Raw genomic sequence first — 57,671 nt, forward strand, 5'->3', positions numbered from 1 at the left:
GACAAAACTAGAACACATGTTCCTTTTGGACTATTTTATTCATATATTGACCGTTATTATGATGAATAGTAGGAATATTTATTTATATAATTAATTCGTATTATTTCCAAAAGCAACGCTTGGATTTTTTCTTAGCGTTGCTTGCAACTATATTTCATTACCAACTTTTGTTTTTTGTATACAATATAAGCCAGAAATATGTTTTGGAAGAGTAACTAAACCATGTGTTGGCTTAGAAAATGCGATATCTGCTAGATCACGAGTCAACTCAGCCACGTCCATTGATTTCATTTCATCATGGCTAAAAAAGCCCGCACCATCGACCTCTTCATTATCTGGATGTGGATAGCCTTCTACGTACTCCATGGAAAATACAATGTACACATTGTGCGTATCTCGAGGTTGATCTCTAAGTGCTATGATTCCATTCACTTTAGAGATAATACCCGTCTCTTCTAATACTTCCCGGATAATGCAATTTTCAATCGGTTCATGCTGTTCGATAAAACCTCCTGGATTAGTCCATAAACCTTTTCCAGGGTTTTGGGCTCGACGGACTAGCAGGAGTTTTTCATCTTTTATAACTAGTGCGCCGACACCAATACTATAATCCCCCCAAAAAACAAAGGGACAATTTGTACATGCTTTTCGATTTTCTCCCCCTATGTTACGAATCTCCATTGGGTGACCACAAGATAAACAATAATTAGCTTCCACGTAGTATTCTCCCTTACTATCAAAATAAAAACTCTTCAAAAAATATTTTGCTATTATCATACCATGCTAGATCACGAGATTATGTTATAGCATAATCTTGATAATTAAAACTTCCTCATCTTTATACCATCTCAGTGAGGTTTAAATGCAATTATATAATATTATACTAAATCCTACTCTTAAAGAATCACTTTTTAATGTTATTTCTTAGGGGATAGGGACATGCGAGTTAAATGGAAAGGAATCACTTTTTATAATAGTCTTTTTTTAAGGAGTATCGAGCAATTTAATGTTTAAGAGCCTACCGATTCAAGTACTTTTGTTCTTGGTCGAGTGGCTCTGAACCATTGCAAACAAAGAATAATTATCAGCATAATATCAATTGCATCCCCACCATAATACATTATCATACCCCCTATTTCAGCCTGTACAGCGAGTACGCCAGTAGGTGGGTAAGCATAAATGTATTTTGATAAGATGCCATGACTAGCCAAAGCAATTATTAACACAATTGCCCGATATTTAAAACTAGACCTATGTGGTGTTGGATCAATATAAATCATCGATATGGTAAATAGATAGCCTGCAATGAAAACATGGAGGTGTATGAACAAATGAAGAAGAATATTTTGATGCATCGCCGAGAATAAATCCGTCGTATAAAGAACCCATAACCCACCCAAATTGAGCAAGGTTGCGATAATTGGATCACTAAGCGTTCGAACAGGCCTGCTCTTGAGCATACTTGAAATGCGTCGGGCTGTTTTCACATTGAGTGTTCGCAGAACAAGAGTCATTGGCGCTCCTAATACCATAAGAAGTGGTGCAAGCATTCCGAGAAGTAAATGACCAAGCATATGCACCGTGAAATCAATATGAGCACTATTCGCTAAGGGACCGACAACTGCTGAAGCCGCACAAAAAACTCCTAAGATCCAGAAGAAAGTTCGATATAACGGCCATCGTTTGTAACGACGATTTGATAAAACAGTAGCTAGGACATAGATAATCAATATCATTACAATCAATAACAACAGTATAAACTCGAAAGGATTTCCACTTCCATCATAAATATGATTATTGTTCATTTACGGATCTACCTCTCAATAGTTTTGATTCTTTTCGCGTACGAAAAACTTGTAGCATACCAATTAAGACCATTACAGCAGCAACTATGTTCCATATCAAATCGTAAATAAGAATATTTTCTACGTAGCGTATCTGGTGTATTTTCATTATCTTGTGTTGGATTGTACCGTCGTATAACTGAAATGCACCACCCCCAAGCATCATTCCACCCCACCATCTTTTCAACCAAAATGCATTTCTGCGGCGAAGGTCACCAACCATGAATAACGAACTGATCGTCGCAAACCAACTAAAAGCATGAAAAAGACCATCTGAGACCAACCCAATATCCGTTGTGGATTTGTCATAGAAATGATGCCAATGCAATAGTTGATGAAAAATAGTTTCGTCTATAAAGGCGGCTAGTCCTAGTCCAAACAGGATGCCCGACCAAAGATTACGGGTCAAGTAGGAAGACCGAGCTGTATTGATTCCAGTATCCATTAAATGTATCCTTTCTTATATAACTTCTTAGTATTTTTTCCTAGTCTATCCAAGATAAATAGGCTATAGACATTTTCTATATCGTAAGCGTAGTTCTACGACAATCCGCTATACCAAAGAATGAGGTGTTTTTTGTATTTCCTAGCATTTTGTCAATGAACATGATGACTTAATCAATAGCCATGCAGGCTCAAAGGATTAGCTTACTTTTTTAGGTGCGAAGTTTGAGCTAATGATAATTATGTAGAATCTTCACAAGTGTTGGATTCATATTAACTTTCAAGGTAATACCGGATTAGTTCGAAAAATAGTGTGTCAGTAATTCTTTAAGGCTTTTAAAACTTCGTAAATGTAGTTAAAATTGGATAATCGTCTTAAAAATAATTATTGGAATATTGCTACATTTTACTTTTTAGTTGAATAAATTTCAATTTGGTATATAATTGGAGTTAATCAAATAACTTAAATGTTTTCTAGGGTTCCGCAATATGTGAGTTTGGTCTGGTCCGAGAGAAAACTCGCAGCTTTGCTGTGCCACGGAAGGATAAAAGCCTGGGAGAAACTGTTTTTAACAGTTATTTCCCAGGCTTTTTTTGTTTTTTTGGTAACAATAAAATCGGAGGTGTTACAAACATTGAATTCGAATTGGATTAAAGTATTTATTGCTGCATTTTTTGAAGTTTTCTGGGTTATTGGCTTAAAACACGCAAATGATTTCTGGACTTGGTTTGGTACTGTTATCTCTATCATAATTAGTTTCTATTTAATGATAATGGCTGGACGGAAACTACCCGTAGGGACTGTATATGCAGTTTTTGTGGGAATCGGCACAGCAGGAACTGTTTTTTCTGAAATCATATTCTTTGGAGAATCATTCAAGATAAGTAAATTAATTTTAATTTTACTTTTATTAGCAGGTGTCATTGGATTGAAATTAGTGACAGAAGACAAAGTTCAGGAAGGAAATGATACCTAATGGCATGGACTTCTTTAATTTTAGCTGGGGTGTTTGAAATGTTTGGTGTGGCCATGATTAATAAATGGCACAAGGATTCGAATTGGCAATCCTTGATTTTATTAATTCTGGGATTTGGAGCAAGTTTTCTGTTTCTTGCATATGCAATGAAAACACTGCCCATGGGGACGGCTTATGCCATTTGGACTGGAATCGGGGCGTCTGGCGGAGCAATCTTAGGCATGTTTTTATATGGTGAATCAAAGGAATGGAAACGAATTATTTTTATTTCTATGGTTTTAGGTGCAGCAATAGGATTAAAACTTGTCTCATAAAGATGTATAGCTAATAACTGTTATCTTATTGTATTTGACAGAATGGAATCCTATAAGGTTATTATTTTGCGAAATACAGTTGGAAAAATCTTATTTAACATCAATCATCCCTGTGCTTCCTATTGCACAGGGATATAAATAATAAATAAGCATTTAGATTAATAAGATTGGGCAAGACGGAATCCAAGATCGTCTATGAAAAATGACGGATGGCTACGACGACGGCACGAAGCCCCACAACCCCTGGCCTCCTCAGCCCAGCTACCTCCTCGAAAAATTCGGTAAGAGCCGTAAACTTGTTCATCATATATATCCCAACACCACTCCCAAACATTTCCTAACATATCATACAGACCCCATGCATTCGGTTCCTTTTTCCCTACTTCAAGGACTTTTCCTCCTGAATTTTCGCTGTACCAGGCAATCTTATCAAGCTCTCCATACCTATAACCAGTAGTCCCTGCTTTACATGCATATTGCCACTCCGCTTCTGAAGGTAGTCGATAACCGTTTGATCCCCAATCACAAATAATATTTTCCCCACCATTACTTATCGAATAACACTTTTTTAGTCCGACTTCCTGTGAAAGTAAATTACAAAAATAAATGGCATCATTCCAAGAAATATTCACAATCGGTTTTAGTTCTCCGTCAAATGCGCGAGATGATTTATTTGCAATAGCATGGTACAGGCCCGTAGGTACTGGATACGGAGCAAGAAGAAACGGTTTTATTTCAGCTTTCCATTTGCTTTTTATTCTATCGTCTCTTAATTCTATTTCTCCCCCTGGAATTTTTACCATTGAATAATCCATGTAACTTTTTATTTCAATTACCCCTTCCTCCTCCTAACGATCTTTGTTTTACAAATTTTACATATTTAGAATCATTAAATCAATACAAAAATTACGTTTATTATTTACAAAGATCAGCCAAAAAGTTTAGTTTGATCTTTGTCATTTTGTAAATGATCCCCCTCCATCAAATGAAGATATATTCCATTTAATATAAAAATGTAGCATGGATGAAGTTTCATCTTGTTTATATACTCCTATCTATGTTGCTTATTTAAGCGTTCAATCATAAATATTCCCTTTATGTTTAAGTATTCATTGAAATATTTCCATCTTAAATACGTTCAAAATCACTGAATAAGGGTAATATGATGAGGAAGGGGCGTATGTGTATGTATAAAAACCATGAACGAAAGTTAATATGGCTTGCTTTTGGTGTAGCAGCGATTATGCTCATATCGATTTTTGGTAGGTTATTTGGCAGCTAAGGAGGCGAATGATGTTTGGTAAATGAAGATGCATTATTTTATAGTCGGATTTTAACAGAACTTACCCTTTCATTCCACATTGTTTATGCCACGATTGGGGTAGGTATTCCGCTCATGATCATGATTGCTCAATGGGTTGGAATTAAGAAAAATGATGAACATTATATTTTACTGGCGAGAAGATGGACACGTGGTTTTGTTATAACTGTAGCTGTTGGCGTCGTTACAGGAACCGCCATCGGTTTGCAATTATCACTACTTTGGCCGAATTTCATGGAGCTTGCTGGAAATGTGATTGCACTTCCTCTTTTTATGGAAACATTCGCATTCTTTTTTGAAGCGATCTTTTTAGGGATTTATTTATACACATGGGATCGTTTTGAAGATCAGCGTAAACATTTACTGCTGCTAATTCCGGTTGCAATAGGCGCTTCTTTTTCCGCCGTATTTATTACGATGGTAAATGCGTTTATGAATGCACCACAAGGTTTTGACATTGTGAATGGCAACCTTGTGAATGTTAACCCGTTAATAGCAATGTTTAATCCCGCAATGCCAACAAAAGTGACGCATGTTGTGGTAACAGCATTCATGACATCTGCATTTGTACTTGCATCGATTGCAGCATTCAGACTATTAAAAGGTTCCAATCATGTCTATCATAAAAAAGCACTCTTTTTAACAATGAAGCTCGGGCTTATTTTCTCTATTGCTACAGCTGTGATTGGAGATTTCTCTGGAAAATACTTGGCTGAATATCAGCCAGAAAAATTAGCTGCGGCTGAGTGGCATTTTGAAACGGAAGAAAAATCGTCTCTTATTTTATACGGTGTTTTAAAAGATGGTGAAGTGAAATACGCGATAAAAATTCCATTCGCACTTAGTGTGTTAGCACATAATGATCCAACAGCTGAAGTTATTGGTTTGGACCAGTTTCCAGAAGATGAAATTCCCCCACTTTACATTCATTACTTATTCGATATTATGGTAACGATCGGGATGTGGCTGGTACTATTATCACTTGTTTTCTGGATTGGCATTAAGCGTGGTTGGCCAATCGTCCACACAAGATGGTTCAGATGGCTCATCGTGCTTGGAGGGCCCCTATCGATTATAGCTATTGAAGCTGGATGGTGGCTCGCAGAAGTTGGAAGACAACCTTGGGTACTTCGCGGAATAATGCGAACAGCTGACGCTGCGACTTCGAGCAATCAAGTGGATTTGATGCTCATGCTTTTTGCTGGTTTATACATTATTTTAGGAATTGGGACAATCGTTGTTTTAAGTCGAATGTTTAGAAGAAATCCAGTGGAACAAGAGCTAAAAGATCGTGAAGATGAAAAAGGCGGTGTGCGAACATGAACTTAGAAATACTAGGGATTATGGTGCTCTGGACGTTTCTATTCGGTTACGTTATCGTCGCTTCCATTGACTTCGGTGCTGGATTTTTTAACGCTTATAGTGCATTTACAGGAAAACAGCATATTTTAACAAAGATTATTCAACGCTACCTATCGCCTGTTTGGGAAGTAACAAATGTGTTTCTCGTTTTCTTTTTCGTTGGGATCATTGGCTTTTTCCCAAAAACAGCATTTTATTATGGAACCACCCTTCTCGTCCCAGTAAGCATTGCAATTGTTTTATTGGCCATTCGCGGTTCCTATTATGCATTTGAAACGTATGGGTCTAGAGGGCATAAAGGCTATTCCTTCATGTATGGATTATCAGGGTTATTTATTCCAGCATCCTTATCTATTGTACTGACCATTTCCGAAGGTGGATTTATTTCAATAGTTGATGGAAATCCTGTATTGGATTATTGGGCATTATTTTCAAATCCTTTAACATGGAGCATCGTCGTTTTAAGCCTTGCTGCTGTCCTTTATATCTCAGCGGTTTTCCTCACCTGGTATGCAAATAAAGCGAAAGATGTAGCAGCAACCAATTTGATGAGAAAATATGCATTGATCTGGGCATTGCCGACAATTATTACTGCTGGTGGAATCATTTTTGAATTGAGCATCCACAACCAAGAGCATTTTCAACGAATGATAAATTTATGGTGGGTTTTCGGTTTATCCTTCTTGTTATTTATCGGAACAGTATGGCTTATTTGGAAACGTAGAAACTATGGAATAGCATTTGGTTTATTAGCAGGGCAATTTGCGTTTGCATTTTATGGCTATGGTTTTTCTCATTATCCATACTTGCTATACCCTTATTTAACAATCTATGATAGTTTTACGAATCGAGCCATGGCGATTTCACTTATTGTCGCTTTTATTGCAGGACTAGGATTATTGATTCCATCCTTATATTTATTGCTAAAACTATTTTTATTTAATAAAGATTATGTAAAAGGGGAAAAAAATCACCATCCTTAAAAGAGGAGAGATAATAATGGGTAACTTTTTTATATTTATCGCCCCCTTCATAGTTTTGTTTGCTGCGATTGGATTCGCATTCTGGGCTGCACTGAAAGACGGTCCAATCACAAAAGAAAAATAATGACGAACAGTGTTCCGATAAAGCATATTTTGCTGAATGGAACACTGTTTTTTATAAAAATGCCCTTTAAACCGACTTGTTTCTACACCGTTTCTAGTGGTACGCACAAGTATAAAAAGTTATTAGGAGCAGCTACTAACATCCCTAAAAATAATTAGTACCAGGTATTAATCAATCAATATTCCCGCTTTTTAGAATAGTATTTTAAAATAACAATAAATCGTTATTCCAAAACTTAGCTGTCTAAAACCATACTTCTTACAGTTATAGATACGTAAAAATTCAAGTGATTTAAAGACATAAAAAAACAAACAAGCACTTCATCAGTACTTGTTTGAAAAATGATTAAAATGTATTATAAACAGCTTCACATTCCTCAGCAGTAGGTTCGTAAAAACAGTGCAATTTATAACGGGCTACAAATGGTTGGTCATACCACGTAGGAGGACAATCACCAGGGGGCCTAAAATACCATAGGCTAAATTTGGCTGGCCAAATTCGATGACCTTGGATGGATCTTCTTGCTAACTTCTTTTCCTTTTCTCTCGCCCCCTGATAAAAATATCCATGTGTCACAGCTTCAAACGCATGTGGCTGGTGAACCATTTGCGGGATAGTACGAATAGCTTTAAAGTCAGAACAATTTGCTCGAATTCGATTAATCCCTACATTGCCCACCATGAGCATTCCCTGTTGCCCTTCCCCTTCGGCTTCTGCTCTTAGTAGTCTTGCTAATAGGTTGATATCTGCTTCTCTGGCTTTAACTACAGCCATACCTCCACCTCCATATCACTACATCTTTATCTTATTGTAAGATGTCGTGATTGTTGACGGAGTTATTTAAAATGAACACGCGCTTTTTTAGCGATATCTTCAGGCGCTTTATATGTAAGAGGCTCTTGTTGTAATGCTTGAAAAAAGTTAATATCACTCGTTCCGAGTTTACCTATTGTTAGACGCGGGATGACCCGTACGTGAATTGGTTGAATAGATGTAGGATCTGTTGATATATTTAAAGATAAATTAAAGCTTGCAAACCCTTGTTCCTTTAATGTTGCAAAAATACATGTTAAGCCTTCAGCAAAATCATGCCAATCCTGTTCTGTAATACTTTGCACAGAGGTAGATTGGGTAAAGATGCCAATAAAATCATTATGACTCTTAGGTGCATAGGCATGAATCCATGCAACATTTCCTTTTTCACCAATCCATCTTTCACCAATTTCCTTTTCCATCTCGTAAAGCTCTGAAAAATATGCTTCCCCTATCTCGTTTGTATATTGCTTTTCTTTCTCGATTGTCATTGCTTGATAATTTGTCGGAAACTCTGATCCGATTATATGTAAATGAGGATGCAAAATACTGCCACCAGCATACGGGAGGTAATTCCAATTGATGGAGGCATATTGAGCTTTAGAATCTGATTTACTTACTCTATTAATATAGGTTTGTGCTGCTAAAAATGCATCACATATGACGGGCACTGTAAATTCATCTAGGCGAACATAATGCTGTCCAGAGAAAGCCACAACACCGTTATGTTTACTATATGGAAATAAATTCGGAAATAGTATCGCTTCGCCTTGCGTAATACGGCCTTCATCAGCAATTCCTTTCGTGAAAACTGGCGTCATCTTAAAGATGTTTTCTGAACAAAATGGGCAATTTTTGCCACCCGTTTTTTCCGCTTCATCCGTATAATTAGGTACTTCTGGTATTAGTCCTGGATCAAATACAAGACGTGAAGATTCTCCTGTCAGTGGATCAAAACGGACTTCTGTTTTTCTTTCAATCAATGTTTCTTTTCCATCATTAAAACTAAACCATTCTTCTTCTTTTCTGAAATGTATGGCCACATTATCTCCCCCTTGGTTTGAATATAACATGTAACAATCATTTTGTCTGTATATTCAAACTACTATTGGAAAAGGCAACATAAAATGCTCATTATTAGACGACAGACTTCATAACCGTTTCAAACGACATGATGAACCCAAAAAAGCGGACCCTTGTAATGGTCCGCTTTAAACGATCATTCACTAAAATCTACATTATGGTACACTTGGCCAACATCTTCTAAATCGTCTAACGCATCAATCATTTTCTCAAACTGTGCTTCCACATCTTCTGGCAGTGTGATGTCATTTTGCGCAATCATTGTTACTTCTGCAACCGTGAATTCAGTTATTCCTGCCTGATTGAATGCATCTTGCATGGCATGAAATTGGTCAGGCTCAGCATAAACGATCACTGATTCATCCTCTTCTAAAATGTCACGTACGTCAATATCAGCTTCCATTAATATTTCAAGCACATCATCTGCTGTTTTCCCTTCAAGACCGATGACAGCAGTAGCATCAAACATATAGGCGACAGATCCACTTACGCCCATATTTCCACCATTTTTACCGAAAGCAGCACGTACCTCTGATGCTGTTCGATTCACATTATTTGTTAGTGCATCTACGATTACCATAGATCCATTTGGTCCAAATCCCTCGTATCGGAGTTCATCATAGCTCTCTTCTGAACCGCCTTTTGCTTTTTCAATCGCACGGTCAATAATCGCTTTCGGCACACTGTATGTTTTTGCACGTTCAAGTACGACTTTTAATGCCTGATTTGATTCCGGATCTGGCTCACCTTGCTTAGCTGCCACATAAATTTCTCGTCCAAACTTTGCATAAATACGACTTGTATTGGCATCCTTTGATGCTTTTTTTTCTTTAATATTATTCCATTTACGTCCCATAATGAACACTCACTTTCAACTTTGAATCAACACAAATAATAAAATAAATAAGCTACTTCAACTATGTAGAGTTCATACTGCGAACAACAATAATAATCGAAGGTAAATACCCATTCACGAGCTTATATTATACCTTATATGTGCAATTTATGACGAGAATAATTTCAAAAAAGTGTAAAAAAGTTGCCTTGTTTTTAATTTATTATTTGAGAAATCGGCATCAACTTTTATGAGAGCCTAATTTTTTGAAATATATTTTTTCCCATAGATTCCATGGAATAATCATTTTTAAGAAAAAGCTAAGTTTCACACTTTTTCCAATTGGAAATCTGAATTTCTTGCACTTATTATGCGTACAGATGTCAGCGATAAGGGTAGCAACGTCACTTGGGTCCCCATGGCTGCTTTTACTCTTTTCTAATTCGTTTTCAATTGAAATCATATAAGTGGAATATGGAGATGTGCTAAGTCTGGAACGCTCCGCTATCCTCTTGCCCCGAGACCAAATATTGGTTTTAAATGAACCTGGTTCAACTAAAGCTACATCGATACCTATTGGTTTGACTTCATATCGCAAGCATTCAGTCCAACCTTCAAGCGCGTGTTTTGATGCAACGTATGGGGATAATCCTGGAAACCCCATTTTGCCTGAAATACTACTTAAATTGATAATCTTTCCATGTTGCTGTTTTCTCATATATGGAAGCACGGCTTGTGTCACAGCAATTACACCAAAAAAGTTGGTTTCAAATTGCTCCTTGTATTCGAGAACGCTCACCTCTTCGCAAAATCCTCCAAGCGCGAATCCCGCATTATTAATCAGAATATCGATTGTAGGAAGTTCAGCTATTTGCACGGAAAAGTTTTCAATCGACTTTGGACATGTTACATCCAACTGGATAAAGTGTAATCGATTTTCCATACCTTCATGTTTACATAATTCTATTATTGTCTCTTTACTTTCTAAATTTCTCATCGTGGCAATAACTGAGAATCCACGTTTGGCAAGTTCAACAACTGTTAATAATCCAAATCCACTTGATGCACCTGTGATGATCGCAGTTTGATTATTCATATGTAACCCCGTTAGTTTATTTTTACTTCTAGTGCCACGGGACAATGATCACTTCCCATGATGTCACAATGAATCTGGGCATCTACTAAGTTATTCGCTAAACGCTCAGATACAATAAAATAATCAATACGCCAGCCGATATTCCTTTCTCTGACCTTACTCATGTATGACCACCAAGAATATACACCTTCTCGCTCTGGATAAAAATATCGATAGCTATCAATAAATCCTTGCTCAAGTAAATGAGTCATCTTCCCACGTTCCTCTTTTGTCACTCCGGAGTTTCCCTGATTAGACTTCGCATTTCTTAAATCAATGTCCTGATGAGCCACGTTCAAATCACCACAATAGACTACAGGTTTGATTTGATCTAGCTCTTTAATATAGCCTAGTAATTCATCTTCCCAAGATAAACGGTAACCCAATCTAGCTAAATCTCTTTGTGCGTTGGGAGTATAGACATTTACTAGGTAAAATCCCTCATATTCTAATGTAATAATTCTTCCTTCTATTTCTTCTTCCGCAAGGCCAACACCATATTTTACGGAAAGTGGTTTTTTCTTAGTAAATACAGCTGTTCCAGAATATCCTTTTTTAACAGCTGAATTCCAGTATTGATAATAGCCGTCTAAATTTAATTCGATTTGTCCCTCTTGACATTTTGTTTCCTGAAGACAGAAAATATCTGCATTTACTTCATGAAAATAATCTAGAAACCCTTTCTTCACACAAGCTCGAATGCCATTTACATTCCACGATACAAGTTTCAACATCCAAATCCCCTTTATCTATAGTAAAAAGTGACGTAATTTTCTTCATAACTGTGAAATCTAACAATAATCGAACATCAACTACTGAAAGTACTATAGCTAACATTCATGCATAATTATTGCGGAATTTCACGTATTAGTGCCCAATTTATATTATATCACTTTTTTGCTACCAAACAAACGATCGTGTTGTTATACTAGTACTAGCAGCAAGAGTTTTATACAGAAAAGGGGCTTTTTAATGGATGGAAAAACGCATTTTATTGTAGGTGGGATTGTAGGTATTGGTGTGGGGAAATATGTAGGAGTGGATTTACCTACCGCAGTTTCACTTACGCTTTTGGGAGGCTGTGTCGGATTAGTACCTGATTTGGATGTAAAAGGAACATTATCCAAAAGAATATCGTTGAATAAAAAGTGGCTTATATTATTATTAGGATTATTCGGGTTATTATTAATTGCATACAGTTTCGATAATGCTCCAGGAATAGAACGGTGGATCGGCTTGGGTGCAGGAATCGTATTGCTTACCTTTCCCTCCGTATTTGTTAAGCAAAAAATGATGCTATTGCTGACCGGACTCGCCGCATTAATGGCAGGATTTGCTATGCAAAGTATCTGGCTCATTATGCTAGGTATTTATATTAGCATCGCTTCAAGACTCCCCCATCGCTCCTTAACCCATTCCATAATTGGATTAACTTATTTTAGCGGTATTGGTTACTATTTGGAACAGGATTTACAAGTTGAGGGCATTATGCTAGTTTGCATCTTAAGCTACGCAAGTCATTTAGTTTTAGATATGAAATGGCTTCCAGGTAACAGAAAAGGTATTAAGTTATTCCAGCCTTTTTTTAAAATAGAAATGTAAATTTATGAAATTAACATACAGATTGATTGTTTTCACTTATATTATTTTTTCTAAGCATGTATAATAAAGAAACTAAACAAAGTCAGGAGGCACGAATCATGACTGAAGAACCTAAAAAAATTTCATTGCAAGAAGCTATCAAAAAGAAACTCGCTGAAAAACAAGCTGCCCAAAAATCACAAGGAAATCTAAAAGGTAGCACTGCGACTAAAAAGCTATCAAGTCAACAAACAAAAAAAGCGAGTAACACTAGACGTAAAATAGGTACGTAATATTCTGTACTTACATGCAAGGAGCAATTATAGCTTTTATCAAACTAGCTTATGGATGAAAAATGTCCATAAGCTCTTTATATGAACAGCTAAATGAATAGAATTAGGTGATCTTATGGATTTTGATATACGTTTTTTATCATTCTACGTCATTCAAGTAGAAGGTAAAGATGAGCAAGCAAGTAAACAATATAAACACTTTCAAACATTGGATATGGATGAATATGATCAGCACGCAATCAAGGACTTTTTGGACGGAGAACTGACGAAAATAGTGAAGCGAAAAGTAGAGCGCCATCCTAAAACAGAAGCAGCACCGACAAAACTCGGACGTTTTATCGTAGAAGAAGGACATGCGTTGGACTCTAACCCAAACTATAATCTGTTTAATCGTTTAAGAAATGCAGAATCAAAAACTGATTTTCAAGAAGGTAGTGAAGCGTTAGTACTTGCCTATCACGACACAAGTGCTGTGCGTGGAGGTGCATTTCTTGTTGCAGCTGCCCAACCAAAAAAATACTTTGATGACAAATTTGTCTTTATTATGAAATGCGATTTCGAACCAAAAGTAGCCTCCATCGCAGATGAATCTACGTTAATTCGCAATGTAGAAATGGCGATTACAACGAAAAACATGAAATCAATCCAATACCCGTACATGCCTGAAGAAGGAATGATTGAAGAAAGCGAATTAAAAATCCATCAATCATCCCACGCAAGATACTTCGAGGACTTCTTGAAATTTGTGGAATATGGTGAATCGATGCCAGAAATTTTAAGAACACAAGTAATTACGATGGTTGAAGAGCATTTTAACGAAGTATTAGCAGATAACAGCGAAGAGTTAGAGCAGTTTGAAAAGGAAATGGAAATTTGGGAAGCAAGCCCACAAAGAGAAATCCAAGAGCGTCTAACGACCGAACAAATTGTGGAAGCCTCTGCCCAAATAGTTGAGTTAGCTCCAGAAACCGAGTTAAAAATGAAACTTGGCGAAACATCCATCAAAGGATTGCTTGCTGATTTTGGCGAGAATATTCATCTAGCGAAAGTAAATGACAAGTATGTATTACTAGTAGAAGCAGATTCGGTTACCTTTGAAAAAGGAGTTTCACCTATTGAGTTTCATAGACCTGATGATTTGCATGAGTTGATTGGTAGATTGAATAAGAAGGAATAGTGGGATAGTAATTTGGGTAATAATTGATTAGAGAGTAGGAATAAACATAATTCTACTCATAAACATGTGGAAGGTTTTCTTAATTTATCAGAGTTCGAAAATAATAGGGATAGTTTCGGCTATCTCCTTTACATTCAGTTCATTTTTCCTTCCTATCTCACTACTACTTTAATGCAGCAACAGTTATTATCCCCCTACTTCTCTTGCATTTTTCATTCAATAAATACGACCCTTCTCTAAATCTACTATGTAATCGAAATTATATCTGTTTATTTCAATCCATTGACCTTTTGGTGGATTGACATTATAAATAATAAAATGTTGGTCTTATTTTAGTGCAACTTGCCTCAACAAATTATTGTAGGTCCGTAACTCTTTTATTTCACGCGGATACTTAGTTCTTGTCAGTATTATCCAATATGGATCTATTTAAAATATTTACACTCTCATTTAAGAAATCTTGATGCTGTTCAATCCCTCTAATTTTACACCAACCTATTGAGTTAAAAGCATCATAAAAAGAGTAGAAAGATAATACTTGATTTAAATCAATGATCGGCCGAATCGTTTCATATCCAGCGATGTACGCTTCTTTTGTTTTTGGATATTTATTAAAAATATCACGGTTTATTTTCGTAAAATCCATTTCTGTTGCACCTGATCGCGCACTTTCAAAATCAATAATTCCTACAACACTATCATCACGAATTAAGATATTCCCTGGTCGAAAATCCATATGTATAATTGATGGATTTTCAGGCTCTGGAAGAGCGTTAAAACGCTTTTCAAAATGAACGATGGATTTTTCGTATAACTCTGGTGAAAGCACTTCTTTTACATATGGTTCAAATTCCAAAAATTTTTTTCTAACAAACGCTGACCAATCATTATTATCTAACGACTGAAATCCTTTTTCTGAAAATGTACCATATTTCAGCATTGATACTGCATGAATTTTCGCGTGATTTACACCAATTTGATAAGCCAATTGTGGGCTTACCTTGCCAGTACACGGAACGCCGTTTATATTTTCTAATAATAATGCACCTGTATGGATTTCATCCCCTTCCCAAAAATCTAAAATAGTAGGTACACTTACTTCGTTATGTAAGAGGTTTAACGTTTCATATTCCCGAAAAAGTTTAGTTTTTGTATATGGAATTTTGATATAAACGTTTTCTTGATTTAATAGTTGTATTTTAAAGACTTCAGAGCTATGAGATTCCGGAACATCTTGTATCGTCAGTACATTTAACTTAAAATGGTCAATCGCTTCCTGTAGCTTCTCCACTTTACATATTCCTCCTTTGCTACTCCTTATATTTAAAAGGATTTTCTTTTAATTTATATTATTCATAGATTAGATAAAAAGACACATTCTTCTATATTGTATCGTTTAACTAATCGCTTTATTATTCAGTTACATTTGGTAATGGTTAAAGCATCTACCACTTGGCGAATATAAATCACAAGTAGTATTACTAGTAGTAGCGGACCATGAAAGTATAATGGTAAATAACAATAGAGTTGATAATTACTTTATTGTCTCACAACACAAAAACGACTAAAAATGGATAGGTACCTATTTCTAGTCGTTTTTGATATTTATTTCTACTTTCATTTTGTCATTTACTTTTTTCCATGACAGCAAAGTAATTTTCTTCATTATCAGCAAAATTAAATACTCTGCCAGTAGGCATACTTACAATTTCTCCGACTGTAATATTTTTATCAGAAAAGTCTTTATATAATTTATCGATATTTTCCGAGTAAAACATTAACGAAGGTGTATTAAGATTTAATTCGGGCTCCATTTTAGCAATTAATTTTTTATTATGTAGGATGATGCTCGTTTCTGCTTCCATTGTTGGTGCGATTTCAATCCATCTCAGTCCTTGGCCGTTATCCTCTTCAGAAACTACACTAAATCCTAATTTTTCTGTCCAAAATTTCAATGCCTCATCTTGGTTATTTACATATATCATAATTTGGCCAACTTTATTAATCATTTGCTTCACTCCATTCTGCTAGATAAGTTAATGTGGAACCTCACACATATTTACCTTCAATTTCGGCAAATAAACCTTTGGTATTAGCTCAAATTCCTCTCCCACCCAAAAAAGCGTTTGCCGCATTATTATCATAACATTCTTTGTATTTAGTTTCCTTCTTTTATTGTATAATAAATGGTATGTAAAGACTTTTCTTTTTTTATTCTATGAGTATTAAAGAATAATTTGGAAAAAATTTAATTGGGGTGAAATAATGGTTGATACACTTAGTTACTTTGTAGTTGTAATGCTGATTATCGGGTTCGCCTATGGTCTCATTAGACAAATTCAACATACATTTAATATTAGAAATGTAAATAAATCAGTATTTTTAAATTACAGAAGGTCATTAATTGGAAACTATCTATGTTGTGTTTCGTATGCAGGGTTTATTATTGCCTATACTTTAAATATTTTAGTTGCATCACGACTGTTAGCGACTACGTTTTTCACAAGTAATAACACAAGCCTTAGTTGCTTTATTTTTATTTTGCTACTTTTAGTCGCTAAATTTGGAATCATTCCAAAAAGATCTAATCCATTTGAAATACTACATTGATGCTTTCATATGATTTATAAATGAGTAAAAAGAGCTCATGTGATGCTCTTTTTTTATTAGTTCAATAACTTCTATTAACCCTTTGCCATCAAGTTAAACAGGTATAGGTAATCACTTTCCAGATACTTATGAAAGGGAACAACTTCTTCTTATTGCGATAAGTCAAAATAGTTTCATCTTCTTTACAACTGCATTTTATAAAACAGCCCGATTGTCAAAAGGCAGCTGTTTATTTATAAACTTTCCTTCTTCAATTTAATTAACTGAATATTCATAATAAAACAAGGATTATGGATGATACTTGTATACCACATATATATATAAGGAGATGATGACCTTGAAAAAATTTTCGATACTTGGTATTGCTCTTTTATAAGTGGCATGTTCTTCAGTTTCAACAGATACAGAAATACTTAAAGATTTGTATACAAAACCAGAGGTCAAATCAATAGACATGCCTGAAAATGCGCTTCTTGTAGAATGGGGTGAGGATTCAATGGATCGAGGAAATCACGATTATTCTTTTCAATACAATAGTGAATTAGTGATTGATCCCGATTTTTCAAATATAAACCGTGGGGAAGTAATTTACTATCAAACACCTGATTTCTCTCTTGAAAGTAATCCAGATTTCACTCCTTCAGAGTATAGTATCGCAAGGGTTGTTGCTCTGCAAGGAGAAATGGTAGAAATTAGAGAAGGTCAAGTATATATTGATGACAAAAAGCTGGATACTTTCTATTCAAAAGCCTTATTCACAGGTATGGAAGAAGAAACGTATTTTGAAAAAGCCGATCCAGTTAATTGGGTAAATGATGAGTATTGAAAAGAATATTTCACTACTAATATGAAACCTGTGCAGGTTACCGAAAATACTGTTTTTGTATTAGTCTACAATTGGTGGAGGGGAATAGATAGTAAGGATTATGGTGTTTTGCCAATAGATAAGGTGAAAGGAAAGGTATTAGGGTATAAAAAATGACGTTTAGTAATGTCAAAACGTTTGAATATTATTTGAAGCATTTTCTATTGTTTAAAAATATCTTTCTAGTTAACACCTTATCAGCGATTTCTAAACGCTGACAAGGTGTTTTTCATAAAAAGTCTCCTATGTCATTGGGCTAGATACTATATAAAACTAAATCCTTTTTCCATTATTTAAATAAACGCGCGTATACTTGATCGTTTGAATAAGCGTCTGATGTGTTCCCCGCATCTCCTTTTTGAATTCTTTGTTTACTAATTTATTTTTATAATGTTAGTCTTAAAAGGCTATACATATTTATTACAGTGAAAGAACTACTATGTCTAGGTATATGAAATGAGAAGTCCTTTAATTAGGTTATTGTTAGCGTGTCTATTATTAAAAATATAACATTAATGTGTGAGTTTAGTATGAATTTCCAGAGGAGTTATTTTTTATATTATAAATTGTGCTTTCCCACTGTGAAAGTTGAGTAATATAGTATTTACACGAGATTGTTAAGTATTAAATATATGATTCAATCTATCTTTTCTATCAAATTGTTATATTTCGTAACATAATTACCATTCTAGTGAAATATAACTGTTACATTCAACTGGTATAATATCCCTATGATTAAAAATAAAGGAGACTATTGATTTGAAAAAGATAGTAATTACTATGATTACAGCTTGTTTTCTAGTATTTGGGTTTTCAGATGTCTCATCGGCTGCGGCGCCTACTACATACAAAGTACAAAAAGGTGACTCATTGTGGAAAATTGCCACTAAACATAAAGTAACTGTTAGCCAATTAAAAAGCTGGAATGGACTTAAAAAGGATTTAATCAAGCCGAAGCAGGTTTTAAAGATTGCTAAACCTAAAACAACGGCAAAGAAAAAGGTAATAGCTAAAAAAGCCCCGGTGAAAAAAGCTGTTACACCAAAAAAGAAAGTTACAGCACCTAAAAAAGCTACATATAAAACAATGACAGTGAAAGCCACCGCTTACACAGCTGGCTGTAAAGGCTGCAGTGGAATTACTGCTACTGGTATTAACTTAAAGAAAAATCCTAATGCGAAAGTCATTTCTGTAGACCCGAAAATGATTCCGCTGGGGACAAAAGTTTATGTAGAAGGCTATGGTGAAGCTATAGCAGGCGATACAGGCGGCGCCATCAAAGGGAAGAAAATTGACTTACATATGCCAACTAAAAAGAAAGCATTAAATTGGGGCGTAAAAACAGTAAAAATTAAAGTTTATCGATAGTAGAAAAACAAACAAACCCAGATGGCTGACTAGCATCTGGGTTTGTTTTTGTTAAAAGCTTTTTATGTCTTCATCTATTTTCCAAAGTCTTTGCATCATTTCAGCGTGAGGGATTGGCAAATATGCTTGTAATTCCATCCACGCATGTTCATTTTCTACCTCACCTGTTCTTCCTTCTAAAATCTGCGATGAATAATCTGATATCTCTTGTAGACACCAACGATATAAATAAAATTCAAAGATTTCTATGTGAAGTTTCGTTTGTGGACGATCTTTTACATAGATGGATAGAAATGAGCCAAAATGATTATCCTCAACAAAAGCCATTAAATCACGTTCGACAGGACCAATGCCTATATCAGCAAAATCAATCAAATAAAGCTCTCCTTGTAAATCTCTCATGATGTTTGCATAATTCGGATCTCCATGAGTAATAGCCGTTTGCATGGGAAGCGTCAGCAATTCTTTTTGCATACTTCTCATTTTTGTTAATGTAGCCTGAATTTCGTCTGTTTCTTGTATTAATAAATCTCTTACAGATTGTTTATAGTGCGTTGTATCACATTTCCCGTTTTTCGCCATAGCTAATAGATGTAGAATGTTTTTTTCGAAGGGATTATTAAAAGTTTCTCTAGGTAGCTTCTTGAAAGTATTAGTATCTATACTGTGAAAGTCTGCCATTATCTTTGCAAGGTAGCTTCTATTTTCTTTCGTTATTTCACATTCATAGAGTGACTCGCCATGTACAAAAGGATAAATGGATATTTGATATGAATCAAAAAGTACGGAGCATTTTCCTTTACGTGTTTTGAGGGGAGGTAGAATATAACTTTTTCCATGGTCTCCATTTAAACGTTGGATCATTGTTAATGCTTCCTCTAGATGGGGTTGAATATGGAGCGCCTTAACAAAATAACACTCCCCTGCTTCTCCCTCTATATAATAACAATATCCTTCTTCCCCTTTAGGGATGAATCTTATCAATGACATATCGCCAATGGTAAAAGTATCATTGATACATGCCAATAGTTTACTTGTATCTATTAGACTATTATCAGTCTTCATCCATTTCTCCCCTCTCAACATTTTTTTGATTCTTTTGTGCCTGTTGAACATCAATTGATATAGATTGATAAAAAAGTCTTAAAACTCTATGAATTTTTAGAGAGGTTGGCTTGGTTTCTACCATCTTCTCTAAACTTTTATGCGTTTACAGTCAGATTATATTCAATACATTCACTTTATGCAAATTACATTCACTTACAAAATCTTTTCACAGCATAACTATTTTTTATTTTAATCCTTCATGATGTGTTGAATATTGCCATTGGCGGTATTAATACACGCCTCTCTTTAAATTCTACCGAATTAGTAAAGGTTGTTGTTTTCGAAGCGCTCCGTGTCTATATCCAACCTGATAGGCTTCATGACGCACCGCCGAAAGCGAGGTCGATTGTTCATGCATAGTGTATCTCCCACGGAATCTGTTAATTTGAATATTCCGTCTTTTAACCGTTGAAGTTCTGAAATAAGGCCAGATATAATAGTTCGTTGAAAAGTTTGTGCTTGGTGCAACAATTGTTCACAAAGGTCTATTCCAACAATTTCTGGGATATTGTTATTTTGCCGCCAAGCTCGTTACTGGCGTAGTTACTTAAGCTGAATACTCAACGAAATAAACAAGAGGAAGATTACAAGTTAAATAACAAGCAAGCCTCCCTCACAGATCGGAGAGAGGCTCTTTTTAGTTTAATGATAGATGTGTTTTTGATTTATTACAGCTTAACCCTTTGAAGCCTTAACGCATTCAAGACGACGGATACTGAACTGAATGCCATAGCTGCTCCGGCTACCCAAGGGGCTAACAAGCCAAGTGCAGCAACCGGAATACCGATTGTATTATAGAAGAAAGCAAAAAATAGATTCTGCTTAATGTTGCGCATCGTTTTTCGGCTCATGATGATAGCGTCCGCTACGCTGTTTAAGTCCCCACGCATGAGGGTAATGTCAGCCGCTTCAATGGCAATATCTGTTCCGGTACCAATCGCCATTCCAATATCCGCAATGGCGAGCGCCGGCGCGTCATTAATACCATCTCCGACCATGGCCACTTTTTTACCTTGCGCTTGCAATTTCTTAATTTCCTCGCTTTTCTGTTCCGGAAGAACCTCTGCGATGACATGGCTCAATCCGACTTGTCGTCCGATTGCTTCAGCCGTATGCTGATTGTCACCCGTCAGCATAATGACATCCAATCCGAGTTCCAGCATTCTTTCGATTGCCTGTTTGGATGTTTCTTTCACAGTGTCTGCAACTGCCACGACGCCCGCAAGCTTCCCATTGATTGCGATAAGCATCGCTGTTTTCCCTTCATTTTCCATTTTCTCCATTGTGAATTCAATGCTGTGAAGAGCCACGTCCCGGCTGTGCATTAGTTTCCTTGTACCGGCAAGCACTTGTTTTCCGGCGACTTCTGCTTCAATTCCGTATCCAGGGAGTGCATGGAACGCTTCTGGTTCGATCAATTCGATTCCTTTTTCTTTGACACCCGTTACAATTGCTTGTGCCAATGGATGTTCGGATTGATTTTCAGCTGAAGCAACCAATTGCAAAACATCCTGTTCTGAAAATCCTTCCGATAAGATGACGTCTGTCAATGCAGGTGCACCTTTCGTAACCGTTCCCGTTTTATCCAACACGACTGTGTCAATTGAACGCGTATTTTCAAGGTGCTCCCCGCCTTTAAAGAGCATGCCCATTTCAGCAGCTCTACCGGAACCTGCCATGATGGATGTCGGTGTTGCCAATCCTAACGCACACGGACATGCAATGACAAGTATGGAAATAGTCGGGATGAGTGATGATCTAAAATCGCCTGGCGTTACGACAAAATACCAGATAAAGAACGTCAAAATCGCGATACCGACAACGATTGGGACGAAGATGCCAGAGATTTTATCTGCCAAACGCTGAATTTCTGCTTTCGATCCTTGCGCTTCCTCAACGACTTTGACAATTTGCGATAACGCGCTGTCTTTTCCAATTTTAGTTGCTTTAATTTGTAACGATCCGTTCTTATTAATTGTTGCACCAATAACAGGGGCCCCAACAACTTTATCGACAGGAATACTTTCTCCTGTGATCATCGATTCATCAATTGCCGATTGACCAGAGATGATTTCTCCATCGACTGGAATCTGTTCGCCCGGCTTCACAAGGATAATATCTCCTGCCACTACTTCTTCAATCGTTACTTCCAGCTCAATACCATCTTTTAATACGCGTGCAGTTTTCGCTTGCAGACCGAGCAATTTCTGAATAGCCTGGCTCGTTTTCCCTTTGGCACGCACCTCAAATAATTTACCAAGTACAATAAGTGTAAGGATGACGGCAGACGCTTCAAAATATAGTTCTGGTTCTCCAACACTACCTGCTTTCATCCATTCGAAGCTCAAATATAAGCTGTAAAAATAAGCAGCACTTGTACCGAGTGCGACTAAAACGTCCATGTTGGCACTTTTATTTCGTAAAGCGGTATATGCTCCTTTGTAAAACTGTGCACCGACGATGAATTGGATTGGTGTCGCAAGAGCCAACTGTAACCATGGATTCATCAAAAAGTGCGGCAAGTATAAGAAAGAAAGGAATTCGAAATGCGCGACCATCGTCCATAACAATGGGAGGGTCAATATCGCAGAGAACAGGAACTTTCGAGTTTGCTTCTTGATTTCCTGTTCTTTATGGTCCATCTTTTCCTTGCCGTCCGTTTTTGGAATCAATTCATAGCCCATTTTCTTCACATTAGCCATCATTTCATTCTGGTTCGTTTGACTGCTATCATAATCGACAGTGAGCGTTTCAATTGCGAAATTGACCGAAGCGCTTGAAACACCTTCCATCTTATTAATGCGCTTTTCAATTTTCGTCGCACATGCTGCGCACGTCATTCCCGAAATATCAAATTCGACTTTATCCTGAATGACGCCGTAGCCCAATTTTTCAATCCTTGCTGTAAAATCATTGACGTTCGTTTTTTCCGGATCGTAGACAATTGTGGAACTTTCCAATGCAAAGTTGACACTCGCCTTTTCGACACCTTCTATTTTAGATACTCCTTTTTCAATCCGATTTGCACAAGCCGCACATGTCATTCCGTTAATCTTTAAGGTTTTTTCTATAGTAGCCATTTGTATCCCTCCAATACTACGTGGGGGTATATTGTTTTGAAAAAAGAAGGATTATACGGTTGACGTATAATCACTTCTTAGCCGCTTTATACCCCCACGCGGTGTAAGCGGAAGATGCTAAATTACTGTTTTTCAAGCAACTTCATATCCTTGATCTTCAATGGTTTCTTTGATTTTTTTTAATGTCTCTATATTGTCGAACTCAACCGTCACTTCATTGTTTGCAAGGGCTACTTTAACGGATGAAACACCTTTCAGTTCGCCAACACTTGACTCGATTGAATTTACACAATGACCGCAAGACATACCTTCTACTTTTAATACTTCTTTCATGATAAAATACCTCCTGTTTAGTTGTTACTCACAATATACCATACCCTATACCGGTATATAAAGTGAAATTTAATATTTATTTGGTCATTGTTTTCATGACACTCATAAGCTCTTGTATGGCCGCCTCACCGTCTTGCCCTTTAATGGCATTTACAACACAGTGATGCGTGTGGTCTTCTAATAAAGCTAGAGAAACTTTGTTCATCGCGGATTGGATGGCACTGATTTGATGTAGAATATCTACACAATAGCGATCATTTTCGATCATTTGATGAACGCCTCTCACTTGTCCTTCTATTCGTTTTAACCGATTTAAAAGCTGTTGCTTATTTGGTTGGACAGTTTTCTTTTCCGTTTCTGACATATCGTCACCCCTCATAATTCTCCAGGATACCCCGTACCCCTATAATAACACCTGTGAATCAGAAGGGCAATGATATTGTCCTACACAACAACTGTGTCCATTTGCTGTTAAACAGCCAACAACTTCTTAATTTCATCCTCATTCCGCTCAAAACCGATCAATACTTTCGGCTTGCTCCTGATTCCCAATAGCGACTTTTGCTTAAACACGAATGCGGGCACAACCCGCGAACCACTTACTTTAATAAGCTTTTTTTCTTTTTCCGGTTCTTTCGATAGATCATAGTCGATGTACGGAATATTGTTTTCCGCAAGAAAGGCTTTTGCCTCTTGGCAATCCGAACATGTCGGCCTCGTATAAAGTTCAAATTGAGCATTTTTCATAAGTCATCACCTCTTATTATGGGATTGATGTCAAGAATGATTCATTTAACCTCAATGACATATGAATACACATACACGTTTCCATTAAATTGAAACTCGGTCCAAAGTTTGTATTTTCCGGCATCAGCCAGGACAGTATCAAATTGAGTTTTGTCCATCGCTGCCGGGTGCACATGGATAAATTTCTCGGCATTTTCATCTAAAATGACGACATGTCCTAAAGCGCCTAAGTAAGGTTCAGGCGTTTCTCCCTTTAAATCAAACAGTAAAGAGATTTCTTGACCTACTTCAAAAGTATTGGCCTTTAATTCAACAGTATGACCGTCAACAGTTTTGACGAAATCCGTATCAACAGATAGGTCATTTGTGCCGTGCTTTTGATGTGCATATCCAACATGAAGCTCGATTGGTGAAACTGTATAAGATAGATTTTCTGGGGCAATATCTACAAATACCTTGTATTCGTTATCCGCCAATTCTTTTTGTAAAGTATAAATGCCATCACTTTGTTTCTTGGGATGACAATGAAAATATTCCTCTAAATCTGCACTTACTATAATTAAATGCATTTCTTTCTCATGGGAAATACCTAATTCTGGTGCGTTTCCATGTTGATCTTTCAACTCAATTGTAATGACACCCTCTTCGTACATGACATTTGCTGTCACTTCACTTTCTCCTTGTACTGTAAGGTGATGATGGTGGTGGTTATGATGTTCTGCATGATGATCCATCTAGTATTCCTCCTTTAATAACTTTCCTGTATAGTTCCCTATTCGTAAAATCTTATACACCATAGGGGTATACAGTTTATAAAAAATATATACCCATAATTCCTTTTCATTAATCATTAGAGGCTGATTACTCGAAAATGAAGCGGGTATTGGCGTTTATCTACATATTAATATACCTCTACCCCGTATGTAAAGCATTTTGTTTCATTCTCAAATAATCAGTGACCGAAGCATTGCCGCCGATCACTGATTGTCTTAATAATGCTGATGGTCGCCTGATGATTCGGGTTTCGCCTGGCAGAGAACTGAATCGTCGTGCTGGTGGGCAGACGTTTCTAATTGAATAGTAGCGTGATGAATATTTTGATGCAATAGGCCATGTTCGAGGTTACGAAGCAACTGCTCACTTTCCCCTATCGTCATTTGATCATCTACAACCGCGTGGCAGGAGAGCGCGGTTAATCCGCTCGTAATAGACCAAACGTGTAAATCATGAACACTTTGGACCCCATTTACATTTAGGATTGTCTGAATGATTTCATTCATGTCAACATTTTGGGGTACGCCTTCCATCAATACATGGAGACCAGACTTCGATACAAAGTAACCGCTGCGTAAAACAAGAGCTGCTACGATGACACTCGCCAACGGATCAGCCCAGCCCCAGCCGAAGAACATCATAAGCAACGCCGCGGCAATCGCCCCGATGGAACCTAACATATCACTAATGACATGGAGATAAGCTCCCTTCATATTTAAATTCTCTTCAACGTCTCCGCCGCGCATCATAATCCATGCGACGAGAATATTGACGGCCAATCCGATACTACTAACGATCAGCATGCCTGTCGTCGCAACTTCAGGCGGATTTGCAAAACGTTTAATGGCTTCATAGAAAATATACAAAGCAATAACGATCAATGTCACACCGTTTAATACCGCCGCTAAAATCTCAAATCGCTTGTAACCGAATGTCTTACTTTTACTTGCTACCTTTTCCCCTAATTTAAATGCTAGTAATGCGATTGCCAGCGAAATGGAATCGCTCAGCATATGGCCTGCATCTGCCAAGAGAGCAAGGCTGTTCGTCAAAACCCCTCCGATCGCTTCCACAATCATGTAGGAAGTAATGATTAAAAAGGAAATCAATAATACTTTTTTATTCGCACCATGTGTATAGTCGTGTCCATGGTCATGTCCCATTTGTATATCCCCTCCATGTAATTAATTATGAGTCGCATGTAATCGTCTGCTTCAATAAATTCATAACATGATGATCGTCCTCCGAACAGTAAAGCGTCGTTCCTTCTCTTCAGAACTTCACTAAACAACCACTGTTAATGAGAAACGGACGAATCGCTCAAATTAAACGTCTTAGCTCATTCTTCGAATTCTCATCTTGACATAATAAATTCCCTATTCCCGTCGAATCACTTAATGCCTTGAACATTTGAGAAACGACAATTAGTGTTTCTTTCTTCGTCCAAAGGCTACTCTATATTTTTTCCTTTTTCATTTCAACTACCCTCCAATCATTCATCTTAAATTCTCTTATATGAAAGTATGTTCATATACTAATTTACATTTTAGTGTATGTCAACAAAATATGCATTACCCCCCTATTTTTTTGTATTAAGTAATTTATAAATAAATGCATATCCTATATTTTATGCATAATTATTATCAATAATCATCCCCCCTCTTTACATACCCTATATAGGTATTATATTATAGCTTTATAACTACTTCAAAAGAAAGGTGTGTACTATCATGGAACAACTGGATAATAAAGTAGTGAAATTAGCTATCAACGGAGGGATATCATTCGGCTCAAAATTAAACGCAAAGCAATTAATGATCCTCGCCGAGTATTTAGAAGAAGATCAGGAATTGGAATTAACGACATTCCAGCAACTATATATTGAAGTGTTAGAGAGTAAAGTTGAATCTATTCAAATGAAATTCAAGGATGTCGGGCTTTACTGCTATCCGATCGGAAATTACGTGAAAAGCTTGCGTCATTGTAATTTTTGTAAAGGTGCCGAGGAAGAAGGAATGCCTACTGCTATCGAGCTGAATAAGCGGATTGCAGGAAAGCATGTCCCCTTCACCCTTCGACCAGCCTATACTGGTTGCCCAATCGGCTGTGGTGAACCACTTGTCAATGACATCGGCGTCATCAAATCCCGGAAAGGCTATGACTTATATATAGGAGGGAATTCCAAAGGATCATATGCGAAGACAGGCTCTCTTTTACTGGAACAGCTCCATCCAGATGAACTATACGATGCAGTCGATAAGGTGCTTGCTTTCTATGCTGAAAATGGTAAGAAAAGAGAGCCGTTTTATAAATTTGTTAATCGTTTCGGTGTGGATTGGATTAGACAAGAAATCAATCATTAATCAAAGGGTCGATCTATTTTCTCATATTTGCTCACAACACTAATAGGAGGCGAAATAATTTATGCGATTAATGATAAAGTTTGCTGTAATTACAGGTTGTGTTGCCATAATTGGTGGATGCAGCAGCAATAATCCTAACAATGACAATCATGTTGAGCACCCAATAACAAAGGAAGATACCAATACAGTAGACCATTCAGCAACAGGCACTTACATGATGGGAGAACATATGGATCATGACGACGTGTTGCGTTTACACGATTCCACAGGGGAAAATGAATTGAAAATTCCTCAAGTACTCAAAGGTGAGCACAATGGAGAAATAGTATACACGGTGCGAGCGCAAAAAGGGGTAACTGAAATTTTTGATGGTACAAAAACAGAGACTTACGGCTACAATGGAACGTTTTTAGGCCCGATGATTCCTTTGAAAAAAGGAGATAAGGTTAAAATTAGAATGATAAATGAATTAGATGAGGAGACAACTTTTCATTGGCACGGATTGGAAGTGCCAGGAGATATAGACGGTGGGCCGCATGATCCGATTAAGCCTGAAGAAGAAAAAGTCATTGAATTCAAGGTCAATCAAGAAGCGGCGACTCTATGGTTTCACCCCCACCCTACAGGGAAGACTGCTTCTCAGGTCTATCAAGGACTTGCGGGTTTACTCTATATTGAGGACGAAAACTCGCAAAGCCTTCGTTTGCCAAATGACTATGGAAAGAATGACATCCCATTAATTTTTCAAGATCGTATTTTCGATGATAACAAGCAACTAAATTACAATTCTATAATGAACAGTGATGGAACAATCGGTGATACATTATTAATCAATGGAACGGTAAATCCAAAATTGACCGTACATAAAGGGAAAATCCGCTTCCGATTAATAAACGGATCGAATGCGAGAAACTACACATTTAAACTAAATACAGGAGACACCTTTGTTCAGATTGCAACAGACGGTGGTTTTTTAAATAAGCCAATATCCATGAAGGAAATAACACTGACCCCTTCAGAACGCGCCGAAATCATTATAGATTTCACAAAGCTGAAACCAGCTAATGATATTGCGCTAATCAATGAGGATGGCTCTATCCTTTTGCCTTTTGATGTGACTAGTCAAAACGGATCGACGAGTGAAATTCCACGTGTGATAAATGATTTTTCAGTGACTGATGAAGAAAAGAACTTGCCAGTCACAAAGACAGTAGAACTCTTCGGCATGATGGAACATGTAACAATCAATGGGAAGAAGTTTGATCCAAATCGAATTGATTTCACCCAAAAGCAAGGTGTTACAGAAGTATGGGAGATCTATAATAAACCGGATATGATGGGCGGGATGATCCATCCGTTCCACATTCATGGGACACAATTTAAAATTATTTCAAGGGATGGAAAAGAGACGGCTGAAAGTGAACAGAGTTGGAAAGATAGCATTTCAATAAAACCGGACGAAAGGGTAAAAATAGCGATTCAATTTAAGAAAAAGGGTGTTTATATGTTCCATTGTCATATTCTTGAACATGAAGACAACGGTATGATGGGACAGGTGAAGGTGGAATAAACATTTATTGCTTTTGGGACATCAATTAATACAGATTAATAATAAGTCGTAAAAGTACATGACTTTATTGAGACTTAGGGATGTTGTTTCCAGCTGCGATGTATAAAAAGGAGAATACACGCAGTCCATATCCATAAAAACGACCGATAGTTGAACCTCTTTTACATTCACTAACCTTTACCAAAGCAAAAACAGGCTATCCCACCATAAATGGGATAGCCTGTAAACGTTGATATATCAATGTTTTTATAAAGATTAACGTTTTGAGAACTGTGGTGCACGACGAGCGCCTTTAAGACCGTATTTCTTACGTTCATTCAGTCAACATTAGCCGGAAAATAAATAGAAAAATTTTTCTGAATTAAAAAGGTTGTTTAATTTCTATAAGCAAAGGATTATCCAATTGAAAACGTTGAATAAATGCTTCTGCTGCTCTTAATGATTCAAAGTCGTTTTTCCCTATACAATTACCAGTAATCTCCACATCAATACCATCAGTATCAGTAAAAGAAATTACTCCTCCTTCACTAAACCTAACCATACCGTTTTTTAATAAGTATATATATGACTGATTTGCAGTAAAATGGATGAGAATACTATAATAAGCATCTATATCTTCTTTATCAGCATCTTGTTGATAAGGATTTTTATTTTTCCAAAACAAATGTATCCTCTTCCTCTCTTTTATTATTTATTAGCTCTTCGCAGTGAAAAACTGGCCATTTATTGACCAGTTTTTCTAATTCCAATTAAATGGCGTTTGTTGGTACACATAGTAATTCAACCAATTGGAAAATAATAAATGGCTATGAGAGCGCCATGTATTACTTGGCTTCTTCGTATGGTCATCATTTGGAAAATAATTTTCAGGTGGTAAAATATCCACACCTTTATTTAGATCCCGAACGTATTCTTCTGCTAATGTCGTCGTGTCATACTCAAGATGACCAGTGAGCATAATATTTTTTTCATCTTTTGAAATAATCATGAAGGGACCTGCACCTCCATTGGATAGCAATATTAATTCTGGATGAATCTCAACTTCACTACGGTCCACACCCGTATAGCGAGAATGTGGCGCCAAATAAATATCATCAAAACCATGTACGAGTTTAATAGTTGGATCAGATATACTATGCTCATAAATCCCTGATACCTTCGCCGGGAGTTCATATTTATCAATATTGTAATGATGATATAACGCAGCCTGCGCTCCCCAACATATGTGCATCGTAGAGGTTACATGTTTTTTAGACCATTCCATGATCATTTTTAATTCATCCCAATAATTCACCTGTTCAAATGGTAAATGCTCGATTGGAGCGCCTGTAATGATCAAACCATCAAAGTTTTTCTCCTTGATCTCTGAAAATGTCGTATAAAACTGATCGAGATGCGATTTGCTCGTATTTTTCGATTCATGCGTCTCCATATGGACAAAAGATATATTTAGTTGTAACGGCGTATTTCCAAGTAGCCGCAACAATTGGACTTCTGTTTTTTGCTTTTCTGGCATTAAATTTAAAATAAGAATATCCAATGGGCGGATATCCTGGGTAATTGCCCGTTCTTCATCCATCACAAATATTTTTTCTTTTTCTAATATTTCTCTTGCAGGCATTTCTTTTGGAATATTAATCGGCAAAATAAATCCTCCTCGCGACAAAAAAACTAATACAAATCATTATAGAGTTATTTGAGAATTACGGCAACTATGATTTTCCACTTTTCTATTTATCTACATACATGCCGGTGCAATCAAGGTATTCATTCCTTTTTATCCATACTTTGATAAAATACGATTCTATTTTTAAAGGGGTCATCGATAGATAATTCTAATGCATTCCAAGGCGTATTTTCCAGACCCGGTCGTGCGTATTTATAATTTTTTGCAAGCAATTTAGATTGAAGCTCTTTAATATCTCCCACTTCAATTCTAATAGCAACTCCAGGACTACTATCACCATGATGTTCAGAAAGATGAATGATGCAATCACCATTTGATATTTGCATGTATAACGGCATACCGGCTTCAAATCTGTGTTCCCAATCTATCGTAAATTCTAAAAACTCAACATAGAACTCTTTTGCCTTTTCTTCATCAAACATTCTCAATATTGTGATAGCACTTTTCATAAAAGCGTCTTGGGGATTCATACATTCATCTCCTTCTCATAAAAAAAGTATTAATTCTCATCATAACATTTACAAGCCCACTTGGACAGGTAATATTGAACTTCACATACCTGTTTCCAAGCATAGGCCTACTATTATTTATCATGCTAGTTATCTGATGAATGAGTATGTGCAACTTTAATGTTTTGCTTAAGTTTTCACGAGTTACTGTCCACTCAACCTCGGGTACAAGCCACTCGCGGGATTGTTGGCCGCTCAACCATAACCCCCGCTCACCACCTATGGGAGCCACTAATTATTTATCTATATCTGATATTATAAACATCTTTCTCGATTGAAACTTTCGAAAAAAAGTTCCATACAAGGAAAAACAGGTATGTTAAATTTAACATACCTGTTTCTCCTGTTTTTATTTATTTAGATACGATAAATCTATCATGCCTTCAATATCGTTACTTGGAACATAGCCAGCTTCTTTACTAATATCAGCCATTTCTTGAATGACTTGTTCATTTACATCTGTTGTTACCTCTAATCTTTTAAATGCCGCCGCTGTTTCCTCTTTATTAATTTCTTTGCCAGTTAAATCTTTAATATGCTTAATTACTAATTCCTGTGCTCCCTCTGGATTTTCTTGGATAAAGGAAACTGCTTTTTTATGTGCTTTTATATAGGAGTCAACAAGCTGTTCATTTTCTAAAAATGCGTCACTTGCAGCTACAACTGTATTTGTTGATTCTTTTCCCCAGGCAAATTGATCCCAGTCAAGCAGTAGTTTCCCGTTTGCCTGTGTTTCAAGAATGTTTCCCCATGGTTCTTGTGTCGCAGCTGCATCAACTGATTTTTGAACAAATAATGTCGCAGTATCTGCTGGTGCTGCTGCGAATAATTCAACTGTTCCACCATTTTCTTTCGCTTTCAAATTAACAGTTTGCAATGCTTTTCTCAACATAACATCCTGAGTGCTCCCTATAACAGGAATGGCTACTCTTTTTCCATCTAGATCCTCTAATTTTTCAATGTTGCTGCCTTCGCTTGCAACAAGCACTGCGCCTCCATTAACTGCTCCAGATATAATATGAAACTTCGGATTTTTCACGTAAAAATTAAGCAATGGACCTGGACCGACTGTTCCGACATCAATTGCCTTTGTTGTCATGGCCTCCATAAATAACCCACCATTACTCACAGTCTTTGTTTCTATTTTTACATCAGCACCAAACTCTTCTTTAAAATAGTCATTTTCAAGTGCAACGATTGTAGCTATATGTGTTAAGTTTGGAAAATAACCGATTTTCACCGTTTGCTTGCCATCTTTTTTATCACCTGCATTTTCACCTTGTGCACATGCTCCTAAAATTCCGATAAATAATATAGCGATGACACCGAGCATTGTTTTTTTCAACATGATACATTCTCTCCCTTTATCTTATTTCACTATATTTACTGCTGATTGACTCCCCACTTCGTTTGAACAGATCGTTCCAAACGCATAAATACTACATTATCCATAATTGTTCCGATTACAGCAATAATAATCATGACGGAAATAACAAGATCCATTTGACCGAGGGATCTGCCTGTTTCTAGCAGCTGCCCTAGACCTCCACCTGCACCAAGTAATTCCCCAGCCATTAATGCTCTCCAAGAAAATGCCCACGCAATCCGTAAACCGGAAAGTAGTTGTGGAACGGATGCTGGCATAATGACGGTTCGAAGAAAATGGAATCCGCTTGAGCCAAACGTCTTCGCCACTCGCTGGTATAGCTGTGGAACATTTTTAAATCCGCTCGTTGCACTGATTGTCATCGTCCATGTTGCACCAATGGTAACGATAAACAAAATAGCGAAATCATTTAGTCCAAACCAGATAATCGCAAGTGGAAACCAGACAATGCTTGGAATCGATTGAAGTGCGGTTACTAAAAAACCAAGCGTATCTTCAACTATTTTGAATCTCCAGATAAAGTAACCCATGATAACACCTAGAATAATAGCAACGGAAAAACCAATTAAAATTCTACTAAAGCTTTTCCCGATAGCCGCTGTAATTTGTCCGTTAATCAATCCATTGAACAATGTTTCGAATATTTGAGCCAACCGCGGAAACATGAAATCCGGGAGACCTGAGAATCTAGATGTGACTTCCCATATCGCCGCTATCATTGCGATGAATATGATCCGTCTTAAAGCTGTAGTCATCACCCATCTCCTCCTTTAACACTTTTTCGATTTCATCTTGCAATATCGATAATATTCTTTGTTCCGTATGAAGTGTCACAGTGTCTGGCATGACACCATCTTTCGTCGTTGGAATAGTTATAACATCTTTAATTTTTCCAGGACGAGTTGCGAAAACGACCACTTTTTCTGATAGTAAAACAGCTTCACGAATATTATGTGTAACAAAAAAGATCGTTACTTTCGTTTTTCTCCAAATATCTAGCAGTTCTTTATGCAAGACCATTCTTGTTTGCTCATCAAGCGCAGAAAATGGTTCATCCATAAGTAAAATGTCTGGCTCCATGACTAGTGCGCGGGCAATGGCTACCCTTTGTTTCATACCACCAGATAGTTGATGTGGGTATGCATTAATATATTTGCTGAGATGAACCATCTTTAATATATCGATTGCTTTAGCATTCGCTTCTGCTTTTGTCATTTTTTTCAAATATAATCCGTAAGTAACATTTTCAAGTACAGTAAGCCAAGGAAATAATCCTGCTTCCTGAAAAACAACGACACGATCGGGACCCGGTTTTTTTACTTCTTTTCCCTGTATGGTGATTCTCCCTTGATCTGCCTTCTCTAGACCCGCAATGAGATAAAGCAATGTAGATTTCCCACAGCCTGAAGGCCCTACGATTGAAACAAAGCTACCTTTATCAACATGCATGTCGATGCCGTCTAATACTATAACTGTTTGATTCTTCTCATCTTTAAAACTTTTATTTATTCCATCGATTGATAAATACATTTCTTCACCCCAAAAACATAGTCTGCTATGAGCATATTACTCATTATGATTAATCCCATTGTTTTAGTCAACTATAAAACAAAAAAATGTAGAACCCCCTTGTTCAAGGGCGTTCAGTTTGTCTAAATAAATCACTTGATAAATATCTTTCTCCAGTATCTGGTGCAATACATACAACTGTTTGACCTGGGGATAATCGTTTAGCTACTTGTAACGCAGCATAGACTGAAGCACCACCTGAAGGTCCTAGTAACATTCCCTCTTTCGCTGCCAAGTTTCGCACAGTACTATATGCTTGATCATCTTCAATTTGGATAATTTCATCATATACTGATGTATTTAATATGGAAGGAATGAATCCTGGGCTCGTTCCAACTAACTTATGTTTACCAGGCTTTCCTCCTGATAATACTGGAGATCCAGCTGGTTCGACGACATGAACTGTAATCGAAGGATCATATTCCTTTAAAGTCTCACCCGTACCAGTAATTGTACCTCCCGTTCCAGAAGTTCCAATAAAAGCGGCTAATTTTTTACCGTTCATTTCCATTGCCTCGATAATTTCTGGTGCTGTCGTTGTGCGATGGATATCAGAATTCGCTTCATTTTCAAACTGCATTGGTACAAAGCTATTTGGTGTTTTAGCTGCGATCTCTTGTGCCTTTTTGATAGCTCCAGGCATCTTTTCCTCATTTGGTGTGAGTACCACTTCGGCACCATATGCTTTTAAAATATTGATGCGTTCTGCTGTAGCAGAATCAGGCATCACGATGATGGAGTGATATCCTCTTGCTGCTGCATTCATTGCCAAACCGATTCCTGTATTTCCCGATGTTGGCTCAATAATAGTAGCTCCAGCAGTTAGAAGACCCGATTTTTCAGCTTCAACAATCATATTATATGCCGCCCTATCCTTTACACTGCGGCTTGGATTAAAATATTCAAGTTTTACATATATTTCAGCACCATTCTGATCGGGAAGTTTATTAAGCCTTACTAAAGGTGTATTCCCTATTAAATCAGCAATGTTGTCTACGATTTTCATGATCATCATTCCCGCCCTTCTTTTACTTAAACGTAAGTTCCATTATAGCAAACCTAAAAGTAATTAATCAAACCCGAATACAGAGAATTATTTAATACAGTTTAGGGAATTATGAAAAAAAGAGAGATCATCTATAAAACGAATGATCTCCCTCATTACTTATCCACTTTCTAATTTTATATAGCTATGAAAAAGTCCATAATAGAAACCTTTATTACGTAGTAAAGACTCATGGGTTCCTTTTTCAATGATGATTCCGTTGTCTAACACAAGGATTTGGTCTGCTTGCTGAATCGTATTTAGCCTATGTGCGATAACAAAACTTGTGCGTCCTCTCATCAGTCTTTGCATTGCTTCTTGAATTCTCATTTCTGTAATTGTATCTATATTGCTTGTCGCTTCGTCCAAAATCAATATAGAAGGATTGGAAAGCATGGCGCGTGCAATCGATAAAAGTTGTTTTTGTCCTTGGCTAATCCCACTTCCATCTTGTTTGAGCTCCGTATCATATTGATTTGGCATTTTCATTATAAATGAATGGGCATTAGCCATATCTGCTGCATGCTTTATTTCTTCGTCCGTTGCATCCAATTTTCCGTAGCGGATATTCTCCTTGATAGACCCTTGAAACAAATAAGAATCTTGTAAAACAAACCCCATCTTACTACGAAGACTGTCCCTTTTTATATTTTCCACATCATGCCCATCTACCGTTATCATGCCCGATTCGGGATCATAAAAGCGGGCAAGCAAGTTAATGATGGTTGTTTTGCCTGCACCAGTAGGACCAACAAGTGCAATGGTTTCCCCTTGTTGAGCTTGAAAACTAATATCATTGATCGTTTGTTGATCATCCCCATAAGAAAAAGATACATGTTCGAACACAACTCGGCCTTTTATATTTGCTAAATCAATGCTCTCCTTATTATCCAGCTCTTTATCTTCGTCTAATATATCGAAAACTCTTTCTGCTCCTGCAACTGCTGAGAGTAGTGTATTAAATTGATTGGCGAGATCATTTAGGGGTCGAGTAAACTGCCGTGAATATTCGGTAAAGACAATGATAACCCCAATCGTAATATGCCCTTTAACTGCAAATATCCCTCCTACCCCTGCTATGATGGCAAAGTTTAAATTATTTAGCATGTTCATCAATTTTGGGATAAAGCCTGAATAAGTCTGTGCCCAATATCCAGCATTTTTTAAGCGTTCATTTTTTTCCATAAACTCAGCGATCATCTTCTCTTCTTGCGAAAATGTCTTGACGATCGTTTGCCCGGAAATCGTTTCTTGAATGAATCCATTCATTTCTCCAAGATATTTTTGCTGTTCTTTGAATAACCTTCCAGTGCGATTTGTAATCCATTTCATTCCGAAGTACATAAATGGGACAACGGCTAAAGAAATTAATGTAAGAATCGGACTCAGTATAAACATAACGGTGATCGTTCCAACAAGCGTTAACACACTTGAAAATAGTTGAATAATAGAGCTATTTAATGTTTGACTAACATTATCAATATCATTTGTGAGCCTACTCATTAGTTCACCATGCTGACGCTTATCAAAAAATTTAATAGGTAAACGATGTAATTGATGAAAAAGCTGTGTTCGCATTGTAAATACTGTCTTTTGACTAATATTTATCATCCAATAATTTTGTAAAAAACTAAATAACGAGAAGCATAAATATACTGCCGCGATGGTAAGAAGAATGATGACTAGCGTATTTCCTTGATTCTTTGCAATATACTCATCTACTGTTCTACCGATTAAATAGGGTCCAAGTAGTCCTAATCCGGAACTTATTAATACCATAGTCAGGACTAGAATCAGTTGCCCTCTATGGACATCGAGGTATTTCCACATTCGCAGTAGTGTGTTTTTCCAATTTTTCGCTTTTAAAGGTGCGCGATTTGATGCTCGCATTTTACTAGACATCTGAGAGCGCCTCCTTTGCAAATTGAGATTGATAAATATCCTGATAAAGTTTAGATGTCTCTAATAATTGATCATGATTTCCGTTTCCAATGATCTCCCCTTCATGTAGTAACATAATTTGATCTGCTTCCATTGCAGTTGTGATTTTTTGTGTAATGATAAATGTAGTACAATCATATTTTTTCAAAGCGGATAAAAGCTTTGCCTCTGTTTTCATATCTAACGCACTTGTACTATCATCTAAAAATAGCAATCTAGGTTTTCTAATAAGTGCCCTAGCTATCGAGATTCTTTGTTTTTGACCGCCTGATAGATTGACTCCTTTTTGCCCAATTTTCGTGTCGTATTTCTGTGGTAGCTGCTCAATCGTTTGATGAATTTGTGCGTCTTTTGCACTTTCCATCATTTCTTGAATGGAGGCATCTTCTTTTCCCCATGCGATATTTTCTTTAATTGTTCCAGTAAAAAGGATGGATTCTTGCGGGACAAACCCAATCTGCCGTCTAAGGATTTCTAGTTTCATTTTGCTAATATCTATTCCATCAATTTTAATGGTGCCTTTATTCACATCATATAGTCTTGGTATGAGTTGGAATAATGCTGACTTTCCGGAACCTGTTGCTCCCAGCACAGCTACTGTCGCTCCTGGTTTTACCATTAATGATACATTTTCAAGAACTGGTTTATCTGTACCTGGATAGGCAAAAGAGACATTTTTAAAAACGACTTCTCCACTAGTTATTTGTTTTTTTGAAGAGCTTGCCTTCGTATCTAGCAAATCAACATCTGTTACTAGCACCTCAGAGATTCTTAAGGAGGATGCCCTTCCACGCGAAATTGCCATAATAATAAATGTTAACATGGAAAGCGCTGCAGTAATTCGGAATCCGTAGTTAATAATTGCGACAACTTTACCAACCTGCATCCCGTTTTGATTTACTTGTATACTTCCAAACCATAATATGGCCAAGATAGCTAAGTTCATCACAAATAGAAGAATAGGAGCTAATACTTCGACTAATCGTAAAGCCTTCACTGTTTGATTCTGCAAATCTTCATTTACATGCCTAAATCTTTTTTCTTCATATTTTCTTCGAATAAAAGCTTTAATCAAACGCATACCAATCAAATTTTCTTGCATCACATTATTCACTTTATCCAATTTCTTTTGGACAAATTGGAATAACCTATCACTTTTAGTCATCATCCAAATTAATAAGACGATCAATAGAGGGATGGGAATGATGAGAATTAGAGCAAGCTTCGGATCCACAATTAACGCCATGATCGCACCTCCAAATACTAGCAATGGAGCACGAAGCGCAATCCGCAAACTCATGAAAACCATGTTTTGGATTTGCGTAACATCATTCGTTAATCGTGTGATTAATGAAGAAGTTTGAAAACGTGATAAATTATTAAAAGAAAACGCCTGTACTTTTTTAAACAACGCCGCTCTCACATCATAACCAAAGCTTTGGCTAGCATGCGAAGAAAAAAAGGAATTAGTAATCCCGGCTACAAAACCGAGCAATGAAATGCCTACCATGATACCTCCCCACTTCATGACAGCGTTTAAATCATTTTGCATAATTCCATTATCGATTATTTTCGCCATAAACAATGGGTGGAAAAGTTCTACGGTTAGCTCAATTAACATAAGACCCCACGCTATAGACATAGATATTCGATATGGCTTTAAGAAAGGTAATACTTTCCTCATGTAACAATCCCCCAAGTAATAAACGATCAATATAATCTATATATGTAATTTTAAATTACAAAAAACAAAAAGTCATGTGAAATGGTCTGACTTTTCTTAATTTTATACATTGTAAGCATAAAAAAAAATACAAAAAACGTAAACTCTGGCTTCACACACAAATTTTTAATCCCCACCGTTTAGGCAGGGATTAGTCGTTTCATTGTTTTTTGATCATTCTTAAGGGATTATTCCCAGAAGCGTTATGGGAGTATCACTTCTTGAAAAGCTTTCACTTTTGACCTTTTATTTGGTTATTTGTTGCTAAAAATTCTTTTGAAAACTCTGTAAGGGGTGTTTTTGCCATTCCAACTGGATTTGTCATCCCAGTTTCTTTCATCTTCTTCATCGCGTTCTGAATAGGACGGATTAACTTTCCATTTTGATATTTCTTCATTCCATATATAGCAGCGCTGACCCCTAAGGTAGCCATAAGTGAAACCCACATTTTATTGGACTTTTTTGATCTGTCATTTCTTAAAGGTAAGACAGGATTAGATTTCACAGATAATACTCCTTTTAATCGTATTGTCCAAATACCTTAGGACAATTTTATTGTTTGCTTTCCGATATGTCCTTATACTGATATCTTTACTAACAAAAAATCTCATTTGATAAAACTGGTTTTTCATGCACAAATGTCTTATGATTATGAGTGGTTATTCTATGGGAATTTTTTAAGATAAAGGGGTATATGGATGGATCAACATCGAGAGCAATGGTCTTCAAAATTAGGTTTCATTTTGGCAGCTGCCGGTTCGGCAATTGGATTAGGTGCTATTTGGAAATTTCCGTACGTTGCAGGAACAACGGGGGGCGGAGCTTTCTTTCTCATTTTTTTACTGTTTACATTGGTAGTAGGCTTACCTGTTCTGCTTGCTGAATTTTCAATCGGTCGAGGCTCCCAGCAAGATGCGGTTTCCGCATACCGATTTTTTGCTCCGGGAACTAGATGGCACTGGATCGGGAGAATGGGTATGGCCGCAAGCTTTATTTTATTGTCTTTTTATAGTGTAGTTGGTGGATGGATCATCATTTATTTATACAATACGCTTACTGGTAAGCTTTCAGGTTTAGCAGAACAAGATTATGGACAACTCTTTCCAACCTCTATTTCTCAGCCATATATTGCAGTTGGTGCACAGTTTTTATTTATGATTATTACCGTCTGGATTGTCGCACAAGGGATTCAAAAAGGAATTGAGCGTGCAAATCAAATTATGATGCCAGCACTTTTTATTTCTTTTATCATCTTAATTATTCGATCATTAACGCTGGAAGGTGCTGGTGAAGGTGTAGCTTTTTTCCTTTTACCAGATTTCACTGCTATAGACTCTAAAACCATTTTATATGCGTTAGGGCAGTCGTTTTTTGCTTTAAGTGTTGGGATTTCTGTAATGGTTACCTATAGCTCATACTTAAATAAATCGGAAAGTTTGCCGAAATCAGCATCAATTATAGTATTAATGAATATTTTTATTTCCTTACTAGCAGGTCTCGCGATTTTTCCTGCGGTTTTTTCACTAGGCATGGAACCTACAGAGGGACCAGGACTTTTATTTGTAGTATTACCCGCAGTATTTAATCAAATGCCATATGGGATGATTTTTCTCTGTATTTTTCTCATTCTTTTTCTTTTTGCAACTCTTACCTCTGCATTCTCCATGTTGGAAATTATTGTAGCTGCATTAGCAAAGAATAATAATACAAAGCGGAAAAAGATAACTTGGCTGACGGGACTATTCATTTTTCTTGCCGGTATTCCCTCAGCACTTTCATTCGGCATCTTAGATGATGTCATGCTTTTTGGTAAATCTATTTTTGATTTTGCAGACTTTCTCGTTTCAAATATATTATTACCATTAGGAGCGTTAGCGATATCTTTATTTGCCGCTTATAAAATACCTAAACAAACATTATTAAATGAGCTTAGTGTTGGAACTGGAAATGCCAAGGTAATTTTTACTGTTTGGTACTTTTTAATACGATATATTGCTCCCACGGCAATTATCATTGTTTTTCTTGATGTAATAGGTGTTTGGAAATGGTTATTTTAATGTAATTTTAGGGAGGATGGATGATGATGAAAAATTTAGAGATAGCAACATTTGCCGGTGGGTGCTTTTGGTGTATGGTAAAGCCATTTGATCAATGGGATGGAATTCACGGCGTTGTATCTGGATATATGGGCGGACATGTGGAAAACCCAACCTATTCCGATGTGAAGTCTGGAAATTCGGGGCATTATGAGGTCGTTCAAATTACATATGACCCTACTATCTTTTCGTACGAACAGCTATTAGATATCTTTTGGCAACAAATTGACCCTACTGATGCTGGTGGACAATTTCAGGATCGAGGCGATTCTTACCGTGCAGCCATTTTTTATCATAACGACGAGCAAAAGATAGTTGCTGAAGAATCAAAACGGCAGTTAGCTCAATCAGGTAAATTTACAAAGCCAATTGTTACGGAAATTATCAACGCCCCTATTTTCTATCCTGCTGAGGAATATCATCAAGACTTTTATAAGAAAAATAAAGAAGAATATTTAGCAGATCGTAATAAATCTGGCCGTGACGACTTCATAACTAAACATTGGTAAATTATAAACAGCCGATATTCTCAAAGCGGAGAATATCGGCTGTTTTGATTTTTGTTGTCTAGCTCCAGGTGCCCAGCGACTAGCAAACTTCACGGGCATCTTCCGCTTTTCTTAAGAAGTTGTGTAATCAATACTTTCAGGATCAATTCTTTTCAAAGGTGTCTCAGCTGGCCCTTCGACAACCTCACCTTCAACTGAAAATCTTGAACCATGACATGGGCAGTCCCAAGTGCGATCCCCACTATTCCAGTTCACTTCACATCCCATGTGGGTGCATGTCGTATCAACTACAAACAGTTCTCCAGCTTCTGTTTTATACGCCCCTGCCCTTCCACCTTTGATCGTGACGACAGACCCTTCCCCTTCTTTTATATCCTTTAATTCCTTGTCAGGCCGTTCTAGTTTCCCACTTATAAGATGTGCTGCTACATTCATATTTTCTTTCACGAGCTCTTTTACACCTGGATTTTCAGTAAAGCGTGATGGAGAAAATAAGTCTGCATATGGGTTCGATTTACCAATAATCAAATCTGTTATAATCGTGGCCGCGACTGTGCTCGTTGTCATTCCCCATTTTCTGAAGCCTGTAGCGACAAATATATTATCGTGGCCTTCTGATATCTTCCCGATGTAAGGAACCTTATCAGTTGTAACTAAATCCTGGGTAGACCAGCGATATATTATATCTTTTGCACCGAAGTAGTCTAAAGCAAATTTCTCTAAGGCTTCATAATGCTTGATTTCTACTCCACCTTGTCCCGCTTTATGTCCATCACCGCTAATGAGAAGCGCTTCTTCCCCATTTATTGTAACGGATCTAATGGATCTAGTTGGCTTTCCGGCATTAATATATAAACCACCCGCGAATGGTTTACCTGGCTTCACAGCTAGTACATACGATCGTTCAGCATGTAAACGCGCAAAATAACCTCTACCATCATGAAAAGGAAAGTGTGAGGCTGAAATGACATATTTTGCAGTTACTTTCGCCTCATTTTTAAAATGAACAGTAGCTGGTTCTCCATCTTCCATATGAGTTGCAACAGAACGCTCGTATACTTCCCCACCATTTTCTTTAATATAGTTAATTAAATGCGATAAATAGTGAAGTGGATGGAATCGAGCTTGGTTATACATAACAAGAGCGGATTTCACTTTTAAATCTAATGGAATGTCTGTTGTAATACCACCATCAATCCCCAATGTTTGATAAGCTTTTGCTTCATTATCCAAGTCTTGTAAATAGTCTTTAGAAGTTGTAAAGATGTATGCGTCTTCCTTCTTATAATCGCATTCTATGCCATGTAAGTTCATACATTCTTCCATATTGGCTGCTGCATTTATGTTTGCTTCATAGTATAACTTAGCTTTTTCTTTGCCAAATTGATTAATTAATTCGTTATATATTAACCCATGTTGGGCGGTCACTTTGGCTGTTGTATGCCCAGTAGTTCCATTAAGAACAGAGCTTGCTTCTAGCACAGCTACATGAAAACCTTCTTTTATGAGGTTGTATGCAGTTGTAATCCCTGTGATCCCCCCACCTATAATCGCGACATCTACTGTGATATCTTTTTCTAGTTGTGGAAACGACTCCAATTTCGTCGAATTGATCCAATATGATTCCGCATGATTAGGGCCCTCAAGATTATTTTTTGTATTCAAATTATATCCTCCTTTTCCATCCTATACTTGATATTCCCATAAAACGAGGAAAACATGTAAAAAATAGAAAAAAACAACTCCTTAATATGAACAGGAGTTGTTTGCGCGATTTTGCATAAATAATCAACTAATAACTGGTAATACCCTTGTTTCTTTTTCCATTTCTGATTTACAAATTGGACAAACTGTTTTTTCTTCAGTAGAAAAGGCATCTCTCATCCAGCAAGAACATTCTTCATTTGTACATGACCAGACAACTGTTTCTTCTTCAGGGATAGGTTCCTGAGGTCCCCTTCTATATGCCATGGCTTAGATCCCCCTTCTCATAATGTTTCTATTATACGCTAAAATACAGGATAATCCAAATCATCCTGCAATATATCATTATAATAGGCTTAATTGCAATATTATTTTACTTTTGGTGATATGTATTCAGATAACGATAGAGAATTTTTAATCCTTTTTATTATATTCAATATAACTTTATATATGTTTATATTTTTTATATCGTCAAAAATAAAGTCATTTTATTATAAATAGGATCCCGTTATTTCTATTATATACTTTGTTGATGGCAGTTTCACTCTTTTCGTTGCAACGAGAATTTATCTCCAATTGTTGAATTGATCAAGCTCGATTCATTTGAAAGTATTTTTCTAATCTGCAAAATCTATTTCAATTATTGACTCGTAATCGATATTAATCAAATCACCTTTTAAATCCACAATGCGCACGTGCTTATTAATATCGTCCACTTTATTTATAATACCTTCCAGCTCTTCAGTGTATCCATCGTTCCATAACTCGAATTTAACCGGCAAGCGAAACTCTACTGCGGTGTTAATTTTTTCATCAATTTCGGATAATTGATACTCGTCAAGAATCGGCTTATTCATTTTGTAATAATCGTTATTCATAGCCTTTATCATAGCTACGTGCTCAGGTAGCATCATGGCCGTCCACTTTTTCGTTCCACGATCTCTAATCATTACGCACCCCTTCTCTGTCGTAAAGATCCGATAGATAGAATGTTGCTTAACTTAAATGTGCGGAACTGTCTTCTTGTGTAGCAATAGGCTTTTACTATTATTTCGTTAACAGCAATAACTTTAATGATACGTTGCGAAATCGTTCCTTCATTAGATAAATAAATCATTTCAAATTTATCTTGTGATCCAGCAGCTCGTTTAAGTAAACCTATCATCATCCCCACACCTCTCAGAACGTTTGTTTGCATTTATTATATGCGGATATGCGTTTAATTACTACTGGAAAAAATGAGGAAATAAAAAAAACCCTTCTTACTGAGAAAGGCACTTTAAAAAACAGATGTGGCTTTGAAATAAAGTTTGATTAAAAACACCTTATCAACCCTTTTTAATTTGGCCTTTTCAAGTAAAGCACTGTTGTTACATACTAGTGTTGAGTGTCAATAAAGTTGTTTAATTTACAATAAAGTTGTTTAATTTACAATAAAGTTGTTTAATTTACAATAAAGTTGTTTAATTTACAATAAAGTTTTTTAAAAATGCGAGTCATTCTATTCAGCAATCGGGCCAGATTGTTGAAGATCGGCAAGAAAAAACGAAATAGCAATCTAGAAGAAATGGAAAAAAGCAGCAGATGGTATAGTAAAGATAAAAATAAAGGAGGTAGTCTTTTTGGAAACGACAAATGGAGAATTCAAAGGTGGAAATAATATTGCCCTAAAGATTCCAAAATTCAAGTACAACGAGACGGTGCAATTTTATAAGGAAGTGATAAAGCTGCCATATTTGGGCTTCAAGTCTGAATCACATGCCTTTCAGTTTGGCGATGCCACACTGTGGTTGGATTGTATGGACAATTATTCTCAACAAGATGTATGGCTGGAGATTCAGACAGACAATGTGAAGATAGCAGCAGAGTATTTACATGAGAATCACATTAATAGAAGAGATGAAGTGGAGGTACACGAGAACTCAGAGGGTTACTGGATTTCGGATCCCTGTGGAACAATCCTCAGAGTCAATCCACAAAAATAGGAATTAAATAAACCCAGCATGCAAGTTATTCCTGAAACGGGCGCGATTGTTGAAGAAAACTTAGATTTTTAAACGACTTTATTGTTATTTTAAAGTTTAGGTGAAGTGTCTTTCCATCAAAAATTAAACAACTTTATTTTAACCTTGCCCACAAATAAGGGCAAGGTTATGCTGTGTTTGAGGGTTCAAAATTAAATAACTTTATTGTCATTCTACAACTAGACGTTTAGTTGAAGAAGATCTTCTATTATCATATGCATACTCTATACAAATCTAGTTAACATAATTGCATGTTATAGGCACTGAAAAAAAGGATCTTCGATTGGAAGATCCTTTTAACTGCTTGTTCAATTAAAGCGCCCTTATCTTGAATAAGCATACCCTTTTTCGGGGGATATGCAAAAATACCCAAATTGACCCTTAGGGATAAACACAAAACAGGCTGACGTGATAGCCTGTTAATTTTATTAAACCCTCAAGGGTATGGTTTTCATTTCATAGATTTTTTGGAGAGTATGGACATGCTTCGTCTTCTCGTCATCAGCCTCTGTGTGGAGATACCCCTCGACAAGCCTGTACCCGAATACGAGAAGGATTATCTCGTAGACACAATGATCGGCGATTCGGGATACATCCGCATACTCCGAAAAGCCTTTGTAATACGCAGGGATGCATCGCTGGTAGTGTTCGACCATGTTATCGATATCCGGTTCATCCGCGATCAGGCTTGCGAGATCCTCGCCCAGGTAGCCCCATCCGCTGGTATCCCAATCGATAAGCGCGAAATTCCCGTCAGCATAGATAAGATTGGTTATCCAGAAGTCCCGGTGACATAGCACGAGGGGCAATTTTTCAATACGGGCGAATATCTCGTCTGCTTGCTCATCGATGTCGATGAGCATTTGCCGCACGTGCAGGGGCAATTCGCAGTCTTCCGATCGTATATAATCGTAGACGACCGGCCATGACCGGTAATGCAAATACGTATTCTTCATGAGATCCGGATGGCTCAGGTTGGTCAGGCTCTCCAGCACGGCGGGTTGCTCCGCATACAGCTTGCCTTGAAAGCGCCCTAACTCCAGCGCGGCCTCTTCATACATGTCACCGGTCAAGTCTAAATCGGTTACGCCATCGATATATTCCAGCCACAGATGATATTCATTAACTTCGGCATTGAACTCGGCGTGATAACATATCGGCCAACGGAGGGCTTGCGAGAAAGTCGCTCCCAAGTCAGACGAATAGAGATCATATTCTCGACGCCATGAACCCGGATCGCCGTAACGCTCCCATTTGTTCTGGATTTTCAGCACTATACGGTAAGGCAATTTTTCGCCATCCACGGTTTCGGCGATCCCCTTTACCAGGTACACATTCCCCACAGATCCGCCCTGTAACGGCATAGTTTGGCAGTCAGTAGAGATGATATTCGTCTTGAACCGTTGGTTTAAAGCATAAATCAGCTTTTCAAGTTCAATATTCATTTATTCCTCCATTTTCTTCTTTGTCGATGAGGTAGCGCATATTATCCTGGATATACTCGTTATCATGTTGCGGGGCATAGATACATCCGGTTAACATGATTTTCTTATGGTGAATCGTTTTAAATAAATTTTTACATATTTCTAACAGATAAGCACTTACATTCATATAGTTTTATAAAAATTTATAAGTGAAAATCCTTCACTATACATATCGGTTTTTTTGAAGAGGGTTGTTCAATTCAATTATATGGCCCTTTTAGCTGCTTGCTAATTAAAGCGTCCTTTTCTGGGAGACAGTTATTACGAATGAATTTCTTCTTTTTTGCTATAAATTTCATAAGCAAAATATCCAAATAAGAAACCTATCCCGGGTCCCCAAGTGATTGTAGATAGTAAGGAAATTGAGGAAAACATGCTTAAAAGTAAAGCAACAGCAAAACCAATCATCATTCCGAATGGTATTAAACTATCTAATATAATTTGAGCGCTTTTAGATTTTTTCTTACCCAGGGTACCTTTCTTATATTTATGTTTCATTCTTAGAATTACAAATACTGCAATTCCACCCACTATTACAACAGGCAGTGAAATACGAGCAATGTCCAAAGCTAAGTCCATATTATATTCCCCCTTTCTTCCGCTTTCAAATTGATTCAATTTTAACATAACTTATTCCATTAAATGGCCCTATAATTGAACAAGATCCCAAAGCATCAGATGAATACATTATACAAATCTAGCTAACATAAAACAACCACCTCAGTGCAAGAGGTTTTCATGTGTCCGTGTTTATTGGTTATGCGTGATTTTATACAACCTTGATACATCCACGTTTTTGGCTTCTGAGGAAGCCTCGCAGCTGCATAAAAAAAGGGGGGTTTATGCAAGCTCTTTTTTCACTAAAGTTGTATGTCAACACTAAACTAGACACTTTTCTTAAGGGTATCATGTTTATATTTTACGGAGCTCAAGTAAGAGTGAACTATGAGTACGAATGTTATTAAACCAGTGGACATAGTCACTAAGTTCAAGTGCCAGTTATTCAATACTTTCAAAATGCATATCTTGCGTAAATTCAGTCTTAAACAATTTAAATGTTGCTTCAGCCACGACGTTATCATAAGGATTTCCCTTCATGCTCAACGATCGTTTGATCTCAAATGTTTTTAACGCTTCATCACGATCCGTATGAGAAAGTTGTATGTCTCGCAAGTCTTTTTTCACACTAGTAAAAGCCTTGTAAACAAGTGCCGCATCTTTATTTGGTCCTGCACTATAGCCTATAATTTCTCGGTTCAATAAATCCACCAAGAAACAAACGTAGCACCATTTATTTAGTACGCGCACGTAGGTTAAATCGCTGACAATGACTGCTGATTCTTCTTGGTCATCAAAATTTCGATCCAGTACATTTCCAACAGCTTCATCATTTACTTTTGTTTTTTGGGGCTTAAATCGTGCGATGTTGTATTTAGATACTAGACCTTGTTCGTGCATGATTCGGCCGATCCGTCTGCGGGATACTTGATGGCCTATCTTTTGTAATTCAACTTTTATTTTGCGTGTGCCATATGCGCTGCGATTTTGAAGAAATATCGTTCGAATCAAATGATCTAACCCATCTTCGGTTTCTTGTTCAACTGGCATATAGTAATAACTACTTCTTGGAATTTGCAGGACACCGCACATTGCTGATACAAAGTATTTGTGGACATTGATCCGAATCACATTTACTTTCGTCCCATGATCAGCGCGGCTTGCTTTAAAATGTCATTCTCCATTCGAAGGCGTGCCATTTCTTTCTTAAGATGGATCAGCTCATTTTCTTTATCAGATCGATTATCTTTCTCTTGAAAGGATCCAGAGCTCTCGGACTGACGAATCCACCGGTCTAATGCTGAAGCTGTTAGCTCATTGTAGCCTTTCCAAAGCACAGATTGTTGAATAAGAAAAAAGCGATTCATTTTAGGAATCGCACTTCTGATTTATTTAATTAGATTGTAACTTTCTTAGTATTACTCCGTTTACAATAACTCCGATAAACCCAGTAATTGAAAAAACATAAGAAGTTATTTAACACTAATGAATTATTGCTGCTCTCAAATCACTAACACCATTCTCCAAATAGCCCTTTAAACACGTTAACATATATACCCAACCTTCTTTTTGTCCTAGCATTTTGTTTACTATTTGAGGGTCAGCTTCATTAAGACCTGATTCGTTTACCTCAATAATTGTACTGGCACGATCCAACTCTTTTAGTGTAATTGTAACAACTGTTTCTTCATCAGATTCTCCACCCCATGAAAACACGATTTTCATGTTTTCCACGATTTCTAATACATTTACAACGCCTTCTGCTTCGTATTCATCATATCTTAATGTAACAGACTTGCCTTGTTCCCATCTTTCGGAACTCGATGAGAACCAAAAATTCCCGATTTTTAAAGGGTCTACAAAGGCTTCAAACACCTCATTAGACGGCTTATCTATTCTAAATTTCGTAGTTACTTGAGTATCCATAACAAATTCAACTCTCTTTCAGAATATTTAAAACTTCTTCCGTTATACCCTATTTTACACATTTTTCGTCTTAATACTAAAAACACTCTTATTAAACTAAGCTGCCCGTTTTAGCTTTAAGTACATTCTTTCACAAAATCCATATATCATTTCAATTATTTCTATAAATTTAATTTACACTGACTCAATAAGTAAGTCCTTTTACAACGAAACACCCCTTTAGATAAAAAATCCAAAGGGGTAATGCTTCGCAACTTTTTTATAAACATCGCATCTTTTTTACAAACGTCGCGACTTTATTTTAAATCAACAACAGAGTATTAGATAAATCGGGAAAAACTGTAGTGACTGTTTATAATAAGCAGACAGAAAAGCAGCATTCATTATGTTGGTATGCCAAAAATAAATCACATTATGAAGCTTTGCTATTATTCGATAAATGATTCCCTTTATTTGTTTTTATTAGCTCAGGTCGAATAGATAATACGACACAAATGACAATGGCACATAATAAAAAGGAGAAAATCATCGTGATACCATTCGTGATGAAGGAAAAAACGATAGGTGTTTTACCTGCTTCATAGGCATATTTAGCAAAGAAAATAACACCTGCAATAAAATGCCAAAAATAACGACCCAAGCTTCCAATGAAAATGCCTAAGGTTACAGTGAGGACCATCATCGCTTTCTTTCCTTCATATGCTGTTTTACTAACCACAGGCGCAAGTAACCCAGCAAATCCTATAAAAGTAAATGCAATAAAATATTCTATAAAGCCTTGGAGTGGTGTTACGATATAATAATCACCGATAGCAATTTGTAGTAATCCCCATAATAAGCCTGAGATACATGCTGTCTTAACTCCCCACCTAAACGCAACGATAAAAATGGGCACCATAGCAACTGATATAGAGATAGATGGTGTAAGCTTGATGGAAGGAAGTATATCCAACACAAGTGCCATCGCTGCAAAAATAGATGCTTCTATCATTGCTTGTAAAGAAATTTTACTCATAAAAAAACCCCCTATGATTTGTGTATTGCACGTATCCATAGGGGAACAGAAATAGTATATGAAGTTACTATCTCTTGTTCTGCCACATCCCTGCGCTAGCATTAACTAACAGGTTCGAAGGGTCTGGATTAATTATCCACTCTCAGCTATTTGCTCCCCCTGTGGTACGTCGATTCAATTATACTCATCACTATTATAACGAAGAATATATATTATGCAAGACAAATAATATAATAAGTCAGATTACTTGTACAGTTGAACCACTCGCCACTTAACGATCTTAAGGTCTGTTTGAAGTGGGAGATTCCTAAGATCATCAGTGCAACCACTAGTTATTAATTAGGCTATCCCTGTAGTTCCTACGGTTAGTAGTCTTATCGCTTCAGATTTAAGGTTCATACTTGCTTGATATCTCTGTCTTGGTGGGGTTGTATTCGGAAGAGATCCATACACCATAGCGAAATTTTTAACGTCTTTATTGCGGTAGCCCGTGACTGGAACAGAATTGACTTGAAGCGAAGTTTTTCGCGAAAAATACGACTTGTTTGCCATACCACTTAGCTTATTCAAGTATGGTTCGAGAATGTGCCCAGGATACTTTACTTATTCCTTAAGTAGGTGAACTCAGCTTTTTTGATGTCGATTTGATTAATGTATGTTTTTCCGCGTTTTAACACCAGGACCTCGTTTTAAAAGATTTTTTATTTCCTCAATTGTTAGCCCCTGCTCCTTCGCAAGAGTAATTAATGCCACCCATTCAGGATCAAGTTTTGTCATTGTGCTTCCTCCTCTTTTATTTTTCAATCCACAATGTCAATTTTTTGTTTTTTGCCAAATTACTAGGGACTGAGCATGATCCCGGCATAATGTAACAAGAGGAAGATATCAAATAAACGAGAACATAATACTGTTACATTAGCTATAGAGGTAGTGATAAGCCTTCATTCTCGTATATAAAACAGCCCACAATATAGAAATATTTGAACGTAAAACCCACATTGCTTTTACTAGGCTCATCTCCCCTTTTCCTTTTTCACGTTGTATCATGCAATGTGAAAAAGTCCATTCCCCAAATATCCAAACAATTTGTAATTCCTAAAGTATAATCACCTTTAAGCAACGCTCTTGTAAAGATTACCAAATGGCACTGAATAAATTCTGAACAACAATATCTGAAACTCAAAAAGACTACTGTCGCCGTTAAATAGGGCATACAAGTAGTATTTTAAATAAAGTTTTTTATTTATCATGTATTGGGCTTGGGCTACGTCTGACACTTCTGTATTTAGATAACCAACATCCTTTTCATTTTTGAAATAAGGTAAGTAAAAGCCAGAAATGTTTTAATGATTTTCCTATTGCAACGAATAACTCATCTTCATTATTGCCATCCTCTCCATTCGAACTAAAACTCATTAGAGTATTCCTCTTACATACAAAGTTCTGTTAAATTTTAATGTTGATTTATAGAGATAAATAAAGAAAAGACCCCTTCATGCTCTATTAAGGAGCGTTAAGAGGTCATTCAACTAATAAATCATAAATCATTTTCTAATAGCTTCATAAACGAAAGCCTGGTTCCCATTTGTTGGTTGGCTACCATATTCGAAATCGGCGGACACTACATATCCGAAAAACCGATATTTTCTAAAATTAGTTTAAATTCTTCTACGCCATACCAACGTATGGCAAAACGTTGCAATTCAGTTTTAGCAAGTTTTCCATCACGCCATTTTTCGTACTTTAAATATGAAACTTTATATTGATTAAATAAATCTGCTTCAACAAGTTTACCCTCCATTGTGATTACATCCCCATTCGGAAAATTGAATGTTGATGTACCGCCAAACTTACTAACCTCAAAATTGGTGTCAGGCAAGAAAAGGTCAAGTATAAGGCGCCCACCTGGTTCAAGATGATCATAAATTCGCTTCAAAGCTTCAAGTGATTCTTCACGTTAAAAATGAACCAGCTGGTATAATAATTGCTTCATATTTATTAGGTAAAGAAAGTTCCTGTAAATTCGATTTATAAAAGTTGGTTTGCACGCCACGTTCTTCACAACGTTGACGGCAAGAAGCCAACATTTCAGGTGAATAGTCAACTCCATCAACAATAAGACCAGTTTCAAGAAGTGGAATAATTACACGGCCAGAACCGACCATTCCTTCAAGAATACGTCCCTTACAATCTTTAAGCTTATCTTGGTAATATTCTATGTCACCGCCCAATGATTGACCAATCTTTTTGCTAAGGTCATAAACCTCGGTACAAAGTGTAAAAAGACAATAAAGTTATTTAATTTTAAAACCTAAAACAAGCATAACCCTGCAGAAATTAAACTTAATAAGTGTTTATCACAAACGAAATTAATCATGTTATTACCTACCTTATTTCCCCTTTCAGTTGAGATACAGCAATATGTTTAATTTCACAGTTGTCTGAACTAATAAAATCAATACCAATACATCCAACAGTTATTTCGTTAAGCTCAAGTCATTGAATAGCTCCTTCTTGACGCCGCTCCTTTGGGGCTTTGTGAGTGTCGTGCAAATACTTTTTGTCGTTCTTTGGCTCAACTTTCATAAGCTTGGACCGATGGAAGCAGTACGCTGGTTTATGAGCGGCTCGTTATACCAACAAACTCAAAGTAACCTTCGGAATTTCAAAATTGCTGCGGCAGTTGTTTGTAAAAAGAAAACTAGTTACTCAGTAATCACTAGCGATGGATAAACAGAAAGCTCTGAAATTTATATACTCCTACTTTAAAGAAATATAATTAAAAAAGAGTAATAGTCTTTAAGGGATAATTTTGAACTTTGCTTCTTCAATTGATAAAGGGTGGAGTAATTTAACAAGCCAAATGCCTTAACGTACAGGTATTTGACTTTTTTGCGTTGGAATTCACTTAGCGTACGAATTTCCGGAATGTTGGAAGTACCCAAAGTAAGGATTGCGCTCTTTTCGTATCCTTCTAAGAGTTCATTATAAAAACCAGCTAATATCATGACAAGATATTAGCTGGTTTTCTGGAATAGTCCTTTATTAACATTACCTCGTGAAGCCCCTTAATTGCTACGCCCCACAGTGCAACTTGCCAAACCTCGGTGAACTGTGAATGCCGACGGCGAGGGTCACGCTTTTCTGGTCGGATCCAAAACCTCCAAATAGTGCTGATTGTACATAATGCCTAAGATGTTCCCAAAGGGAACATCCACAGAAGCAGTGATGAATCCCTCACCGCGCTCTGTGGGTGCCTCGTACTCATTCGCACCCCATAGACAGCAGTTTCTTGAAAGTTGCTGTTACATCGTCGACGTGTCAGTACACTACAGCACCGGCCGGACCGGTCGCTGAACCATCGGGCGCGTATCGGCTATCGATCAGGCCCAGCTCGTGCTGGTAGTCGCCGAGGCGAAACTCTGCATATCCTGAACGTTCGAAGTATCGTTCGATGCCCAATAGCTCGGCGTACCGCCACTTGCCGCTGCTAGATCATCCGTCCAAAAACTGACTGTGGTGAGTCCTCGTAATGTCTGTGTGTCACTCATAATCGATTTCCTCCTTAATGTTGAGTAGTACGTCCCAAAGCTAAACTAAATAACTTCTTCTGATTAACTTCAATTCACTTACAAAAAAACCCCTTCTCTTATTCAAGAAAAGGGCCCGATCTTTGAACAAAAAAACTATTTGTTTTCCTTCCTATTTAACGTAAAATTTGTTATTGCAACTGCCATTACTCACTTATTTTTTGGCACAATTGCTGAATAACACCTCTAATTGATGGGTTGTTCCACAATCGGGCTTTAATGGAATAATGGTCACAAAAATAATCAAACTTTTTTATACAGAATGCTTCAATTGAATATATTAAAAGCGTATTTTGATCTTTTTTCAAAGGTTATTAGCATTTATTTGATCGAACATTATTCAAAGCAACATCAAAGTCAAGTTGGACCCTTTTATCCAAAATATTATTTCTCCTTTAAAACCATTCTAAAGCCTTTGCATCATTGTAATCATGGTCTAACTATTTTTATGGGTAATTCATCTCCGTGGTTCTGTGTATTCAACTTCAGTTGGACTCATCTCGAAGGGCTCGACGGCGTTCGTGCAGCACCAGCAGGATAATCATCCCCATTATGACACCTAAGACAATGCCGGCCTGTGTGGTCAACAACCATGTCAATGGGTACTCTGGGGAGAGTGGCGCATCGAGTCGAACTGAAGATAAGGCGGAATAGAGGTTGTTGGTGAACAACGCTCCCGATGAAATCCATGCCGCTGCCATAGGGGGTAGAAACCACCTCGACCCACGGCGAGATGCTACCACCAGTATGCCCCACGCACCAGCAAAGGACCACACGCCTGTACTCAATGACAGCATGTGCCACCACACATCGCGTTCACTCATGGTTGCCGGGTCGATGCCGAAAGAGCCGCCAACCGCCCAAAACACCTTGATGACACCGAGCAGAATGCAGCCGGCAGCTACGATCCTAGCCAAGATGATCTGCAGTTGTCGAGTATTGCCCGGCAACTCCTTGTAGTCGGTTGTGCCACTCAGCGCCTCTGGCCAACGTGCCTTTGTATACCCCGCCAATGCAAGCGGCAGGAAGATGCCGATCCCGAAAAGTGAGATCATGACGAAGATCTGCTCGTATACCCAGAAATGGGCGGCACCCGCCTCTTGATCCCGGATCATAGCTGCAGGGCCCAGAACCGGTGCAATCAACAGCATGGGAACGAGCAAACCGGTACCAATCCAAATGGGTAGAGCAACCAACCACGCAGGTAGTCGCTCCCCCCACGGTCTGCAGAACGCCATTGCAAGAAGGATACCAATCGCAGCGAGAACGGCGGTTACTGCATTTATAATGCGCCAGTTGGCTTCACCCATTTGCTCGGTTGGAAGGAAGAAACCGAAAGTCCATACGATTTTGATCAGCAGGTAAGGTGTTACTGCTATTGCGGCACCATAACCGCAGATTCTACGCAACCCAATCAATCTTGAGGCCTGCCTCTTTACACTAATTTTCATCTTCTCATCTCCTCTACAAGTTCTAACTCACTTTGTTTCATAATTATTTATTCACTACTATCCTAATGCCTTTAACGCTTTTAAACCTTTCTTGTACAACATTAAAGTACTAATATTTCCAAGACTCATAGTAGTGCCTTCCTTACATAACATAGTTACTCTAGATTATTGAATAAAATATCATAACTCTAAATTAACTTCGATTTCCCTTTGAGTATCCCTTCCTTAATTCCGTTTTTATAAACCTCCGCATAAGCAAATTTTAGTTGCTCACGTAATTCTTTATTTTCTTCATCCATTTCTTACTTTTCCGTTTTAAAGATGCTATAATTGCATCTTTATTATTCTCATCCATCTCACGTTTTACCTGTTTTAGAGTTGGAACTTGAGCTTGTTGCTCTCTTAACGATTCGATTCGTTTTCGTATTTCTGGATTGTTATATAAAGTTGCTTTGCTAATTCCAGCTTCTTCTGCAACACTATTAAAATTAATGTTACCATTGGCTCGCATGAGCCTTTGAATCGCATTATCAACTTTTTTATGAGTGTTTACTTTTCTTACGAATTTCTTCATCAGAAGGATGAAGATACATATTCATTGTTATCTGAATTCGTGAATGTCCTAAACGTACTTGAACCTGTGTAATGTCTTTAGTTTGACGGTAATACTTTGTGGTATGTGTATGGCGAAGTAGGTGAGGCTGGACATCAATCTCTGTTTTATCTTTTAATCGCTTAAACAGCGCACTCACATCTTGATAGTTCATTGGTTGTCCTATATTTTCACCACGCAACTTGACAAATACAAAATTCGTATCAATCTCCAACTCATCAATTAACTCATAGAGATAATCATATAAATCCATTAGTTCGTAAGAAATATGTAATTCCCGTTCCCCGGTTTTTAACTTTGCACCATTCGGTAATTCTCCTCGATCTTTTAAACAAATGCGGTGTCCGTCTTATGATCGAAGATAAAATCCTCTATAAATAAAGACATAACCTCTCCGATCCTCTTCTGAAGTAGGAAATGCTTGTAATGTTTTTATCGAATCATTCGAATGTAAGTCTCCAAAAACCTTACTATATTCAGGGAAAACTTGTTCCAAAACTGCCTGGAATTGTAGTTTGGTTTGTACAAACATACCTGTAATATTATCGTGCTGTCTCGTAAGATGACGTAAGTCCATAAGTTGGATACCACGCTTTTTATAGGTCTTTAAATCCTCTTTATAATACAGCTCGCAGAGGTGATTGGCATCAATGATATCTGTTTTTACCCATCGCAAACTAGAACTTTTTGCTTTATAAGAGATGAGTGGATTTACGATAATAATTAAATAGTCTTTGTCCTCAAAATATTGAACAACAGGTGTGTGATAATGACACGTTGATTCCATTACAAGAGGGGGACGTTCTCCTAAAATATCTTCTATCTCTTTAATAAATTCTAATAAACTAGCTAACCCATCAAGATCATGTTTTACTTTGAAAATTTTTCTTGTAGGGCTTCTTTCTTTCCAAGTATGCTTGAATCTGACTTTCTCCTTTTGTCATATCCAGACCAATGACTTGATTCATTATAAATCTCCTCCTCCAAATATAATTACCGGTACCTCTAATCCATCTTGCAGTGTCATAGCTTCGCTTGTATACGAGATCATTGTCCCAACCAGCCTCAAACAATGTTTCTACAAGCAGGGGGCGCACTGTTTTGCGGACGGGGTATTAGCCCAACGGGCGCTTACGTTCTACCCCGGCTACCCCTATCATATATCGATATAAAAAATGCTCAACCAGAAATGATAAAACATTCTATATACCACTTACAAAATCATCCCTTTATTACATAAAAAAGCCCCATTTATAACCGCTATTTTATTTTCGTCAAAGATTTATCACAAACTTTGATATAACATATGCTATGGTAATATAAGAATAGAGCCTAGATCTTATAATAAAGGGGTGATTGATGTATGGGCATTACATTTATTGCGTCGATGCTGTCTGGTGTGATGTTTTTATTATTTACTGTGGCTATTGTCGCTTTTCTCATACATAATAAAAACCAGAAAAAAAACGAAAAGTAAAAAAGGGCTTCTGCCTGCTTACTATTAGCAGATAGAGCCCTTTTTTATTATTAAAATGTTCTTTTCCACTTGCGCTTAAACAAGATGTTCATAGCAGCGGAAGCTATTGTAATTAAGGCTAACACGATACCGATAAGTGGATAACCGAGACGGAATCCAAAATAAGTGAAAACCGCTAAGCTAATGGAAATAAACCATGTAAATATTAGTGTTGCGATAAAATATGTTTTTTCCAATCATTTCCCCGCCTTCACTTAAAC

56 protein-coding genes, 6 pseudogenes and 2 riboswitches are annotated in these 57,671 nt (G+C 37.0%); of the genes and pseudogenes, 16 read left to right on the plus strand and 46 right to left on the minus strand.

All coding sequences use genetic code 11. From position 1 onward, the window contains the following. Positions 1-147: 147 nt before the first annotated feature. From MHB53_RS04675 to MHB53_RS04685, 3 genes are all read right to left on the minus strand, one after another. Positions 148-717 carry an NUDIX domain-containing protein gene (locus MHB53_RS04675; RefSeq protein ID WP_340915983.1) on the minus strand — a complete coding sequence of 190 codons (570 nt, stop codon included), beginning with the start codon at positions 715-717 and terminating at the stop codon, positions 148-150. A gap of 293 nt (positions 718-1,010) precedes the next feature. After that, positions 1,011-1,805: a cytochrome c oxidase assembly protein gene (locus MHB53_RS04680; RefSeq protein ID WP_340915984.1), complete on the minus strand. Its 795-nt coding sequence runs from the start codon at positions 1,803-1,805 to the stop codon at positions 1,011-1,013. Then, positions 1,795-2,289, minus strand: a complete 495-nt coding sequence (locus MHB53_RS04685) for a DUF2243 domain-containing protein (RefSeq protein ID WP_340915985.1) — start codon at positions 2,287-2,289, stop codon at positions 1,795-1,797. Before MHB53_RS04685 ends, MHB53_RS04680 begins: the two co-directional genes overlap by 11 nt. Before the next feature lie 462 nt (positions 2,290-2,751). After that, positions 2,752-2,850: riboswitch (guanidine-I (ykkC/yxkD leader) on the plus strand. Between the two features lie 73 nt (positions 2,851-2,923). Here MHB53_RS04685 and MHB53_RS04690 point away from each other — a divergent pair. Continuing rightward, a complete protein-coding gene (locus tag MHB53_RS04690; RefSeq protein WP_340915986.1) occupies positions 2,924-3,265 on the plus strand; it encodes a DMT family transporter in 342 nt (113 codons plus the stop codon). Next, positions 3,265-3,579, plus strand: a complete 315-nt coding sequence (locus MHB53_RS04695; protein WP_340915987.1) for a DMT family transporter — start codon at positions 3,265-3,267, stop codon at positions 3,577-3,579. The genes MHB53_RS04690 and MHB53_RS04695 overlap by 1 nt, the downstream gene beginning before the upstream one ends. Before the next feature lie 158 nt (positions 3,580-3,737). Here MHB53_RS04695 and MHB53_RS04700 read toward each other — a convergent pair whose 3' ends face one another. Next, positions 3,738-4,382, minus strand: a complete 645-nt coding sequence (locus tag MHB53_RS04700) for a formylglycine-generating enzyme family protein (RefSeq protein WP_340915988.1) — start codon at positions 4,380-4,382, stop codon at positions 3,738-3,740. A 494-nt stretch (positions 4,383-4,876) separates the two neighbouring features. Here MHB53_RS04700 and MHB53_RS04705 point away from each other — a divergent pair, with 494 nt between their 5' ends. Genes MHB53_RS04705 through cydS form a run of 3 tightly spaced genes read left to right on the plus strand, consistent with a single transcriptional unit; the run spans position 4,877 to position 7,369 of the window. Continuing rightward, the gene (locus MHB53_RS04705; protein ID WP_340915989.1) at positions 4,877-6,223 is read left to right on the plus strand and encodes a cytochrome ubiquinol oxidase subunit I; all 1,347 of its coding nucleotides are present in this window, start codon (positions 4,877-4,879) and stop codon (positions 6,221-6,223) included. Continuing rightward, on the plus strand, positions 6,220-7,245 hold the full coding sequence (locus tag MHB53_RS04710) for a cytochrome d ubiquinol oxidase subunit II (protein WP_340915990.1): 1,026 nt from the start codon (positions 6,220-6,222) through the stop codon (positions 7,243-7,245). Before MHB53_RS04705 ends, MHB53_RS04710 begins: the two co-directional genes overlap by 4 nt. Positions 7,246-7,261: 16 nt before the next feature. Then, on the plus strand, positions 7,262-7,369 hold the full coding sequence (gene cydS / locus MHB53_RS26250) for a cytochrome bd oxidase small subunit CydS (RefSeq protein WP_445661397.1): 108 nt from the start codon (positions 7,262-7,264) through the stop codon (positions 7,367-7,369). Positions 7,370-7,714: 345 nt separating this feature from the next. On the opposite strand, the gene MHB53_RS04715 is transcribed toward cydS, so the two are convergent. From MHB53_RS04715 to MHB53_RS04735, 5 genes are all read right to left on the minus strand, one after another. Further along, positions 7,715-8,143, minus strand: coding sequence for a cell wall hydrolase (locus MHB53_RS04715; RefSeq protein ID WP_340915991.1), 429 nt, complete (start codon positions 8,141-8,143; stop codon positions 7,715-7,717). A gap of 62 nt (positions 8,144-8,205) precedes the next feature. Next, on the minus strand, positions 8,206-9,225 hold the full coding sequence (locus MHB53_RS04720) for a hypothetical protein (RefSeq protein ID WP_340915992.1): 1,020 nt from the start codon (positions 9,223-9,225) through the stop codon (positions 8,206-8,208). Between the two features lie 176 nt (positions 9,226-9,401). Further along, positions 9,402-10,121 (minus strand): YebC/PmpR family DNA-binding transcriptional regulator, encoded by a 720-nt coding sequence (locus MHB53_RS04725; RefSeq protein ID WP_340915993.1) that lies wholly within the window; start codon positions 10,119-10,121, stop codon positions 9,402-9,404. 220 nt (positions 10,122-10,341) lie between these two features. Then, positions 10,342-11,196, minus strand: coding sequence for an SDR family oxidoreductase (locus MHB53_RS04730; protein WP_340915994.1), 855 nt, complete (start codon positions 11,194-11,196; stop codon positions 10,342-10,344). A gap of 11 nt (positions 11,197-11,207) precedes the next feature. After that, positions 11,208-11,966, minus strand: a complete 759-nt coding sequence (locus MHB53_RS04735) for an exodeoxyribonuclease III (RefSeq protein ID WP_340924472.1) — start codon at positions 11,964-11,966, stop codon at positions 11,208-11,210. Positions 11,967-12,207: 241 nt separating this feature from the next. Between MHB53_RS04735 and MHB53_RS04740 the strand changes: the two genes are divergently transcribed. The 3 genes from MHB53_RS04740 to MHB53_RS04750 all read left to right on the plus strand — a co-directional run bounded on the left by MHB53_RS04740 (position 12,208) and on the right by MHB53_RS04750 (position 14,286). After that, positions 12,208-12,837: a metal-dependent hydrolase gene (locus MHB53_RS04740; RefSeq protein WP_340915995.1), complete on the plus strand. Its 630-nt coding sequence runs from the start codon at positions 12,208-12,210 to the stop codon at positions 12,835-12,837. Between the two features lie 98 nt (positions 12,838-12,935). Further along, on the plus strand, positions 12,936-13,109 hold the full coding sequence (locus MHB53_RS04745) for a hypothetical protein (RefSeq protein ID WP_340915996.1): 174 nt from the start codon (positions 12,936-12,938) through the stop codon (positions 13,107-13,109). Between the two features lie 115 nt (positions 13,110-13,224). Continuing rightward, positions 13,225-14,286 carry a DUF3900 domain-containing protein gene (locus MHB53_RS04750; RefSeq protein ID WP_340915997.1) on the plus strand — a complete coding sequence of 354 codons (1,062 nt, stop codon included), beginning with the start codon at positions 13,225-13,227 and terminating at the stop codon, positions 14,284-14,286. Positions 14,287-14,680: 394 nt separating this feature from the next. On the opposite strand, the gene MHB53_RS04755 is transcribed toward MHB53_RS04750, so the two are convergent. Further along, complete coding sequence (locus MHB53_RS04755; RefSeq protein WP_340915998.1) at positions 14,681-15,577, minus strand: phosphotransferase family protein; 897 nt, start codon at positions 15,575-15,577, stop codon at positions 14,681-14,683. A 334-nt stretch (positions 15,578-15,911) separates the two neighbouring features. After that, positions 15,912-16,295 carry a VOC family protein gene (locus MHB53_RS04760; RefSeq protein ID WP_340915999.1) on the minus strand — a complete coding sequence of 128 codons (384 nt, stop codon included), beginning with the start codon at positions 16,293-16,295 and terminating at the stop codon, positions 15,912-15,914. A gap of 256 nt (positions 16,296-16,551) precedes the next feature. Here MHB53_RS04760 and MHB53_RS04765 point away from each other — a divergent pair, with 256 nt between their 5' ends. The 3 genes from MHB53_RS04765 (at position 16,552) to MHB53_RS04775 (ending at position 19,129) form a co-directional block, all read left to right on the plus strand. Beyond that, the gene (locus tag MHB53_RS04765) at positions 16,552-16,896 is read left to right on the plus strand and encodes a hypothetical protein (protein ID WP_340916000.1); all 345 of its coding nucleotides are present in this window, start codon (positions 16,552-16,554) and stop codon (positions 16,894-16,896) included. 496 nt (positions 16,897-17,392) lie between these two features. Next, on the plus strand, positions 17,393-17,722 hold the full coding sequence (locus MHB53_RS04770; RefSeq protein ID WP_340916001.1) for a S26 family signal peptidase: 330 nt from the start codon (positions 17,393-17,395) through the stop codon (positions 17,720-17,722). A gap of 798 nt (positions 17,723-18,520) precedes the next feature. Continuing rightward, positions 18,521-19,129, plus strand: coding sequence for a 3D domain-containing protein (locus tag MHB53_RS04775; RefSeq protein ID WP_340916002.1), 609 nt, complete (start codon positions 18,521-18,523; stop codon positions 19,127-19,129). Positions 19,130-19,180: 51 nt separating this feature from the next. Here the strand turns inward: MHB53_RS04775 and MHB53_RS04780 are convergent, their stop codons facing one another. The 7 genes from MHB53_RS04780 to MHB53_RS04810 form a co-directional block, all read right to left on the minus strand. Then, positions 19,181-20,194 carry an aminoglycoside phosphotransferase family protein gene (locus tag MHB53_RS04780; protein ID WP_340916003.1) on the minus strand — a complete coding sequence of 338 codons (1,014 nt, stop codon included), beginning with the start codon at positions 20,192-20,194 and terminating at the stop codon, positions 19,181-19,183. Between the two features lie 710 nt (positions 20,195-20,904). Next, the gene (locus MHB53_RS04785) at positions 20,905-23,316 is read right to left on the minus strand and encodes a heavy metal translocating P-type ATPase (protein ID WP_340916004.1); all 2,412 of its coding nucleotides are present in this window, start codon (positions 23,314-23,316) and stop codon (positions 20,905-20,907) included. Between the two features lie 132 nt (positions 23,317-23,448). Next, on the minus strand, positions 23,449-23,649 hold the full coding sequence (gene copZ / locus MHB53_RS04790) for a copper chaperone CopZ (RefSeq protein WP_340916005.1): 201 nt from the start codon (positions 23,647-23,649) through the stop codon (positions 23,449-23,451). Positions 23,650-23,725: 76 nt separating this feature from the next. After that, positions 23,726-24,013 carry a metal-sensitive transcriptional regulator gene (locus MHB53_RS04795; protein WP_340916006.1) on the minus strand — a complete coding sequence of 96 codons (288 nt, stop codon included), beginning with the start codon at positions 24,011-24,013 and terminating at the stop codon, positions 23,726-23,728. A gap of 107 nt (positions 24,014-24,120) precedes the next feature. After that, entirely contained in the window at positions 24,121-24,396 is a 276-nt protein-coding gene (locus tag MHB53_RS04800) for a glutaredoxin family protein (RefSeq protein ID WP_340916007.1), read from the minus strand. A gap of 41 nt (positions 24,397-24,437) precedes the next feature. Further along, a complete protein-coding gene (locus MHB53_RS04805; RefSeq protein WP_340916008.1) occupies positions 24,438-25,130 on the minus strand; it encodes a hypothetical protein in 693 nt (230 codons plus the stop codon). Positions 25,131-25,385: 255 nt separating this feature from the next. Then, complete coding sequence (locus MHB53_RS04810; RefSeq protein ID WP_340916009.1) at positions 25,386-26,333, minus strand: cation diffusion facilitator family transporter; 948 nt, start codon at positions 26,331-26,333, stop codon at positions 25,386-25,388. Positions 26,334-26,900: 567 nt separating this feature from the next. Between MHB53_RS04810 and MHB53_RS04815 the strand changes: the two genes are divergently transcribed. Further along, positions 26,901-27,533 carry a nitrite reductase gene (locus MHB53_RS04815; RefSeq protein WP_340916010.1) on the plus strand — a complete coding sequence of 211 codons (633 nt, stop codon included), beginning with the start codon at positions 26,901-26,903 and terminating at the stop codon, positions 27,531-27,533. A gap of 61 nt (positions 27,534-27,594) precedes the next feature. Further along, entirely contained in the window at positions 27,595-29,103 is a 1,509-nt protein-coding gene (locus tag MHB53_RS04820) for a multicopper oxidase family protein (protein WP_340916011.1), read from the plus strand. 255 nt (positions 29,104-29,358) lie between these two features. Here MHB53_RS04820 and rpsI read toward each other — a convergent pair whose 3' ends face one another. The 11 genes from rpsI to MHB53_RS04870 all read right to left on the minus strand — a co-directional run bounded on the left by rpsI (position 29,359) and on the right by MHB53_RS04870 (position 39,469). Further along, positions 29,359-29,424 (minus strand): 30S ribosomal protein S9, encoded by a 66-nt coding sequence (gene rpsI, locus MHB53_RS26255; RefSeq protein WP_404818399.1) that lies wholly within the window; start codon positions 29,422-29,424, stop codon positions 29,359-29,361. Between the two features lie 40 nt (positions 29,425-29,464). Then, entirely contained in the window at positions 29,465-29,767 is a 303-nt protein-coding gene (locus tag MHB53_RS04825; protein ID WP_340916012.1) for a hypothetical protein, read from the minus strand. Positions 29,768-29,842: 75 nt separating this feature from the next. Further along, positions 29,843-30,748, minus strand: a complete 906-nt coding sequence (metA, locus tag MHB53_RS04830) for a homoserine O-acetyltransferase MetA (protein ID WP_340916013.1) — start codon at positions 30,746-30,748, stop codon at positions 29,843-29,845. A gap of 122 nt (positions 30,749-30,870) precedes the next feature. Then, entirely contained in the window at positions 30,871-31,260 is a 390-nt protein-coding gene (locus MHB53_RS04835; RefSeq protein WP_340916014.1) for a glyoxalase superfamily protein, read from the minus strand. Between the two features lie 388 nt (positions 31,261-31,648). After that, positions 31,649-32,647 carry an aliphatic sulfonate ABC transporter substrate-binding protein gene (locus MHB53_RS04840; RefSeq protein ID WP_340916015.1) on the minus strand — a complete coding sequence of 333 codons (999 nt, stop codon included), beginning with the start codon at positions 32,645-32,647 and terminating at the stop codon, positions 31,649-31,651. Between the two features lie 35 nt (positions 32,648-32,682). Beyond that, positions 32,683-33,441: an ABC transporter permease gene (locus MHB53_RS04845; RefSeq protein WP_340916016.1), complete on the minus strand. Its 759-nt coding sequence runs from the start codon at positions 33,439-33,441 to the stop codon at positions 32,683-32,685. Continuing rightward, on the minus strand, positions 33,374-34,216 hold the full coding sequence (locus tag MHB53_RS04850; protein ID WP_340916017.1) for an ABC transporter ATP-binding protein: 843 nt from the start codon (positions 34,214-34,216) through the stop codon (positions 33,374-33,376). Before MHB53_RS04850 ends, MHB53_RS04845 begins: the two co-directional genes overlap by 68 nt. 103 nt (positions 34,217-34,319) lie before the next feature. Next, positions 34,320-35,261: a cysteine synthase A gene (gene cysK, locus MHB53_RS04855; protein ID WP_340924475.1), complete on the minus strand. Its 942-nt coding sequence runs from the start codon at positions 35,259-35,261 to the stop codon at positions 34,320-34,322. A gap of 159 nt (positions 35,262-35,420) precedes the next feature. After that, the gene (locus MHB53_RS04860; RefSeq protein ID WP_340916018.1) at positions 35,421-37,202 is read right to left on the minus strand and encodes an ABC transporter ATP-binding protein; all 1,782 of its coding nucleotides are present in this window, start codon (positions 37,200-37,202) and stop codon (positions 35,421-35,423) included. Further along, a complete protein-coding gene (locus MHB53_RS04865; RefSeq protein WP_340916019.1) occupies positions 37,195-38,925 on the minus strand; it encodes an ABC transporter ATP-binding protein in 1,731 nt (576 codons plus the stop codon). Before MHB53_RS04865 ends, MHB53_RS04860 begins: the two co-directional genes overlap by 8 nt. A 271-nt stretch (positions 38,926-39,196) precedes the next feature. Further along, on the minus strand, positions 39,197-39,469 hold the full coding sequence (locus tag MHB53_RS04870) for a hypothetical protein (RefSeq protein ID WP_340916020.1): 273 nt from the start codon (positions 39,467-39,469) through the stop codon (positions 39,197-39,199). 193 nt (positions 39,470-39,662) lie between these two features. Between MHB53_RS04870 and MHB53_RS04875 the strand changes: the two genes are divergently transcribed. Then, positions 39,663-41,021, plus strand: a complete 1,359-nt coding sequence (locus tag MHB53_RS04875) for a sodium-dependent transporter (protein ID WP_340916021.1) — start codon at positions 39,663-39,665, stop codon at positions 41,019-41,021. 23 nt (positions 41,022-41,044) lie between these two features. Beyond that, on the plus strand, positions 41,045-41,569 hold the full coding sequence (gene msrA / locus MHB53_RS04880) for a peptide-methionine (S)-S-oxide reductase MsrA (protein ID WP_340916022.1): 525 nt from the start codon (positions 41,045-41,047) through the stop codon (positions 41,567-41,569). A gap of 111 nt (positions 41,570-41,680) precedes the next feature. On the opposite strand, the gene MHB53_RS04885 is transcribed toward msrA, so the two are convergent. From MHB53_RS04885 to MHB53_RS04900, 4 genes are all read right to left on the minus strand, one after another. Then, a complete protein-coding gene (locus tag MHB53_RS04885) occupies positions 41,681-43,234 on the minus strand; it encodes an FAD-dependent oxidoreductase (RefSeq protein ID WP_340916023.1) in 1,554 nt (517 codons plus the stop codon). Positions 43,235-43,357: 123 nt separating this feature from the next. Next, positions 43,358-43,540, minus strand: coding sequence for a cold-shock protein (locus tag MHB53_RS04890; RefSeq protein ID WP_340916024.1), 183 nt, complete (start codon positions 43,538-43,540; stop codon positions 43,358-43,360). A gap of 350 nt (positions 43,541-43,890) precedes the next feature. Continuing rightward, entirely contained in the window at positions 43,891-44,223 is a 333-nt protein-coding gene (locus tag MHB53_RS04895) for a YolD-like family protein (protein ID WP_340916025.1), read from the minus strand. Then, a complete protein-coding gene (locus tag MHB53_RS04900) occupies positions 44,223-44,441 on the minus strand; it encodes a hypothetical protein (RefSeq protein ID WP_340916026.1) in 219 nt (72 codons plus the stop codon). The genes MHB53_RS04895 and MHB53_RS04900 overlap by 1 nt, the downstream gene beginning before the upstream one ends. A gap of 454 nt (positions 44,442-44,895) precedes the next feature. On the opposite strand from MHB53_RS04900, the gene MHB53_RS04905 reads away from it, so the two are divergent. Further along, positions 44,896-45,258, plus strand: coding sequence for a hypothetical protein (locus tag MHB53_RS04905; RefSeq protein WP_340916027.1), 363 nt, complete (start codon positions 44,896-44,898; stop codon positions 45,256-45,258). Positions 45,259-45,725: 467 nt separating this feature from the next. On the opposite strand, the gene MHB53_RS04910 is transcribed toward MHB53_RS04905, so the two are convergent. The 13 genes and pseudogenes from MHB53_RS04910 to MHB53_RS04970 all read right to left on the minus strand — a co-directional run bounded on the left by MHB53_RS04910 (position 45,726) and on the right by MHB53_RS04970 (position 57,647). Next, the gene (locus tag MHB53_RS04910; protein ID WP_340916028.1) at positions 45,726-46,742 is read right to left on the minus strand and encodes an aminoglycoside phosphotransferase family protein; all 1,017 of its coding nucleotides are present in this window, start codon (positions 46,740-46,742) and stop codon (positions 45,726-45,728) included. Positions 46,743-47,042: 300 nt separating this feature from the next. Continuing rightward, positions 47,043-47,360 carry a hypothetical protein gene (locus MHB53_RS04915; RefSeq protein WP_340916029.1) on the minus strand — a complete coding sequence of 106 codons (318 nt, stop codon included), beginning with the start codon at positions 47,358-47,360 and terminating at the stop codon, positions 47,043-47,045. Between the two features lie 305 nt (positions 47,361-47,665). Then, positions 47,666-48,655 (minus strand): annotated as a pseudogene (locus MHB53_RS04920) (IS3 family transposase); the annotation flags it as partial. A gap of 166 nt (positions 48,656-48,821) precedes the next feature. After that, entirely contained in the window at positions 48,822-49,265 is a 444-nt protein-coding gene (locus tag MHB53_RS04925; RefSeq protein WP_340916030.1) for an SRPBCC family protein, read from the minus strand. A 412-nt stretch (positions 49,266-49,677) separates the two neighbouring features. Then, positions 49,678-50,280 carry an energy-coupled thiamine transporter ThiT gene (gene thiT, locus MHB53_RS04930; protein ID WP_340916031.1) on the minus strand — a complete coding sequence of 201 codons (603 nt, stop codon included), beginning with the start codon at positions 50,278-50,280 and terminating at the stop codon, positions 49,678-49,680. 70 nt (positions 50,281-50,350) lie between these two features. Further along, a riboswitch (TPP riboswitch) is annotated at positions 50,351-50,450 on the minus strand. Between the two features lie 478 nt (positions 50,451-50,928). Then, positions 50,929-51,057, minus strand: coding sequence for an anti-repressor SinI family protein (locus MHB53_RS04935; RefSeq protein WP_340916032.1), 129 nt, complete (start codon positions 51,055-51,057; stop codon positions 50,929-50,931). Between the two features lie 767 nt (positions 51,058-51,824). Next, a pseudogene (locus MHB53_RS04940) lies at positions 51,825-52,523 on the minus strand (class I SAM-dependent methyltransferase). A gap of 891 nt (positions 52,524-53,414) precedes the next feature. Beyond that, positions 53,415-53,831, minus strand: a pseudogene (locus MHB53_RS04945) (VOC family protein). Positions 53,832-54,355: 524 nt separating this feature from the next. After that, positions 54,356-55,321, minus strand: coding sequence for a hypothetical protein (locus tag MHB53_RS04950; RefSeq protein WP_340916033.1), 966 nt, complete (start codon positions 55,319-55,321; stop codon positions 54,356-54,358). 188 nt (positions 55,322-55,509) lie between these two features. Beyond that, positions 55,510-55,895, minus strand: a pseudogene (locus MHB53_RS04955) (DUF6262 family protein). Continuing rightward, positions 55,861-56,336 (minus strand): annotated as a pseudogene (locus MHB53_RS04960) (tyrosine-type recombinase/integrase); the annotation flags it as partial. The pseudogenes MHB53_RS04960 and MHB53_RS04955, both read right to left, overlap by 35 nt. Continuing rightward, positions 56,335-56,902: pseudogene (locus MHB53_RS04965) on the minus strand (IS110 family transposase); the annotation flags it as partial. The pseudogenes MHB53_RS04965 and MHB53_RS04960, both read right to left, overlap by 2 nt. A 559-nt stretch (positions 56,903-57,461) precedes the next feature. Beyond that, the gene (locus tag MHB53_RS04970) at positions 57,462-57,647 is read right to left on the minus strand and encodes a hypothetical protein (protein WP_340916034.1); all 186 of its coding nucleotides are present in this window, start codon (positions 57,645-57,647) and stop codon (positions 57,462-57,464) included. Positions 57,648-57,671 lie beyond the last annotated feature (24 nt).

Source organism: Bacillus sp. FSL K6-3431 (genome assembly GCF_038002605.1).
Taxonomy (GTDB): domain Bacteria; phylum Bacillota; class Bacilli; order Bacillales; family Bacillaceae_C; genus Lederbergia.

Coding starts and splice junctions, on each gene's coding strand:
- MHB53_RS04915 (WP_340916029.1), bottom strand. CDS start 47,360: ATGGACTTAGCTTTGGACATTGCTCGTATTTCACTGCCTGTTGTAATA.
- cysK (WP_340924475.1), bottom strand. CDS start 35,261: ATGAAAATCGTAGACAACATTGCTGATTTAATAGGGAATACACCTTTA.
- MHB53_RS04840 (WP_340916015.1), bottom strand. CDS start 32,647: ATGTTGAAAAAAACAATGCTCGGTGTCATCGCTATATTATTTATCGGA.
- MHB53_RS04715 (WP_340915991.1), bottom strand. CDS start 8,143: ATGGCTGTAGTTAAAGCCAGAGAAGCAGATATCAACCTATTAGCAAGA.
- MHB53_RS04745 (WP_340915996.1), top strand. CDS start 12,936: ATGACTGAAGAACCTAAAAAAATTTCATTGCAAGAAGCTATCAAAAAG.
- cydS (WP_445661397.1), top strand. CDS start 7,262: ATGGGTAACTTTTTTATATTTATCGCCCCCTTCATAGTTTTGTTTGCT.
- msrA (WP_340916022.1), top strand. CDS start 41,045: ATGATGAAAAATTTAGAGATAGCAACATTTGCCGGTGGGTGCTTTTGG.
- MHB53_RS04835 (WP_340916014.1), bottom strand. CDS start 31,260: ATGAATCCCCAAGACGCTTTTATGAAAAGTGCTATCACAATATTGAGA.
- MHB53_RS04725 (WP_340915993.1), bottom strand. CDS start 10,121: ATGGGACGTAAATGGAATAATATTAAAGAAAAAAAAGCATCAAAGGAT.
- MHB53_RS04895 (WP_340916025.1), bottom strand. CDS start 44,223: ATGATTAGAGATCGTGGAACGAAAAAGTGGACGGCCATGATGCTACCT.
- MHB53_RS04890 (WP_340916024.1), bottom strand. CDS start 43,540: ATGGCATATAGAAGGGGACCTCAGGAACCTATCCCTGAAGAAGAAACA.
- MHB53_RS04750 (WP_340915997.1), top strand. CDS start 13,225: ATGGATTTTGATATACGTTTTTTATCATTCTACGTCATTCAAGTAGAA.
- MHB53_RS04770 (WP_340916001.1), top strand. CDS start 17,393: ATGGATCGAGGAAATCACGATTATTCTTTTCAATACAATAGTGAATTA.
- MHB53_RS04800 (WP_340916007.1), bottom strand. CDS start 24,396: ATGAAAAATGCTCAATTTGAACTTTATACGAGGCCGACATGTTCGGAT.
- MHB53_RS04865 (WP_340916019.1), bottom strand. CDS start 38,925: ATGAGGAAAGTATTACCTTTCTTAAAGCCATATCGAATATCTATGTCT.
- MHB53_RS04710 (WP_340915990.1), top strand. CDS start 6,220: ATGAACTTAGAAATACTAGGGATTATGGTGCTCTGGACGTTTCTATTC.
- MHB53_RS04850 (WP_340916017.1), bottom strand. CDS start 34,216: ATGTATTTATCAATCGATGGAATAAATAAAAGTTTTAAAGATGAGAAG.
- MHB53_RS04820 (WP_340916011.1), top strand. CDS start 27,595: ATGCGATTAATGATAAAGTTTGCTGTAATTACAGGTTGTGTTGCCATA.
- MHB53_RS04780 (WP_340916003.1), bottom strand. CDS start 20,194: ATGAAGACTGATAATAGTCTAATAGATACAAGTAAACTATTGGCATGT.
- MHB53_RS04680 (WP_340915984.1), bottom strand. CDS start 1,805: ATGAACAATAATCATATTTATGATGGAAGTGGAAATCCTTTCGAGTTT.
- MHB53_RS04730 (WP_340915994.1), bottom strand. CDS start 11,196: ATGAATAATCAAACTGCGATCATCACAGGTGCATCAAGTGGATTTGGA.
- MHB53_RS04875 (WP_340916021.1), top strand. CDS start 39,663: ATGGATCAACATCGAGAGCAATGGTCTTCAAAATTAGGTTTCATTTTG.
- MHB53_RS04805 (WP_340916008.1), bottom strand. CDS start 25,130: ATGGATCATCATGCAGAACATCATAACCACCACCATCATCACCTTACA.
- MHB53_RS04925 (WP_340916030.1), bottom strand. CDS start 49,265: ATGGATACTCAAGTAACTACGAAATTTAGAATAGATAAGCCGTCTAAT.
- MHB53_RS04810 (WP_340916009.1), bottom strand. CDS start 26,333: ATGGGACATGACCATGGACACGACTATACACATGGTGCGAATAAAAAA.
- thiT (WP_340916031.1), bottom strand. CDS start 50,280: ATGAGTAAAATTTCTTTACAAGCAATGATAGAAGCATCTATTTTTGCA.
- MHB53_RS04815 (WP_340916010.1), top strand. CDS start 26,901: ATGGAACAACTGGATAATAAAGTAGTGAAATTAGCTATCAACGGAGGG.
- MHB53_RS04860 (WP_340916018.1), bottom strand. CDS start 37,202: ATGTCTAGTAAAATGCGAGCATCAAATCGCGCACCTTTAAAAGCGAAA.
- MHB53_RS04695 (WP_340915987.1), top strand. CDS start 3,265: ATGGCATGGACTTCTTTAATTTTAGCTGGGGTGTTTGAAATGTTTGGT.
- copZ (WP_340916005.1), bottom strand. CDS start 23,649: ATGAAAGAAGTATTAAAAGTAGAAGGTATGTCTTGCGGTCATTGTGTA.
- MHB53_RS04685 (WP_340915985.1), bottom strand. CDS start 2,289: ATGGATACTGGAATCAATACAGCTCGGTCTTCCTACTTGACCCGTAAT.
- MHB53_RS04740 (WP_340915995.1), top strand. CDS start 12,208: ATGGATGGAAAAACGCATTTTATTGTAGGTGGGATTGTAGGTATTGGT.
- MHB53_RS04700 (WP_340915988.1), bottom strand. CDS start 4,382: ATGGTAAAAATTCCAGGGGGAGAAATAGAATTAAGAGACGATAGAATA.
- MHB53_RS04950 (WP_340916033.1), bottom strand. CDS start 55,321: ATGAAAATTAGTGTAAAGAGGCAGGCCTCAAGATTGATTGGGTTGCGT.
- MHB53_RS04760 (WP_340915999.1), bottom strand. CDS start 16,295: ATGATTAATAAAGTTGGCCAAATTATGATATATGTAAATAACCAAGAT.
- MHB53_RS04765 (WP_340916000.1), top strand. CDS start 16,552: ATGGTTGATACACTTAGTTACTTTGTAGTTGTAATGCTGATTATCGGG.
- MHB53_RS04785 (WP_340916004.1), bottom strand. CDS start 23,316: ATGGCTACTATAGAAAAAACCTTAAAGATTAACGGAATGACATGTGCG.
- MHB53_RS04935 (WP_340916032.1), bottom strand. CDS start 51,057: ATGACAAAACTTGATCCTGAATGGGTGGCATTAATTACTCTTGCGAAG.
- MHB53_RS04910 (WP_340916028.1), bottom strand. CDS start 46,742: ATGAATATTGAACTTGAAAAGCTGATTTATGCTTTAAACCAACGGTTC.
- MHB53_RS04795 (WP_340916006.1), bottom strand. CDS start 24,013: ATGTCAGAAACGGAAAAGAAAACTGTCCAACCAAATAAGCAACAGCTT.
- MHB53_RS04900 (WP_340916026.1), bottom strand. CDS start 44,441: ATGATGATAGGTTTACTTAAACGAGCTGCTGGATCACAAGATAAATTT.
- MHB53_RS04845 (WP_340916016.1), bottom strand. CDS start 33,441: ATGACTACAGCTTTAAGACGGATCATATTCATCGCAATGATAGCGGCG.